41 protein-coding genes and 1 other RNA gene (1 of these 42 running past the window's edge) are annotated in these 57,671 nt (G+C 43.4%); 16 read left to right on the forward strand and 26 right to left on the reverse strand.

What is annotated here, in order from left to right:
- Window positions 1-1,955: 1,955 nt before the first annotated feature.
- Both M1L62_RS25555 and M1L62_RS29775 read left to right on the forward strand, forming a co-directional pair.
- Window positions 1,956-2,405, forward strand: a complete 450-nt coding sequence (locus tag M1L62_RS25555; RefSeq protein ID WP_254562662.1) for a DNA adenine methylase — start codon at window positions 1,956-1,958, stop codon at window positions 2,403-2,405.
- Between the two features lie 2 nt (window positions 2,406-2,407).
- Window positions 2,408-2,698, forward strand: coding sequence for a DNA adenine methylase (locus M1L62_RS29775; RefSeq protein ID WP_374760323.1), 291 nt, complete (start codon window positions 2,408-2,410; stop codon window positions 2,696-2,698).
- Window positions 2,699-2,796: 98 nt separating this feature from the next.
- On the opposite strand, the gene M1L62_RS25560 is transcribed toward M1L62_RS29775, so the two are convergent.
- From M1L62_RS25560 to ssrA, 3 genes are all read right to left on the reverse strand, one after another.
- Window positions 2,797-4,155 carry a hypothetical protein gene (locus tag M1L62_RS25560; protein WP_254562492.1) on the reverse strand — a complete coding sequence of 453 codons (1,359 nt, stop codon included), beginning with the start codon at window positions 4,153-4,155 and terminating at the stop codon, window positions 2,797-2,799.
- A 17-nt stretch (window positions 4,156-4,172) separates the two neighbouring features.
- Window positions 4,173-5,375 (reverse strand): tyrosine-type recombinase/integrase, encoded by a 1,203-nt coding sequence (locus tag M1L62_RS25565; protein WP_254562493.1) that lies wholly within the window; start codon window positions 5,373-5,375, stop codon window positions 4,173-4,175.
- 104 nt (window positions 5,376-5,479) lie between these two features.
- Window positions 5,480-5,852: a transfer-messenger RNA gene (gene ssrA / locus M1L62_RS25570) on the reverse strand.
- Window positions 5,853-6,151: 299 nt separating this feature from the next.
- On the opposite strand from ssrA, the gene M1L62_RS25575 reads away from it, so the two are divergent.
- Entirely contained in the window at window positions 6,152-7,378 is a 1,227-nt protein-coding gene (locus M1L62_RS25575) for a C40 family peptidase (RefSeq protein ID WP_254562494.1), read from the forward strand.
- Window positions 7,379-7,394: 16 nt separating this feature from the next.
- Here the strand turns inward: M1L62_RS25575 and M1L62_RS25580 are convergent, their stop codons facing one another.
- On the reverse strand, window positions 7,395-9,707 hold the full coding sequence (locus M1L62_RS25580) for a TonB-dependent receptor (RefSeq protein WP_254562495.1): 2,313 nt from the start codon (window positions 9,705-9,707) through the stop codon (window positions 7,395-7,397).
- 189 nt (window positions 9,708-9,896) lie between these two features.
- On the opposite strand from M1L62_RS25580, the gene M1L62_RS25585 reads away from it, so the two are divergent.
- The 3 genes from M1L62_RS25585 to hemF all read left to right on the forward strand — a co-directional run bounded on the left by M1L62_RS25585 (window position 9,897) and on the right by hemF (window position 12,703).
- On the forward strand, window positions 9,897-10,271 hold the full coding sequence (locus M1L62_RS25585; protein WP_254562496.1) for a BlaI/MecI/CopY family transcriptional regulator: 375 nt from the start codon (window positions 9,897-9,899) through the stop codon (window positions 10,269-10,271).
- Window positions 10,264-11,691, forward strand: coding sequence for a M56 family metallopeptidase (locus M1L62_RS25590; protein WP_254562497.1), 1,428 nt, complete (start codon window positions 10,264-10,266; stop codon window positions 11,689-11,691). The genes M1L62_RS25585 and M1L62_RS25590 overlap by 8 nt, the downstream gene beginning before the upstream one ends.
- 94 nt (window positions 11,692-11,785) lie before the next feature.
- Window positions 11,786-12,703 (forward strand): oxygen-dependent coproporphyrinogen oxidase, encoded by a 918-nt coding sequence (hemF, locus tag M1L62_RS25595; protein WP_254562498.1) that lies wholly within the window; start codon window positions 11,786-11,788, stop codon window positions 12,701-12,703.
- 148 nt (window positions 12,704-12,851) lie between these two features.
- On the opposite strand, the gene menC is transcribed toward hemF, so the two are convergent.
- Window positions 12,852-13,949: an o-succinylbenzoate synthase gene (gene menC / locus M1L62_RS25600; protein ID WP_254562499.1), complete on the reverse strand. Its 1,098-nt coding sequence runs from the start codon at window positions 13,947-13,949 to the stop codon at window positions 12,852-12,854.
- A gap of 67 nt (window positions 13,950-14,016) precedes the next feature.
- On the opposite strand from menC, the gene lpxK reads away from it, so the two are divergent.
- From lpxK to M1L62_RS25615, 3 genes are all read left to right on the forward strand, one after another.
- Entirely contained in the window at window positions 14,017-15,048 is a 1,032-nt protein-coding gene (gene lpxK / locus M1L62_RS25605; protein ID WP_254562500.1) for a tetraacyldisaccharide 4'-kinase, read from the forward strand.
- A gap of 36 nt (window positions 15,049-15,084) precedes the next feature.
- The gene (locus M1L62_RS25610; protein ID WP_254562501.1) at window positions 15,085-17,046 is read left to right on the forward strand and encodes a putative porin; all 1,962 of its coding nucleotides are present in this window, start codon (window positions 15,085-15,087) and stop codon (window positions 17,044-17,046) included.
- A gap of 169 nt (window positions 17,047-17,215) precedes the next feature.
- The gene (locus M1L62_RS25615) at window positions 17,216-20,128 is read left to right on the forward strand and encodes a PD-(D/E)XK nuclease family protein (RefSeq protein WP_254562502.1); all 2,913 of its coding nucleotides are present in this window, start codon (window positions 17,216-17,218) and stop codon (window positions 20,126-20,128) included.
- A gap of 6 nt (window positions 20,129-20,134) precedes the next feature.
- On the opposite strand, the gene M1L62_RS25620 is transcribed toward M1L62_RS25615, so the two are convergent.
- The 5 genes from M1L62_RS25620 to M1L62_RS25640 all read right to left on the reverse strand — a co-directional run bounded on the left by M1L62_RS25620 (window position 20,135) and on the right by M1L62_RS25640 (window position 26,018).
- Window positions 20,135-20,329 carry a hypothetical protein gene (locus M1L62_RS25620; RefSeq protein WP_254562503.1) on the reverse strand — a complete coding sequence of 65 codons (195 nt, stop codon included), beginning with the start codon at window positions 20,327-20,329 and terminating at the stop codon, window positions 20,135-20,137.
- 32 nt (window positions 20,330-20,361) lie between these two features.
- Entirely contained in the window at window positions 20,362-21,099 is a 738-nt protein-coding gene (locus M1L62_RS25625) for a glycosyltransferase family 2 protein (protein ID WP_254562504.1), read from the reverse strand.
- 112 nt (window positions 21,100-21,211) lie between these two features.
- Window positions 21,212-21,586 carry a hypothetical protein gene (locus M1L62_RS25630; RefSeq protein WP_254562505.1) on the reverse strand — a complete coding sequence of 125 codons (375 nt, stop codon included), beginning with the start codon at window positions 21,584-21,586 and terminating at the stop codon, window positions 21,212-21,214.
- Between the two features lie 93 nt (window positions 21,587-21,679).
- Entirely contained in the window at window positions 21,680-22,429 is a 750-nt protein-coding gene (locus M1L62_RS25635; protein WP_254562506.1) for a LytR/AlgR family response regulator transcription factor, read from the reverse strand.
- Between the two features lie 10 nt (window positions 22,430-22,439).
- The gene (locus tag M1L62_RS25640; RefSeq protein WP_254562507.1) at window positions 22,440-26,018 is read right to left on the reverse strand and encodes a sensor histidine kinase; all 3,579 of its coding nucleotides are present in this window, start codon (window positions 26,016-26,018) and stop codon (window positions 22,440-22,442) included.
- A gap of 365 nt (window positions 26,019-26,383) precedes the next feature.
- Between M1L62_RS25640 and M1L62_RS25645 the strand changes: the two genes are divergently transcribed.
- A complete protein-coding gene (locus M1L62_RS25645) occupies window positions 26,384-26,668 on the forward strand; it encodes a hypothetical protein (RefSeq protein ID WP_254562508.1) in 285 nt (94 codons plus the stop codon).
- A gap of 248 nt (window positions 26,669-26,916) precedes the next feature.
- Here the strand turns inward: M1L62_RS25645 and M1L62_RS25650 are convergent, their stop codons facing one another.
- The 8 genes from M1L62_RS25650 to M1L62_RS25685 all read right to left on the reverse strand — a co-directional run bounded on the left by M1L62_RS25650 (window position 26,917) and on the right by M1L62_RS25685 (window position 40,159).
- Window positions 26,917-27,477, reverse strand: coding sequence for an RNA polymerase sigma factor (locus M1L62_RS25650; RefSeq protein ID WP_254562509.1), 561 nt, complete (start codon window positions 27,475-27,477; stop codon window positions 26,917-26,919).
- Between the two features lie 235 nt (window positions 27,478-27,712).
- On the reverse strand, window positions 27,713-29,824 hold the full coding sequence (locus tag M1L62_RS25655; protein ID WP_254562510.1) for a copper amine oxidase: 2,112 nt from the start codon (window positions 29,822-29,824) through the stop codon (window positions 27,713-27,715).
- Window positions 29,825-29,844: 20 nt separating this feature from the next.
- A complete protein-coding gene (locus M1L62_RS25660; RefSeq protein WP_254562511.1) occupies window positions 29,845-31,956 on the reverse strand; it encodes a copper amine oxidase in 2,112 nt (703 codons plus the stop codon).
- 38 nt (window positions 31,957-31,994) lie between these two features.
- The gene (locus M1L62_RS25665; RefSeq protein ID WP_254562512.1) at window positions 31,995-33,461 is read right to left on the reverse strand and encodes a SusD/RagB family nutrient-binding outer membrane lipoprotein; all 1,467 of its coding nucleotides are present in this window, start codon (window positions 33,459-33,461) and stop codon (window positions 31,995-31,997) included.
- Between the two features lie 103 nt (window positions 33,462-33,564).
- On the reverse strand, window positions 33,565-37,116 hold the full coding sequence (locus M1L62_RS25670) for a SusC/RagA family TonB-linked outer membrane protein (protein ID WP_254562513.1): 3,552 nt from the start codon (window positions 37,114-37,116) through the stop codon (window positions 33,565-33,567).
- A gap of 211 nt (window positions 37,117-37,327) precedes the next feature.
- A complete protein-coding gene (locus tag M1L62_RS25675; RefSeq protein WP_254562514.1) occupies window positions 37,328-38,365 on the reverse strand; it encodes a FecR family protein in 1,038 nt (345 codons plus the stop codon).
- Window positions 38,366-38,594: 229 nt separating this feature from the next.
- On the reverse strand, window positions 38,595-39,071 hold the full coding sequence (locus tag M1L62_RS25680; RefSeq protein ID WP_254562515.1) for a hypothetical protein: 477 nt from the start codon (window positions 39,069-39,071) through the stop codon (window positions 38,595-38,597).
- A 134-nt stretch (window positions 39,072-39,205) separates the two neighbouring features.
- Entirely contained in the window at window positions 39,206-40,159 is a 954-nt protein-coding gene (locus tag M1L62_RS25685; RefSeq protein WP_254562516.1) for a threonine ammonia-lyase, read from the reverse strand.
- Window positions 40,160-40,315: 156 nt separating this feature from the next.
- On the opposite strand from M1L62_RS25685, the gene M1L62_RS25690 reads away from it, so the two are divergent.
- Window positions 40,316-41,989, forward strand: a complete 1,674-nt coding sequence (locus tag M1L62_RS25690) for a fatty acid--CoA ligase (RefSeq protein WP_254562517.1) — start codon at window positions 40,316-40,318, stop codon at window positions 41,987-41,989.
- 119 nt (window positions 41,990-42,108) lie between these two features.
- Here M1L62_RS25690 and M1L62_RS25695 read toward each other — a convergent pair whose 3' ends face one another.
- From M1L62_RS25695 to M1L62_RS25710, 4 genes are all read right to left on the reverse strand, one after another.
- Window positions 42,109-43,404, reverse strand: a complete 1,296-nt coding sequence (locus M1L62_RS25695; RefSeq protein WP_254562518.1) for a serine hydrolase domain-containing protein — start codon at window positions 43,402-43,404, stop codon at window positions 42,109-42,111.
- Window positions 43,405-43,522: 118 nt separating this feature from the next.
- Window positions 43,523-44,410, reverse strand: a complete 888-nt coding sequence (locus M1L62_RS25700; protein WP_254562519.1) for an OmpA family protein — start codon at window positions 44,408-44,410, stop codon at window positions 43,523-43,525.
- A 318-nt stretch (window positions 44,411-44,728) separates the two neighbouring features.
- Window positions 44,729-45,475: a GLPGLI family protein gene (locus M1L62_RS25705; RefSeq protein WP_254562520.1), complete on the reverse strand. Its 747-nt coding sequence runs from the start codon at window positions 45,473-45,475 to the stop codon at window positions 44,729-44,731.
- A gap of 79 nt (window positions 45,476-45,554) precedes the next feature.
- On the reverse strand, window positions 45,555-48,371 hold the full coding sequence (locus M1L62_RS25710; RefSeq protein WP_254562521.1) for an outer membrane beta-barrel family protein: 2,817 nt from the start codon (window positions 48,369-48,371) through the stop codon (window positions 45,555-45,557).
- Window positions 48,372-48,731: 360 nt separating this feature from the next.
- Here M1L62_RS25710 and M1L62_RS25715 point away from each other — a divergent pair, with 360 nt between their 5' ends.
- Window positions 48,732-49,253 (forward strand): metallophosphoesterase family protein, encoded by a 522-nt coding sequence (locus M1L62_RS25715; protein ID WP_254562522.1) that lies wholly within the window; start codon window positions 48,732-48,734, stop codon window positions 49,251-49,253.
- A gap of 98 nt (window positions 49,254-49,351) precedes the next feature.
- Here M1L62_RS25715 and M1L62_RS25720 read toward each other — a convergent pair whose 3' ends face one another.
- Complete coding sequence (locus M1L62_RS25720) at window positions 49,352-50,581, reverse strand: M20/M25/M40 family metallo-hydrolase (RefSeq protein WP_254562523.1); 1,230 nt, start codon at window positions 50,579-50,581, stop codon at window positions 49,352-49,354.
- A 38-nt stretch (window positions 50,582-50,619) separates the two neighbouring features.
- Window positions 50,620-50,931 carry a MerR family transcriptional regulator gene (locus M1L62_RS25725; RefSeq protein ID WP_254562524.1) on the reverse strand — a complete coding sequence of 104 codons (312 nt, stop codon included), beginning with the start codon at window positions 50,929-50,931 and terminating at the stop codon, window positions 50,620-50,622.
- Window positions 50,932-51,113: 182 nt separating this feature from the next.
- On the opposite strand from M1L62_RS25725, the gene M1L62_RS25730 reads away from it, so the two are divergent.
- From M1L62_RS25730 to M1L62_RS25740, 3 genes are read left to right on the forward strand one after another with little or no spacing between them, the layout of a single operon-like run.
- The gene (locus tag M1L62_RS25730; RefSeq protein ID WP_254562525.1) at window positions 51,114-51,704 is read left to right on the forward strand and encodes an outer membrane beta-barrel protein; all 591 of its coding nucleotides are present in this window, start codon (window positions 51,114-51,116) and stop codon (window positions 51,702-51,704) included.
- A 14-nt stretch (window positions 51,705-51,718) separates the two neighbouring features.
- Window positions 51,719-52,489 (forward strand): sensor histidine kinase, encoded by a 771-nt coding sequence (locus tag M1L62_RS25735; protein ID WP_254562526.1) that lies wholly within the window; start codon window positions 51,719-51,721, stop codon window positions 52,487-52,489.
- Window positions 52,455-53,177, forward strand: a complete 723-nt coding sequence (locus M1L62_RS25740; RefSeq protein ID WP_254562527.1) for a LytR/AlgR family response regulator transcription factor — start codon at window positions 52,455-52,457, stop codon at window positions 53,175-53,177. The genes M1L62_RS25735 and M1L62_RS25740 overlap by 35 nt, the downstream gene beginning before the upstream one ends.
- An 18-nt stretch (window positions 53,178-53,195) precedes the next feature.
- Here the strand turns inward: M1L62_RS25740 and M1L62_RS25745 are convergent, their stop codons facing one another.
- Together M1L62_RS25745 and M1L62_RS25750 are read right to left on the reverse strand one after the other, a co-directional pair.
- Window positions 53,196-55,496 carry an ATP-binding protein gene (locus M1L62_RS25745; protein ID WP_254562528.1) on the reverse strand — a complete coding sequence of 767 codons (2,301 nt, stop codon included), beginning with the start codon at window positions 55,494-55,496 and terminating at the stop codon, window positions 53,196-53,198.
- A gap of 1 nt (window position 55,497) precedes the next feature.
- Window positions 55,498-56,115: a biliverdin-producing heme oxygenase gene (locus M1L62_RS25750; RefSeq protein ID WP_254562529.1), complete on the reverse strand. Its 618-nt coding sequence runs from the start codon at window positions 56,113-56,115 to the stop codon at window positions 55,498-55,500.
- A gap of 292 nt (window positions 56,116-56,407) precedes the next feature.
- Between M1L62_RS25750 and M1L62_RS25755 the strand changes: the two genes are divergently transcribed.
- Window positions 56,408-57,671: the 5' portion of a cation:proton antiporter domain-containing protein gene (locus tag M1L62_RS25755; RefSeq protein WP_254562530.1), read on the forward strand. The gene runs 1,010 nt beyond the window's last position; only the first 1,264 of its 2,274 coding nucleotides appear in the window; the start codon lies at window positions 56,408-56,410; its stop codon lies off the right edge, out of view.

Consider the following 57,671-nt stretch of genomic DNA (forward strand, 5'->3'; position numbering starts at 1 on the left):
TTTTGTTTGTGGTAATCCCGAAAGATCCCACGTTATCTTCTTAAACGAACTATCTTGTTACTCTCTTCATCATGTCAAAGAACTCTGCTTCGCGTCTTCCGAAACTTGTTGCGGTGATCGTTTTCACTGCCGTTGTCCCCGATTGGGAGTGCAAAAGTCCTACATTTATTTTTAAGATGCAAGCCTCAATGCAAAGTATTTTCAAAAAAAGTTGAACAAAATGGGTAAGTCGCTGAAAGTCAAATTTATTAAAGTGAAACTTTTTCTAAACTTTTTTGGAGAAACCATTTTAAAACCTGGCTTCTGGCGAAAATCGGTATTTCAGTGGTCCTGATGGTGCTCAGCAAATCGTTGTATGGTTCATTAGGGAGCAGATCAGGGTCAGCCCGGATGGTGTGCCTGTTTTAAGACTATAAGTTATCGTTGNATTAGGGAGCAAAAACTACGGCTCGATATGTTTTAGAAAACAAAACATATTTGCGCCTCCATATTCAGACTCCGATAATGGAAAATTTCCTGTATCGAAAACCACTGCTCTCCAACCTGGTGACTGGCAGTTCGTGCTTTTTCTGGCCGTTATCATTCTTGTCGATACTGCTTCGGTATATTCAAAGCTTGGAAAAAGAAAACTTTGGAATCCCGAGCATAGACCAGACTATTCAAAAAGATCCTGATTTACGCCTGGATCCTAATCACCTCACACGTTCTGATCAGAATCGAAATTTTCGGGACTACAACCGGTCTTTTTTAATTGAGTGAACGATCTGCTTTACTGTATCATCATTGTTCTGGAAACGATGTCCATCTTTGAAAATGTCGGAAAAATCCGTCCGATCTACTCCATAAAAATATCCTGGCTATACTAAAAAGTTTGACGAATCGGGCGAATTTAAAGACTTAGTATAATGGAAATAGTTGTTTCAAGACGCTGGCTTGACGTCAACAGTACAGCAAGTTCCATAGTGGTGGACGGCCAGGCGTATTACTTTATTTTAGAGGACCGCGACCACGGACTAAAATAAGACATGCCTCTGGCTGATATCGCCAGGGAAAAGGTATACGGCAAAACGGCAATTCCAACCGGCCGTTACCAGGTTGCCCTCACGTATTCCAACCAGTTTAAAGGCTTTTACCTATCCTGATAAACGTGCCAGGCTTCGCGGGGATTCGGATATATCCGGGTAATTGACACAGAAGGGTGTTTGTTACCTGGTAAAACATTTTGGAAGGAAGATCAGGATTTTATGGTAGGTACTAGTCGGCCACGTACGAAGGTCTTCAAAATAAGATTACTGATACACTGAAACGAGGGGAGCAAGTTTGGTGTGAAATCGTTACAGCGTACACCTAATGCAATGATTTATATGAATAATGAGGGATTTCAGGCGTTGATCGTGGGATTTACCTCATTATTCACCAATCACTTTACACATTAAAATGGTGAGTATGAAATCCGGATTTATTAAAAAGGGAAAAACATATAGTTTGTTGATAAGAACAACGCCAGTGAAGCGATAATGTATAGCGACAAGATTATTAATCATTTCGCATCCTTACGCTCGCCGTCAACTTTCACATGATCAAAATTTACCAGTAGGTATGTAATTAACGGAATAGCGATTGCTACAATTAAAAAGACCAACACCCCAACGACGTAAAGTGAGGCAGTTTTGTCTTCAATAGGTTTTCGTAAGCTTGGAAACAAACTAAAAACATTAACGTATACTAATCCCGTCAATGCCATAATTGCATGTAAATGAGGTTTCTTCGTTCCTAGGAAATTTTTAAATAATAAGTAAATCTGAGAATAGAGGTAGGTAAACAGGTTCATAAAAAACGGCCTTTTGGTAGCCGCGCAAATTACGGATTTTCTCATCACTAAATTTTACAATCAAAAGCTATCAAAATCTATGAGTTTAAAAACTCCGATTACCTGCTACTGCGGTAAGCAAAATATGCTACCTTATATTCTCCCCAAAATACCACGACACTTACATGACATTGAACCGTTCTTTGGAGGCAGGGCTGTCTTCTGGGCAAAAGAGCCCTCCTTTTTCGAAGTTGTTAATAATATCAACAATAGGATCATGACCTTTTATAAGGTGCTCAAATACGACTTTGAAGAAATTGAAAAACTTGTCGACGAAACCTTTCACAGTAGGGCGCAGCACCGGGAGTCTGATGAGCTTTATATCTCTCAAAAAAACGAAGAGACTAAACAGATTGAGAGCGCCTGGTCTGTATGGGTGCAGAGCAACATGAGTTTTAGTAGTATGATAGGGGGCGGGTCGGTTACGACCGTGCTGGAAAATGTCCATTACGCCTTTCCAACAAAAAGAACCGGTTTACTGAGCAGTATAAAAATAGGCTGCAACGCGTTACGATTGAAAGTTATGATGTACTAAAAGTGATCCGGGCATATGACGGCCCAGACTCTTTCTTTTATCTTGACCCGCCGTATGTTTCTTCCGATCAAGGCCCGTACAAGGGTTATACAATGGATGACTTCAAAGCGTTGCTCGATGCTTGCGTAAACATGAAAGGGAAATTTCTATTAAGTAGCTACCCGGAAAAACTACTGATGAAATACCGAAATGCTTACGGCTGGAAAACAGAAAATCATGAAAAAACACTCGCCGTGGATGGACGTCGAAAAGAGTCCAAGACCAAAGTCGAGTGTCTAACCTGGAATTATTAAAGAAACCGGATTGCCCCCCGTCAATCCGGCAACTAAATATATTCTGCCATAAAAAACTTTAAATCAAAACGGAAACACTTGGTGCCGAACTTGGCGTTTTAATTTTGTCTTGGATATTCCGTATCATTGAACTCAGTTCTCTTATATCGGGTTAATATGCCTGTTTCTGCTTGGAGTTCTTGCACATATTTTTGTAGATCATAATTCCAACTACTGCAGTCGAAACAAATTAGATCTTCTGCTCTTTTGGATACATCAATTCCAGATTCCATGCCAATGCCAATTACATATTTGGCATCAGGTCGTATTAGCCTAAGCACGAGACAATAAGATTGCAGCAGATCAAGTCGGTAAGATCGATATTCCTTATAACTCTGTGTTTTCGGATTATGATGCGGTAGCGCTGCAAAAACGTAATATATACCCGTACCCAGTTGCGGGTCCATGATTCGAAAGAGTTGTTGTTTTCCTGATGTCTTTGTAAGAATATCTATAAAGCTTTTTGAAAGATATCTACGAGAAAATCGGGGCTCCCGAGCCATGAATCGGATTGCCCTCTCCGCATCTACAAACCCACCTTCACTAACATAATGCTGACTTCTATTAATTGCATGTTTACTAAATTCTTCAATCAGATTATCCCAAAAATAACTGATTTTATCGGCCTCTTGCTGAGCGTGCCGATGCGGACTGTTGACGAACTTCTCCCAAGAGCCTTCAATTAAAGAAACGCCGTCAAATTCAGGCTTTGGATAAGTGAAGTTGTGTTCTTTATCCACATCTAGTGTTTGCAAATAGTCAGCTAACAGTTCTTCTTCCCCTGCGGCTTGTACCAAAAAGCCAGATTTTAAGAATTTTTCCCGCTTATTTATATAGTTGACGAAGTCGGTTACTGTGTCGAGACAGGTTAGAATCAATTCAAAAGCAACATCGTCTAATATGTGTACGAAGGTTTTTCTACCTGATATATCCCCCATGATAAATGGGGTATCATGATCTTCTATCAATTTCAAACTTGTATCAATTATCGGGCTACCAATTCCACCCAAAGCATCTCTACAAGGTTGCTGCGTACCATGAGCCACAAGAATTAAATGGATTCGAGTTGATGGTGAAATCGAGATGTTGATTGGAAATTTGAGAGTGTTTTTCGGGTCTAAGTATATATCGGCTGGAAATTGTTTTATCCAGCTTTCTGCACCCCAAAGCTGTTTTGCAGATGCAATTACAGCACTTTTAAACCATCGTTTCCAATTAACTTCTGGCTTTTCGTGGTTTCCATAGACACAATGCTTATCCGAAAAAATGATGATGTCGTCACCAACTACAACCAACAAGTCGCACAGCTCACTCGCAGGCGTTCTTCGTCTAAAGACATTGGGATAGCTATAAAGTGATAAAAATGTCCTATCGCACATTTTTATCAGATATTTTTCGGACTCGTTATATCCAGTCATAGCATTCTTTATCCGATTTAATGATGATCACTTCCAGCTTCTGGAAATAAATCTAATGCATCTTCGTCCATAAATAGACCAAGATCTCTCAAATATTTGTCAGTTGTACTAATATCCTTATGGCGGTTCTGAGCCTGAACCAATTTAATGTCTTTTGTTGCTAGATACAATGCAATATTTCCTGTATGTTTCCACCCATACAAATCGTAATCCTGATCAGTAAACTCTGCCTGATCAAGAACCTTTTTGTTGTGCATATACATATATTTGTTTCCAACAGGCTTGATACCCGGTTCACCAAATAGAGTAAATATGTAAAAATGTCCCGGGAACGAACGTAGTTTATATTCTTCAATTAGCTTCTGTAAGCCCTTGGGAATACGAATATGTTCTGTCAAATCATTCTTTGCAATTTCGGCTGGAACAACAATTGTCTTTTTAAGGATATGTTTAATTTGAAGATTCTGAGCTTCTTCCGCAGGGCGCAAAAAACAGTAGTATATAAAGTTTACAAAAAGCCATAACTGCTTGTCTCCTATCTCATCCAGGCAAACTTTCTTAAATTTTCGAACTTGGCTAGGTGAATACGGGATATGTTGACCAGATCTACCTTTTCTTTTTACAACCTTTAAAAATGGGTTGTCTTTAAGAATCTCCCTGGTTGTAAAGACCGTCCACATCGTTCTAAGTGTACTTATGAAATTGCTAAATGTCTTTTTTGAGAACCCAACCTTTGTATTCGTTTCTTCCTCTCTGGTATACGCGTCTAGAAAATCAGAAAAAGCAAACACTTCTTTCGTTCCAATACTTTTAATTGGTTTTGAGATAAAGCCAGCCTTTTCAGCCCATTCTTCAAATACTTTTAGATCTTTTTTGTAGCCTTTGTAGGTGTTTTCGGAAGCAGTGGCTTTCTTCATGCGCAAAAAACTAGCCATTGCATCTTTGATAGATGTTTTTGCGGTTAATTCTGCGGTAGGGTCGTCAATTTCATCGGTGATAAGGCCATTGGCTAGCGCTTTATTGATTACCGCAATGAATTTTTTGGCGTGGTCATACCTTTCCTTTTTTGAAGGATGCGATAACTTACTTCTTTTCCTAACAAGCTTCCCCTCTATTTCTGACCAGACGTAGTAATTAACATACCAGGGTTTTGAAATATCACCTTTCCTATCTGCTAAAACCGCTTCTTTATATGGATATTTTGCCTGACTGGCACTCATAACTAACCCTTGTGATTCAATAATTAACTGGCACCCAATTGGCACCAAGCCACTTTCATCATCATAAAAAGAGCCGTAAGTTTCTGACTTACAGCTCTTTTCAAAAGTGGAGACGGAGGGATTCGAACCCTCGTCCAGAACAGGGAAACCCTGCGCCTTCTACATGCTTATCCGCGATTAGATTTTCGAGCCAGACAAGGTTCACGGCGGACCCGCGTCTTGGCCTTAGGTCCTAGGGTCTCGTTGGCTTTCCGTACCACTATGCCAACCAGCGCTGATTTGCGACACCCCGGAGCCCAACCATCAGCGCGTAGGTTGGAGGGATGATGGCATTTGCTAGATCCTCCGGATTAAGCAGCCATGGCGTAAGTATTTTCGCCAGTTATTGTTTGAAAGGTATTATTTACGGGAGGTACCCCCAGCTCCCGACATGCTTACACACAGAATCCCAACCCGCTGTCAATTCCAGTCGCCCCCAAAGCGGCGCAGAAACGAACCTGTGATAAATCACCCGGTTGGCTGCTGGTAGTAGACAATGATAAGTGCGGGATAGTTCCCCTTTATTTGAGATTATTTATAAACTATCATAATCCTAGTTAAACAAGAAACATACAAACTTCTTAATATCAACATGATACTATTAAAAAAACGGATCAGTTTTCTATACTATTTTTATTCATTTTACCCCGACAAACATTTTCGCACATGCCTTCACTCCTTTAACTGATGCAAAACCACTTCTTGATAATGTTGGAATTCGTTCCTATTTTTAACTTATGATATCCCGAAAAATAATCCTCTTCCTTTTGCTGTCGCCTGTTTTCACACGGGGTGCACAGCCTGATAACAAACCTGACTCGGTCCATATAAAAAAGATTTTTGAAATTGGGGAGACAGTTCGAAAAGAATACGCACCGGATAAACGTACTGCCATTTTTCAGGTTAATACCGATAGCACGGGCAACGTTACGGTTGAGACGACTGAGCCCAAAGCAGTCGAAAAGCTCTCGGCCCTAATGAAGGAGAAATTTATCAACGCTACGTTCAGCATCAATCTGCTCCCCGCCAAATCACTCGGGGAGCAGCTTTTCGGACTTGTCAATGTGTCTGTTGCCAATATCCGTTCAAACCCGAAAAACGCAGCCGAACTTGCCACACAAACGCTACTGGGAACGCCACTGGATATCCTGAAAAAGGATGGTTATTATTATCTCGTCCGTACACCCGACGGTTATATTTCCTGGCTTGATGCAGGTGCCATTATTTTCAAGACTGCTTTGGAAATGGAGGATTGGAAAAAGAAGGACAAATTGATTTTTGTAGACGACTATGGCCATGCTTTCATCAGTCCTGATACGAAGTCGCAAAGGATTTCCGACCTGGTAATGGGTGACATACTCGTCAATGCGGGCAAGGAAAAAGGATTTTTCAAAGTGACCTATCCCGATGGTAGAAAAGGTTTTGTTGCGCAAAACCAGGTTAAAGATTATGACAAATGGATTAAAAAACCTGCTCCAACCCCTCAACAGATGATAGAAATCGCCAAAACCATGATCGGTGTCCCGTATTTATGGGGAGGCACTTCTGTAAAAGGAGTCGATTGCAGCGGTTTTACCAAAACAGCTTTTTTCATGAACGGCGTTGTGATCCCACGTGACGCTTCCCAGCAGGTACTCGTTGGAGAGCCGGTAAGCGTTCTGAAAAGCGACACATTAAATCTTGACGCAGCGCTGAAAAACTTAAAACCGGGAGACCTGATCTTCTTTGCAGGTGGTAAAAACAGATCGCCTCATGCGAGGGTCACACATGTCGCCATGTACCTAGGCAACGGAGAATTTATCCACGCAGCCGGTCAGGTCCGGATCAACAGCATGAGACCGGAAGCCGCTAATTATGATGACTTCGAAACCCGCACCGTCGTCGCTGCACGGCGATACATTGGGAATATCGGCACGGCAGGAATAACCCCAATCGCCAAACACCCCGCCTATCAGCCAAACTAACTTTTCCACAAAACCACTAAAATTCCCACCGGTAACTCAGGACCGGGATCAGACCGAGCTGATCTTTGCGAACGATCTGTTTTTGATACGTGTCATAATAACTGTAAGCCTCATTTTTGGTAGCCGAAATATTCTGAATATCAAGTGCCAAAGTCCGGCTGTATTTTGCCTTGCTTTTTTTCCAGTAAATCCTCAGGTCAGGACGGAAATAATCTTGCATTTTGACCGAAAATGCACGGTTCGCATCATACACAGTCGTGTTTGCCGCGGTGGACGCCTCCGTATCAATAGGCGTTTCCCTAAACCCTCCTATCCACAGAATTTTCGTGTTGATCCCCCAGGTGCTTTCCCTGCCCGACTTAAATTCTTTTCCTCCTGTAAAGCTAAACGTATGCCTTCCGTCGAAACGGCTTTTCCTTCTGATCCCGTCAGAACCCACATAGGTGGCGTCATACAAAGAGCCCGATATCAAATAATAATATTGGCCGGTCAACAGCTTTTGAAAAGTTGCTTCAATACCATAATTACGTCCCTTGCCCGTTCCCGAAAGTTTTTGATCCACGAAAGTTTCAATCAGGTTGATTGCAGAAAATGATCCGGAGAGCGCATTCACGGGTATCTGATACAATTCCTGATCATAAACCTCTACTTTCAGGCTCGTACTGTTACCGAAATTCTTTTGATATCCCATCACAAAATGGTGTGATTTTGAGGGCCCCAGAAGCAAATTGGAATGCAGCGGCGACTGAACATTTTTCCCCGATATATAAACCTGCGGAAGCTGCAACTGGCTATGCAGCCCATAAGAAAAACTGATTTGCTGGGATGAATTGACCTGAAAACGCAAGGCTGCCCTCGGTTCCAGAGAGTTACTTTTTGAAGTGGTGTAGTACAAGTTGTGAATACCAATTTCGGAGGTCAACCGGGACGACAAATGATAATTCCAGCTGGCAAATGGCTGAATCACAAATCCGTCTATTTTACCGACTTGCGGTTTTTTGATATCCGGCGATGCAATCCCATCGGTCTGCCAGGTTGCATACATACCCGTTTTCAGCCGGCTTCTTTCGTTGAAACGATAAGTTAGTGTGCTGCTCAGCGACACGCGTCCTTTGGTCTGCTCATCACGTTCCCTTAAATTTTTGTCCTGCACATTTTCCGGGTTGACAACATAACCTTCCCTTGACATTTTCAAACCGGAAGCTACAATTGTCGAGTTTAACGAGGCACGACTGCTCAATCCCAGCATATGTGTGGCGCCCACAGCCCCCATTTTATTCTTATAGATAATATCCTGCCCGTCCTTTTCAAATTCCCAGGCTGTTGTGTCCTTATCCGCTTTAAACGTGTTACTACTCACACCGCCCAGTCCAAAAAATGTAAAAGTCCCGGCCTTTTCCGTGGGTAGACTGATATTGAACGAAAAGTCCTGAAAACGGATATCTTCACCGCCAAAATTCACGCCCATCGCACCCAGCAATCCTGTAAATGAATAACGGTAATTGGCCAGATAAGAAGCTTTCGATTTTTTGGAAAATGGCCCTTCCGCCGCCAGATCCAGACCGATCAATCCGGCCTGGGCCGTAAACTCTGTCTTTTCATCATTCCCTTTCCGCAGATTCATATCGAGTACGCCCGAAAGCGCGTTGCCATACTGGGCAGGAAAGGCTCCGTTCAGAAAATAAGAAGTACCCAGCAGCTGGGTGCTCAGAATATTAACTCCACCGCCCGTCTGCGTGGCCCGATCGCTGAACGTCCCGGCATTGGAAAGGTGGTTAGGATTTACAATCTCGACCCCTTCTAGCCTCCATTGCATGCTGTTCGGCGAGTTTCCTCGGATAACCAGGCCATTTGCCTGATCATTGGCTGCCGCTACACCGGCGAATGAGGTCGTGACTCGTGCCGGGTCCAGGTACGTAGCCGCATAACGCAGCGTTTGCTCGATGGTAATCGCCTGCACGCTGTTGAACGCAACCGGGCGGGACGACACCACCGTTGCCTCGGCAAGCTGACCCGCACGCACTCCTAATTTAATCTCCTGCACATTTTCCTTCCCCGATTCAAGCAGGATTTCCGGAATTGTTATTTTGTCATAACCTACAAACGAAACTGTTAATGAATATCTGCCTGCCGAGATCCCGGTAAAACGAAAGTTCCCCAAAACGTCGGTAACGCCGCCCGTTTCCGATGGCGATAACACCACATGGGCACCGGCAAGCGGAATCCCGGTATCGGCATCTTTCACCGTTCCCCTGATGGTGGAAGTTATATTCTGAGCTTTTGTAAAAAGTGTTGAGAGCAAAAATAAAAGCAGTAGACTAAATCGCATTTCGAATGGTTAAGGTGACAATTTCTCGCTTTAAATATAAGACGTTTACCATCGGATACTAATCGGATAGGCCGTTATTTTTCCTCTACCATCTGCAAATCACCCTTACGGTTTAAATATTTTAGAAAAACATTTGCTTGTGAAAATTTTAACTCTACATTTGTAGAGTTAAATCTAAAAACGTAGAATATGGAATTAACCAAAGCCGAAGAACAGCTCATGCATTACATCTGGAAGCTAAAAAAGGCTTTCATGAAAGACCTGATCGATTCCTTTCCGGATCCAAAACCGGCGGGAACAACCGTGGCAACGCTTCTGAAAAGAATGCAGGACAAAGGTTTTGTTGGTTATATCCTGTATGGCAATTCCCGGGAATATCATGCGCTGGTCTCGAAGACCGACTACTTCACGAAACATGTCAACGGCATAATCAAAACCTTTTTTAACGACTCTGTCTCACAATTCGGTTCCTTTTTCGCAAAAGATACCAATATGAGCACGCAAGAACTTGAAGATCTCAGAAAAGTGATAGACGAAGAAATCAAAAGAAAGAAAAATGACTAGCTATCTGATAAAGTCGGTTTTATGCTCGGGCTTGCTCCTGCTCTTCTATCATCTGTTTCTCGAAAGAGAAAAGATGTTTTTCTTCAACAGATTATATCTGCTGTTCTGCATCGTTTTCGCGCTGGGAATTCCATTGTTAAGCATTGAATTCAGTTCCGAAAAGTTACCGGACCCGATCATTGATTATGCGCAAACGGATTACCTGAAAACCGACAGGTTACCAGTCGAAATGCTGAAACAGACAACACTGAAAGAGGATCCAACCGACTGGACTCAGCACCTCCCTCTCGTCTTTTACGGTTTTATCACCTGCTTTTTATTGTTCCGATTTATCAAAAATCTACGTACTGTTCTGCTGCAAAAATCAGGCAAAGACATCATGGATTATAAAAAGGCGAAGCTGGTGTTAGTACCGGAAAATACAATTACGTACACCTTCCTCAACTATATTTTTGTCAATAAAGCTGAACTCTCTAATGGCTGCGTCCGGGAAGAAATTTTGGCACATGAGCACGCCCACGTAGCTCAAAAACATACCCTGGATGTACTTTTTACGGAGCTGGTCCAGATTTTCTTTTGGTTCAACCCATTCTTTTACTATTTCAAAAAAGCGATGCGCCTGAATCACGAGTTTCTTGCCGATGAAGCAGCGCTTGAAATTGCTTCTGATACCGGATCATACAAACTTTTGCTTCTCGATAAAATACTATCAGGCACCCTCGTAAACCTTACCAGCAGCTTTAATTACTCCATCACCAAAAAACGACTAGCCATGATGACCAGACCTTCCAATCCGTCGCAAAACCTGATTAAACAAACCGTTTCTTTCTTTCTCGTTCTAGGACTTGGCTTTACCTTCTGTCAGAAAATTTATTCACAAAAAAACGAAAAAGAACCCTCAGAAAAACCATCAAAAGCTACACCTGTTGTACAAAATGGTAAGGGTTTATCAGAGGAACTTATGTCTGAATTTACAGAAACGATAAAAAAACACACCAGATACACCAAGGAAGAACTACGTTACAACGAAATTTACGAGCTTAATATTGAACAGAAAAAACGTCTGTTTTATTTGTACAGCCGTATGAGTCCTGAGCAGCAAAAAGCATCCGGTGTTTTCGTATTCGAGAGCCCTGTACCTGTTAAAAAAACGCCCTCTCCCGAATTATTCGAAAAGTGGAAAAATTCAAAAGTATTTGGAGTCTGGATCAATGGAAAAAAAATTAACAACACAGAATTAGAAAACTATAAATACTCGGACATTGTAGAAACCGAGATCTTTAAGTTGTACGGCAAAGCAAGAACAAATGTGGCCTATAAATACCAACTGGAATTGACGACTAACGACCTTTTCGATAAAACCTACAACGAAAGGATGCGAGACCGGATATCCTTATGGCAGAGAATCGCGATGAAATAAGCAATCCTCATTAAATTTCACCGCGAAGAGTCTCCATTAAAGTGTCTGCTTTTAGATTTATCGTAATTTTGCCCCGTACAATTTCCGATTTATAATGAAGGTTGAAGATATAGAGTCGTTTTTCAAACAGTTACAGGATAATATTTGTGCTGCGATACAGGAAGCAGACGGCCAAAGCGAGTTTAAGGAAGACTTGTGGCAGCACCATTCCGGCGGCGGCGGACGCACACGGTTAATTCAAAATGGCGGTGTGATCGAAAAAGGCGGCGTTAATTTTTCAAGTGTAAAAGGCGAGGTACATCCACGGCTTCGTCAGCAAATGCAGTTAAGTGACACCGATGACTTCCATTTCACGGCCACCGGCGTATCGATTGTCATGCATCCAAAAAACCCTCATGTGCCGATTATTCATATGAATGTGCGGTATTTTGAGCTAAGCAACGGAACCTGCTGGTTTGGCGGCGGTATTGACCTGACGCCGCACTATGTGATCGAAGAGGATGCGAAGACTTTTCACAATCATCTTAAAACCGCATGCGACAAACATCATCCTGATTTTTATCCCAAATTTAAAACCTGGGCCGATGATTACTTCTTTATACAGCACCGGAATGAAACAAGAGGAATCGGCGGAGTTTTCTTCGACTATTTGAAACCCGATGAAGCCGGATATGGAAACAACCTGTCCAAGGAAGAGTTGTTTGCTTTTGTAAAGGAAATCGGAGAGAGTTTTGCCCCCGTTTACACGCGTCTGATGGCCAAGTACAAAGACAAGCCATTTTCTGAAGAGCAAAAGCAGTGGCAATACCTGCGCCGTGGCAGATATGTGGAGTTTAATCTGGTCTGGGATCGTGGCACCAAATTCGGGTTGGAAACCAACGGCCGCACCGAATCGATTTTGATGAGCTTGCCTCCGCAGGCCAATTGGGAGTATAACTTTATACCCGAAGAAAATTCAGTAGAAGCCAAAACACTCGCCTGGTTAAGAAAGGGTGTTGAGTGGGTAGAATAACCTGAATAATTACATTTTTCACGATATCATGTCGTGAAAAATGTAATTATTCCTCATTTATGAGGTAGAAGGACATGAAATAGTGACTGCGTACTATATAGCTATATAGCGGCAGTTGCCATCGTTCATTAGTATCGTACCTTGCTTTTTACTTCCAGGCATTTTCATCCAGAGCGATGTTCCATTCCCGGCTCCTGTCATAAAACAGGTAACCATTCTCCGTTTTTAGCGGCGAGTCGAAGTTGTTATGATAAAGTGCTCCGGTCCCCAAACCCTGTGGCAGCTGGTTATCAAAAGAAGCGGTAAACTGCGCAATCGCATTGAGGCCAATATTGGATTCGAGCGCGGAAGTCACCCACCAGCCTATGGAAAGTCTGTTCGCTATTTCAATCCATTCCTTACAATGCTGGAAACCACCCAATAATGTTGGTTTCAGGATAATAAACGGCGGCTGTGTTTTTTTCAGAAGTGCAAATTTCTTGCGATAGTCAAAAATTCCGATCAGCTCTTCATCCAGCGCTACCGGTACCGATGAATTTGCACATAAATCTGCCAGTAAATCAAGCTGCCCCGCACGAACCGGCTGCTCAATGGAATGCAGCTCATATTGTGACAAACGTTTTAACTTATCTTCAACGTCTTCAGGCTGGAACGCGCCGTTGGCATCCACCCTTAACGTAATTTCAGACGCAGAAAACCTTGTACGGACTGATTCCAGTACACGGCACTCCTGGTCAAAGTCAATGGCGCCTACTTTCATTTTCAGCGTTGTGTACCCCTGTTCAAGTTTATCTTCGATCTGGCGGACCATATGATCATAAGAACCCATCCAGATCAGCCCGTTCATCGGGATACCCTTTTCACCTTTTGAAAACGGATTTTTGTAAGGCACTTTTTGCCCGCCGTTCATAAAGTCAAGCAGGGCCATTTCAATACCAAACCTGACCGACGGCAAATGTTCCGGGATCACCTGTTGTAAAATGATCGACAGGTTAAAAGGAAAAACTTCAAGATCCAGCTGATTGAACAACTCGCAAACCTCTGCCAGCTGCACATCAAAATCCGGGATATCATCCACACTGAGTCCGGGAAGAGGCCCGCACTCGCCATACCCTACGACACCCGGCTGTTCTTCATCCGTAACTTTAAGAATCCACGAAGTTTTTTGTGTCAGCACCCCGCGTGAAGTACCGGCCTCCATTCGAAAATGGAGCGTATAGGGTTGAAACACAATTCTTAAAGGCATATTTTGCGGTGTCAGTTTTTTTTCGGGGAACAATATTAACCAAAAAATATGTAATTATGCAGATAAGATGGCAGAACATAATTGGATAAAAGTAATACTGACACCATTTTCGTGGGTATACGGTTTGATAACCTTGCTCCGGAATTTCCTCTATGACACCGGTATCAGCACATCCGGAAAGTCACCACAATTCACAATTTCAGTAGGAAACCTCACCGTAGGAGGAACAGGAAAAACCCCTGTCGTTGAATATCTTACCAAACTTTTATCACAAAATAACCAGCCTGCCATTTTAAGCCGGGGTTATGGCAGAAAGACAAAAGGATTGCTGTTTGCAGACAATTCTTCAACGGCTTCTGACATCGGAGACGAGCCTTTACAATATTTTTCAAAATTTGGAAAAAACATTGTTGTCGCCGTCTGTGAAAAACGTATAAACGGGGCAATTGCGATTAAAGAACGATATCCTGAACGCAACATTCTGCTGCTCGATGACGCCTACCAGCACCGGGGCATTCAGCGCGATGTTAACATTTTGCTCAACGACTACAACCGTCCTTTTTACGAAGACCTTCCGTTTCCGGCTGGCCGCTTACGCGAAACCCGCAGCGGAGCAAGCCGGGCCGACGGTATTATCGTGACCAAGTCGCCCGACAATTTATCGGAAAACGAAAAAGACAAAATCCGGAAATCCATTCGTGTGTACAGCCGGCCGGAAACACCTGTCTTCTTCACTTCCATCTGTTATTCCAACCCGTTTGGTTATGATGGCGCGCCTGTTTTGTTAAAAAAAGTTATAATCGTAGCCGGTATAGCCAATCCACAGCCCTTTACTGCATACCTTCGGAGCCGGTATGACGTTATTGAGGAGATAATTTTTCCGGATCATCATAATTACACCCATACCGACCTGGAACATCTTATTAAGTACATAAAAAACGATACTTTTGTACTCACAACCGAAAAGGATATGGTCAAGCTAAAACCGCTTGCTGCCCAATCAGGAGTTATGGATCGTTTTGCCTATTTGCCCATGGAGATGAATTTCGGTGCCGATACCGAAACTTTTAATCAATGGATTACCCAAAATACCCTATGACTCCGGCTTTAAATCGGTGGAATTATTGAATCGTTTATGAGAATTTTATTAGCTGTTGTTTTTTGGGTTTCGTGTAGCTTCCTGCTTTTCCAACATGCTGCTGTTGCGCAGATCAAACTTCCCAGTGGTATGAATATGCCCGGAGGTGGAGGAGGCGGTTCCGGCGGCGGTGGCAAAGGTGGAGGTGCGATACTTGACGACAGCACAAAAACCATTTACGGCCCGAAGACTACACTGCATTTTTTTGAAAATGATATTATAAACAACCGCGATTCGGTCCGTTACCGCGTCGATACGCTTCTTCCCGATTTTAACCGTTGGACACCGGTGGATCGTTCCTACGGCAAACTGGTGGATCTGGGCAATGTCGGCACTGCATCCCGAAACCTGTTTTTTACTCCGCGCCAGGATATCGGGGCGCAACTGGGTATGCGTGCCTATGATCCCTACGCCATCCAGCAGGACGAAGTACAGTACATTGATACCAAGTCGCAGTACACCGACCTTACGTACCGGTCTGGTGGGAAAAAGACTACGCTGGGTCGTTTTGGTTATGCCCAGAATGTTAACCCGCGCTTCAATTTCGGGATCAGAGGCCAGCGCCTAACTTCCAACAAACAATATGGTACCTATGGCGTGGCTTCCGAAGCTTTACTTGGGCAAAACTGGACTTTTCTTCTGCACTCACATTATTTTTCAAAAGATAAAAAATACCTGATTCTTGCTCACTACCGCCATTTGAACCAAAAAGTGCGGGAACAGGGAGGTGTAATTCCTGATGAGGCTGTGGGTGGTGATGGTATTTACGCATACGATGGCCTTGCCCGGGCAAGCGACGATGCCAATTCCTGGGAAAGGCGCCACGTTTTTCACATTTATCAACAGTATAAACTGGTCAACGGCTTTCAGGTTTTCGCACAGACTGACTATCAAAGCATTATCAATCGTTATACCGACAAAGCGATTCAAAGAGGTATTAGTAATGGCCTGTATCCGGCATCCCGTTATGACTCGTTAAATACCAGACAGGATATTTTTTACAAACTGTTTGATAATAAGGTAGGTATCAAAGGTACTTTTTCCGGTTTTAATTACCGGGCTTATTTACGGCAGCGTTTTTATGGCTTGCGTTCCGGTAGCCAGGAGCCGAATACTGCCGGTTTTCTGACTACGGATTACAGAACAGGTTTAAAGCTTGAAAACATTGTCGGCCTTTGGCTTAGTTATTACCTGAAAGACTCTACGCAGCATTTAACCGCGGAAGGAGAACATTTACTCGGCAGGGATTTCAAACTGAAAGGCGAGCTCGATACCAAATGGGCCAAGGTTGGTTATCAGACCATTTTTACATCACCGGATCTGATCACTCAGAATTACATTGGCAACCATTTCGACTGGCAGAACAATTTTAAACTAACCGGAACCAATACCATTTACGGTTCTTTGCCGCTCAAAACTAAAAATATCCAGCTGACTCCCGAAGCGCAGTTTCATGTAGTCAACAATTATGTTTATTATGACACGGCGGCGCTTCCGAGGCAGCTCGGCAGCGCATTCACCATTGTTCGCATCGGAACTACCGCCAATATTCAGTTAAATCGCTGGAATATTTCAGGAATGGCTTATTATACGACCAATTCCAACAGCAATGTGGTGCGGATGCCAAAGTATTTTGCCAGCGGGCAAATTACCTATGACTTTACCTATTCGAAAGTATTGTTTATTCAGGCAGGCGTCTCGGCAATGTACCGTTCGTCTTATTTTGCAGATGCCTACATGCCAATTACGCAGCAATTCCATATCCAGAACAGTTTTGAAATCGACCAATATACCGTTGCCGATGTGTTTGCCAACGTCAGGATTAAACGTATCCGTCTGGCGTTTAAAATGGCCCACGTCAATCAGGGAATTGGTGTGCCGGGCTACTTTCAGACACCAGGATATCTCGGCTTGAAAAGGGCATTTTCATTTGGCGTAAACTGGCCGTTATTTGATTAGGACTTCGGCTGTCAGCTTTCGGCAATCGGCGGGCCGCCCCGGCCAGAAAATTTCCCGAGCGATAATTTTAAAACAGAAAACCTGTTTCTTACATCCATTTCCCTTAATTTTCCTGTAAAGAAATTAACAGCCGAAAGCAAATTGCCAGCAGCTGAAAGCCAACATCTATATGCCTTCCTTCCTCAACCAAGTAGCCAATCATATTTTAGAACAAAACGGCACCGAACTGGACCGTATCAGCATCGTTGTCCCTACCCGGCGCGCGGCATTTTTTGTCATGCAGGAATTGGCTAATAACACTACAAAGGCCATTATAAGCCCTAAGGTGGAAGCTGTGGATGATTTTGTGGAAGGAATTTGCACGCTGGAAATAGAAGATCCGGTTCACCTGTTTTTTGAGCTTTACGAGACATTCAAGGAAATAGATCCGGATGTTCAGTTTGACCGTTTTATGGGATGGGCTTCCGTACTGCTGAGTGACCTGGACAAAATTGATCAGTACCTTGTCAAAACCGACTATCTGTTCGATTATCTGTCTGAAGCAAAGGCAATTACACGATGGCAGGAGAATTTGCCGGAGGGTAAAACGCTCAAAAACAGCGGTGGCACCAAACAGTATTTTACGCTTTTTGAAAATATAAAAACGGTATACAGCACTTTCCGTCAACGGTTATTTGAAAAGGGAAAAGCATACCGCGGCATGGCTTACAGGCAGCTTGCAGAAGATGTCGACACGTTGCTGCTGCAAAGAACGGATAATGACAAAATCTATTTTGCCGGCTTTAATGCCTTTACCGAATCTGAAAAACGGATTGTAACGGCGTTGGTAAAAAAAGGCAGAGCTGAGGTTCTGTGGGACACCGACCGCTATTATATGTCGGAAAATACCGGCGTTGAGGCGGGTAAAAGTCTGCGGGAATATCAGGCGCAGAAAGTATTCGGAACGTGGAACTGGACGGACGACAATTTGCTGACGACCAAAAAGAATATCACAGTGTACGGCGTTCCGAACGCCACCTTGCAAACCAAAGTGGCAGGCCAGCTTTATGCCGCCATGAAGGCCCATGACATCCCCGATCAGCCCATTTCCACGGCAATTGTTCTGGCGGACGAAAACCTTTTAACACCGATGTTGTATTCGCTGGATGAAGAAATCAAAGATTTCAACATTACCATGGGACTTTCTCTGCGGAATTCGATGTTGTACACGCTGATCGACAGCGTTTTTGAGTTGCAGCAGAACGTTGTCGAATTTAGGAACAAAGACGGCCGCAATGTGCGCATTCCGAAGTTCAACCATAAGTCTATCAGCAAGGTACTGAACCATCCTTTTATCCGGCACTATGAGCATGCTGTGTTAAGGCCGGCCACAACCGAAATCAACACGATTATCCAGGAAACACTCTGGCAGATCACGGATGGAAACAGGGTTTTCCTGAGCTCGGAAGAACTGCTGGAACTGGGACAGGGAAATGTTTTGTTCGAAACTTTATTTAAACACTGGCCAAGAAATAACTCAAAGCTGGTCATCCAAACCTTTTATAACCTGATCGATATTCTACGGGAGGTTTACAAGGAATATAAAAATGCGCTTGAAACAGAGTATCTCTACCTTTTTTACACGCTGCTGAAACAATTTGAACAAACACTGGAAGACCGTCCCGAGATCATAACGCTGAAAACGCTCCGGTCTTTCATGTTTGAGCTGATCCGCCAGACGCGGATACCTTTCAGCGGTGAGCCTATAAGCTCTTTACAGATTCTGGGCATGCTCGAAACCCGGGCACTGGATTTTGAAAGAATCATTATCCTCTCTGTAAATGAGGGTACCATTCCGCAGGCCAAACGTCAGAATTCACTGATACCTTTTGATGCAGCACAGGCCGTGGGCTTGCCTACCCATCAGCATCAGGAAGCCGTGATGTCCTATCATTTTTACAGGTTATTGCAGCGTGCTTCCGAAATTCATATGCTTTACACGAGCACAAATGATGCACCGGGAGGCGGTGAAAAAAGTCGTTTTATCCAGCAGATCGAATTTGAACTGGCCCAGTACAATCCTGAAATCAGGATTCAGAACAAGACTGTTTCCTTTGCCAAAAAACCATCGGAAGAGTTAAGCGAAGATGTACCGAAAGATGCCGCCATGCTGGCTGCGATTCGCAGATATCTTTCAGGAAAAGGTATTTACCCGACACATTTAAATGAGCTGATCCGTTGCTCCATGCAGTTTTACCTCAAACATATTGTCGGGGTAAAAGAAGCAGAAGATGTAGAAGAGGAACTCGGCATGGATAAAATCGGGACGTGGATACATGCGAGCCTGGAAAAGCTGGACCAGGATTTCTTTTTACATGAAAAAGATCCCACGGAGGATCAGATCAAAATCATTTTACGTGACGAATTCGACAGGTTATTCCGTGGTTATATCACTGATCTTGGTTTAAATAAAATATACTATCACGTTGGTGAACAGCAGATTCTATCGTTTATCAGACATCAGATCAGCCAGCAGCCACGGCGTAAAATACTGGCAGCAGAACAGCCGCTACGTACCACGCTGACATTGAACCTGCAAAACGAGGATACGATAGTCCACGTTGGCGGAAAAATAGACCGAATTGAACTGAGCGGTGATCACACCCTTTATGTGATGGACTATAAAACCGGCAGTGTAGAACTTACCGGGAAACAGAAAGTTGCCGATCCGGAGCGACGAGAGGAAATTATTCGTACCGATCCGGACAGAAAGGCCGGATATGTGCGCCAGTTATGGCTTTACGAATACCTGATGTACCGCAAAATGCAGGACGAACAAGGGCTTACGATCGGTGGAAAAACCTATGAGTTTGGACAATATCTTGTCCGATCCGGCTTTTACTCTTTCCGTGACCCGACTAACCTGATTGCAAACCCGCTGGAATTGACCGAAGGCTTGGATGCAGCGCATTTTATTCAAAAATCGGAGCGGCTTCTCACTGAAATACTCGATAACTTACTTGACCCGGAAATCCCGTTCCGGAAAACAGACGATCTGAATGTCTGTACGTATTGTGATTTTACGGGAATTTGCGGTCGGTAGAAAGGATCAGGAAGATATCGCCTGATCGTTCAGGTGATATCTTCTTCTGATGTTATTGATAAGAAATTTCTTTTGTGCAGTAAAACTTTCCGGATGCATTGTCTTAAAAATATCCTCCCACTCTGCATATCTTCCATGATCTGCCTTTTGAAAAGCATCAGAATCTATTTTCTTCCCTTTGAGATATTCTTCAAATTCCATCCTGTAATTTTTATCCTGAATTTTAAATAAAACTATTTCGCGTTGAAAAAGCCGTATTTAAAAATACAATAAATTGCCCGAACTCCGTCTTTCCAGTTGATTTTTTTTCCTTCGGCATAAGTCCGCCCGTAGTAAGAAATACCAACTTCGTAGATTCTCAAACCCGGTACTCTGGCGATTTTAGCTGTTACTTCAGGTTCAAAACCAAATCTGGTTTCGGTCAGGTTAAGCTGTTGGATGGTATCCGTTTTGAAAAGTTTGTAACAAGTCTCCATGTCCGTAAGGTTCAGGTTCGTTGCCATATTCGACAGGAACGTGAGGACAAACTTATTACCAATGGTATGCCAGAAAAACAGAATACGGTGTGGTTTTCCTCCGATAAAACGGGATCCGAAAACGACGTCCGCATGGCCATCCCAGATCGGCTGTATTAAAATATTGTATTCTTCCGGATCGTATTCAAGATCGGCATCCTGAATAATCAGATATTCTCCCGAGGCATGTTTGATCCCTGTATGCAAAGCGGCTCCCTTGCCCTTGTTTACCTCGTGCTTCAGATAACGGATATTCAGTTCGGGATTGTTGGCTTTGTAATTCAGAATCGCCTCTTCGGTACCATCGGTTGAAAAATCGTTTACAATGATGACCTCTTTTTCAATATTATGGCTCAGCTCAACGTCCTTTATTTTATTGAGAATTAAATGAACTGTTCTTGCTTCATTGTAAGCGGGAATAATTATTGAGAGTTTGGTAAACGGATTACTGGTCATTTGATAAAGTTAAGATTCACAACGTTTCCTTGGAACGGATCGAAGATCGGACTTTTATGCGAAAAAATCATAGACCGGAGTACAAAATATTACTTTTCGGTATAAATTATTTCTATGTTATCGCCCTTAATACAATCACCTCCTTGCGATTGCCCGGGTCAAATTTCACCATGATCCTACTTCCTGAATGTAATGGCTCTTTTCCCGTATCCGGAATAACCTGCTGAACTTCTGCTACAAAATTCCTCCCTTTGTCGGGCTGAACCTGCATCTGTAACTTGATCTGTGGGAGATTGTTAATGTATAAGCCCGTCTCATTTGCATTCAGTACAATTGCTTCGGCCAACACTCCATTTTTTTCTATTTCCTGCACCGTCATTCTCTTCGGCTTCCCCAACATTTTGAGAAGCTTCCAGCCTGCAAAGAACATCACCACAATGATTGCCCCTTCCAGTATGCCCACGATCTGTATGACTATTAATTCCATAATATTTGCTTTGACAACACAAAGAAACAAACGGACTATCGGAGCTTCAATAAAAGTAATTTAACGGCTAGGCTAAACAAGCAAATGGTAAAATCAGCGGAAACTCAGCTGTTGCTGAACCTCATCCTTCTTCCTCCGCGAAATTTCAATCCTTGCGCCGTCAGACAATAACACCGACTCATGATTACTGCTCAATCTGACAATATGCGTTGAGTTGACGAGGTGTGATTTATGGGTTCGGATAAAGTTGAATTCATCCAGCATTTCTTCAAAATGTTTCAAAGTTTTACTCGCCACAAAAGGACGTTTGCCAACAAGGTGAATCACGGTATAATTACGGTCTGCTTCCAGCCTCAGTATTTCGTCCAGCGTGAAGAAAAACACGCCCTGACTTGATGGAACGGCCAAACGAAAATCTTTCACTTCCTTTTTCCCGATATTCTGAACCAGATTATCAAACAGCTCTTTCTTCTGTTTTGCCGGTTTTTGTTTGTCCAGATATCGCACAATAGCAGATTTCAATTCGTCAGGATCCACCGGTTTGAGCAGATAATCCAGCGCACTGAACCTGATCGCCTGAATCGCATATTGATTATAGGCCGTTGTAAAAATGATTTCAAATGTCGGTTCTTTTAAGGATAGCAGAAAATCAAAACCATTTTTGTGAGGCATTTCCACGTCAAGAAAAACGATTCCCGGCTGATACGTTTTAAGTAAATCCAACGCACCATCAACCGAATCGGCCTGCTGTACCTCTGTTATTTCCGGAATGAAATTCACAATATAATGATTCAGCACATTTCGTGCCTTTAACTCATCATCAATGATCAGAGCCTTTATCATAACTGTCGATTTATAGGTTTTTCAAATAAGTTGATAATTCGATTTCAATCAGTGTTCCGGTGGCCATGCCGTAGGCGTCGTATTTGTCTGTAATTTTCAAACTCGCGTGATTTCCCTGCCTTTGCAACAGATCAATCCGGTCTTTGGAAATCCGCAGCCCCTTCGATTCATGCCGTTTGGACTTGCTGTTTTGCTCTCTCAGTTCAAAGGATTTCCGCCTGCCTATGCCGTTATCTTCGATGCGGCACAGAAATACTTCTTCATCAATCTTGCGGAACTCTATGATCAGTTCCCGCTCACCGTTTTTATGCATCAAGCCGTGCCACAAGGCATTTTCTACGTATGGCTGCACCAGCATGGAAGGCAGACAGATCTGATCCTCCTCCAATTCATCATCCATCATGATGATGTAGGAAAAACTCTGTTCGAAACGCATCTGCTCCAATTCCAGGTACAATTCCAACACCTCCCGCTCCTCCTCTACCGTCACCAGATTTCGGCCCGAGTTATTAAGCACCATCCTGAAAAGTTTCGAGAATTTGTTCAGATATTTGCTCGCCTCTCCGTACTTCTCCGTGACGATACATTCCTGAATACTGTTCAGACAGTTGAAAACAAAATGCGGGTTCATCTGGGCCCGCAAAGCCATCAGTTGACTTTCTGCCAGCATTTTATTGATTTCAAGCAGCATAATTTCCTTTTCCTGCGCCTGTCCTTCGGCAATGGCTTCGGCGATTTTATTGGCACTTATGGAAGCAATAGTCGTCAGGGCTTTGGCGTGATCTTCCGTAAAAAAATACTTACGGCTATGTTCCGAGTCGATAACCCCGATCACCCTGCCGTCGTGCAGGATCGGAACTGCTATCTCTGACCGCCTGACTTCGTCGTCAACAATATACCTGTCGTCTTTTCTGGTGTCACCAATAATGAGTGGCTTGCCAACGGAAGCAGCTGTCCCCACAATTCCTTTCCCTACCTCTATTTCAATGGGGTTGATAATTTCATGCCCTTTTGGGTTTTTAGGACCATAGGCAGCTTTTTGTACCAGCCTGTTTTTTTCTGTATCCAGCAAATACACCACACAATCCTCAAACCTTAACTGAGAGATACAGTTACGGGCAATATCCCAGCAAATTTCATTCACCGAGTTTTCGCCATATACCGAATTGGCAAAATAATCGATCGTTTTTTCAATATTTCTTCTCTGTTTTCTGACCTGCAAGTTTTTATATACCAGAAACAAAAGCACCAGAGCAGTTAAAAAGCAAACAAAATAGAACCACCAGCTTTGCCACCAATGCGGTTTTACGAGGACGTTGAGCACGGTGATGTCTTTCATCCATTTCCCGTTTTCATCTGTACTCCTCACTTTGAAAATGTAGGTACCAGGTAAAAGATTGGTATAAGAAGCTGTAATCCCGCGTCCCGCATTAACCCAATCTTTATCAATACCTTCGAGCTGAAAACTGTATTGCAGCGAAGGAATATCACGGTGACTTAGAGATGCGTACTGAAAAGTCAGATAATCCTGATTGGGCTCAACTTCAAGAAAACCATTGTTTTCAAAGTCTGATTTTTCTTCCCCGAAAATTTTGACAGAGGTAAGATGCGGCGGCTTTTTCACGGGCATTCCTGCAAACCGGAAAGGGTCGATAACCACGATATGATCCAGCATAACGGCGTACACTTTCCCGTTCGCAATGGTCAGATTGTTCCAGTAATCCTGTAAAGTTTTGCCAAGATCAATTTCCACTTTCGTAACTGCCCTGGTATTCGGATTAAAAAACATAAGCCCCTCCCTGCTGGCAGCCCAAACGGCACCACGCGCATCGATACCAATACTGGAAATGTGGTCATAAAAAAGTCCGTTGCTGGTGTCAACACTATCGATTACAGCACCCTTTTTGTTCATTTTCAAAATGCCGCGACCCGCAGGGGCAGCCCATATGTTACCACCCTGATCTTCAACCAGTTTACTAACATAAAACTCATGCGGATTAAACACCGGTAGAATTGAAAACCGCTCGGTGGCATAGTCAAATTTCAACAGGCCGGTTCCATTCATTGAAAAGTAAATGGTGTTATCCCGGAGCTGCAAGAAACTCTGGAAGTTGTTATAGGTAAACAAACCACGGGAATTGTCCTTACCATCATATCGGTCGATCTTTTTTGTCTCCGGGTCATAGCGGTAAATGGCATCCTGCATGACATGAAACCATATTTTGCCCTTATGATCGACAAAAACAAAATTCACGAATTTATCCGCCAGATCGCCTTTGCCCAAATTCAGCCGTTCCAGCGAAGCCCCGCCTTTCTTCAAAGAGTACAAGCCATTTTCTCCCGCAAACCACCAGGTATCCTTATATTTGGCTGACATCATAAATCTGTTTCGCCGCAAACCCGGTACAATGTATCGTCTGTAATTTCCATCAGCCATATTGTAGACCACCACCCCTTCTTCCTTGCTTGCCATGATAATATCGCCGTCGACACTGATATGATTGGCCTGCGCAAAACCCGTCTCAAGGAAAAATCTGAAACTTGGCAGCTGATAAATAGACAGAAGCGGATATTGCGCCTGGCTCTTACTGACACCATTGATGGTGCCGATCCAGACGTTGTTTTCCTCATCCTCAATCACATCCCGAAAATGACCGTAACCAATGGTGTAGGTTTCGTTCTGGCTGTAGGGGATCTTTTTAATCGGTTTGCCCGGTTCTTTTATAAATGCTGAGAAAAGCCAGGTCGAAATCCATAACCGGTCTTTACTATCAATGAACAATCTGTTACAACCATCGTTGATAACAATCCCGGCCAGTTCCAGATATTTCTGAATTGTATTTTTCCGCCAATCCCAAAAATTAAGCGACGGATCATCGTCACAACCGTACCAGACATTTCCATGGCGATCCACCGCAAGGGCATGTACGTTACCAGATTTAAGAATCGGTAGATGCAGCGGGTTATTTTCTTTATTATAAACCCCTCCGGTCTTAAAATCGATAAAAAATGGCTTCGTGGCGGCAATCCAAAATCCGGTCCTTGCGGTATCCCAAACCATCGCCGACAGGGCATAGTCTTCTTTATCAAGGATCTTGGCCTCAGGAAAAAGGGCGGTGACCGGAAATATTTTCCCCGAGGTATAAATATAAATTTTCGATGAAGTCCCCAATCTTGTCCCAATCCAGATCCTGTCCCTGTTATCCTTCTGGATTGAGGCGACCACGTCTTCCTTTAAACTGTCAAAGCGATGGTCTGTTGAAAAACGTCCCGTCCGTTTACTAAATAACAAAACACCTTTCCGGGTGCCGATTAGCAGCGTATCGTCTCCGTTAAAAGGCTGGATGGCATTAATGTAAGGATTCTTGATACCGTTGCCACTCTTGTATTGCTGGATTACCGCGCCGTCATAACGGTTGAGTCCGTTTGTCGTGCCAATCCACAAAAAACCGTCGCTGTCCTTATAAAGTGCCCTGACTTGCTTGGCGCTTAGCCCATCCTGCCATCTGAGATTTTGAAATATGGTCTGCGCCGGTAAAAATAACGGTAAAAAACAAAACAATACAATTGTAAAAATCTTCCGATACATATTGTTGAGTTGATAAAACCTGCCTTTTAATACCCGTTCTTTGAACAATTTAAACGCTGGGATCAAAGAAAACCAATCTGATAGAATCAAAATATTATTATACAATTACCTAAATAGTACCATCATTATCAAATGCCATCATTTGAATTTCCAAACCGGCTGGCTGGAAATCAGGTCGTTCCCGATCTTGAATCAAACCATTGAAATTCGCCTGCAATATCCGTAATTAACCACGACCATGCTAACCGTTCGCTATTTCGTGCAACCGTTTGTTCATCATTTTTGGGAAAGCAATAACAACCTGCAAAATTCGTATCAAAATCAGATATCAACCTTTATATCAGCAGGATACTGCAACGCTGACAATGATATTTTACATAATTGCTGTAACCATTAACTGTATCGCCATCCTGCTTGTCATCGGCAATGCAGTTTACGATGCTTTCACGCTGGAATACTCCACCGGGCATAATGACATGGCGAACCTGGCAGGATTTGCGTTGGCAGCGATCGTCGGGCTTTCCTGGTATTTGAGAAACCACGACCAGCAGCTTATCGCTAACATACTGGTTGGGGTACCGGCAGTTCCGTTATTTTTAACCGGCCTGATGCTGCTCCTTTTGGTTGTTCTTAAACCTGACTGGAAGTAAATATTAACACAGCTATTTCAACATCGCAAACATAATCCCCAGACAATTTCTATTTAACCCCATCGCTCATAGCCAGACTTTACAGTCTGGCTTTTTTGAAGAAATATTAAACGAAACTTTGGATTAGGTCGGTCACAAAGGCTTGCGTTGATGGGAATTGCCCCGCTAACAGTTGAGTTCTGTCACGCAAAAAATGTACTATCAGCGATATACGTAAAGTAAGGAAAATTTAGGAAAGAAGGAAAATCTCAGCGTAAAAAAACGACCAGTTCCCTGCGTAATATTGCCATAGCGCGGGAAATCTGAGCTTCGACGGTTTTGATAGAAGTGCCCAATTCCTCAGCCACTCTACTATAAGTCAGTCCCTTTTCACGATTTAAAAAATAAGCTTCCTGTGTTCTGGGAGGCATTTTTGAAAGCGCAACATGATAGGCTTCAAGTAGCTCAGCCTGATCCAAATTCTCTGCCAGATTATTGTCAGCAACTTCATAATCCGACATCTGATCATTGAGAATGAGATGTAATTGTTTTTTCTTACCCAAAGCACGGATCGCATGATTTCGGGCACTCACGATAAGATACCCAGTGAAATTTTCAATCTCGTTCGCCTTGATCTGTTCGCGGTTTTCCCAAAGTTTAACATACACTTCCTGAATCCAGTCTTTGATCTGCTCAGCATCTTTGGAGTAACGCATCAGCACACGAACCAGGGTACTGTAATAATGATCAAATAATATTTCGAACGCTTCCCCACTGCCTTCTGAAAGAAGCATTAACAGTTCTTGGTCGGAAAGTATTGGTTTTTTCATATTTTTTACCGGCGTAATAAAAGAATATTCAAAATATTATTCGGCATTATTGACACGTATAAATATAATCAATAGATATAAAGAAACTAAACAATAGTTTTATTTTATTTTCCATCAACTATGCAGATTATTAGCATTATACAATTTAAAATTTCCGAATTAATAGCAACAAAAAAGAAGAGACGAAACGCCTCCCCTTTTTGCTGCTAAATCCGGAAAAGTATGTGAACCTAACTTAATTTTTATTCCTCGCCGTTGCCGCCGGAGTGACGCAAACCGGTATAGAGCTATTCATGGCAAGCTCCGTGGATTTGGCAGCTTTGGTTTTTATCGCCACTTTTTCTTCTTTCAAATCCGGCATTTTAACGGTCGGGTTCTGGTTGAAAAAACCGTAAGGCATCAGTGAGAACTTGATATAATGCGGTGCCATGATCGGCCATTCCTCAGGACGAACAATATGCGTTACACCGGCAACATACCAGACCACCAAGTCTTTGTTGACGATATCCCGGTTTTTGTCGGTCCAGGTTGGCAACCCGGCATTTTTGATATTACTGGCCGGATAATCGCCTGCCGGATAGATTTCCTTTTCATTCAAAGGTGTTACCCAAACATGATTTTTAAGAAATCCGGCCCTGCTCATCAAAGAGGCTTTTTCGTTTACTAGCGGTTTTATGCCCGCACTTGGCATCAGCATATAAGACGAATGGTGGCCATAGACATCGGTTTTATCATGATTCATAAATTTCCAATGCCGGGCACTTCCTGCATTGATGGATCGCTGTGCCTCTTTTTCCGTTTTAAAATCAACCATTTGCGTTACCATGGCATTATTGTAGGGATTAGAAGCACCAGACGGAAGCGCGATTGTATTCATTTCTCCCGCCGTGTTATTGGTTCCATCCACATCCATATCCATGCGAAATACAAAGAAATGCTGATGATTTACCGCTTCCACGTGCTCCTTAACGAGCGTCCCAAAATAACTTCCCTGAAAGGCTTCATCCTTAGAACCGGCCAGATCCGTCGTTCTGTGTACCCCACGAATATGCACGATCCCGTTTAGTTCTGTAACGACATCAATGGTTCCATCCTGCTTAAAGACCCATTTGAAAGCATAATCATAATTACCGATTGTCGTAAAATACTTAACTGCAAGGTTTGTAGCAGCAACACTTTTTTCATTGTGCCTCCACAACGGACCGTCACTTTCCTCATACACTGCTGCCGCGCGTTCAAAAGGCACCACTTTTCCGGTATCGTTCTGCACGACTGTGGAAAGGAAAGTCGAATTGGCCGGGGCGTCAGAACCCGGAATCATCGGACGTGCTTTGCTTTGCCCCAATCGATAAACTCCCACATCAAAAAAGTTATTAGAAGCCGTTTTCAAATCCGGAGAACCATAATTTACAACCATTTCAGGCATAGAACCACGGTACATCACAGATCTCCATTTCCCCTTATCCAGATAAGAAGCCTGATAAATAATCAAACCTTCCCGCGCGCTGATTCCATATCGAAATTTCCAGTTATTCCAGGTCACTTCATGTCCCTTAATCGAATAAGTTACGCCTTGCGGCTGTTCAATTTTGATCTGCTTTGTGGGTTCAATCGTTGCCACCGCAGAATCTTCCTTGAAATAATTGATATTGATGGGTTCATCAAAACCTTTGCCATCATCGACGATTTTAAGCACCTTCCGTTCTGTCAGATCTACGTATGCCGCAAGTCCTCCGATACCAAGACTACGGTATTTTTTATTTTTATAAGTCGCGGAAACAATTTCCTCCCGATTGCCCTTCGGCCCGATCCCCATATCACCAGCCGTATTACTTCGGTAGGTAACAGAGTCCAGTGGAATACCTCTTTTTTGCAACGCGGCAACCCATTCCTTATTGGCCGGCATAATTTGACTTAGCGCAATTGAATCCGCTTTAAAACCCAGAAGACCAACCGGCTGCATCCCTTTCATGGTGTCAATTTTCAGAATTGATTTGCCATTAAGATCGATTTTGATCTCTAACAATAAGTTTTTGGGAAAATCATAAACACTCGCCAAAGCTTCGCGACGGAACCCTTTTCCTGTCTGGTAAGCCAGAACCTCCGCTTTAGGCGGTTCAATCAAATTGATAAAAGAAAAATACCGATCCTTACCAAACATCTTCTTTTGAACCAGAATCTCTTTTACCAGTTTTATTTCGATGGAATCCAAAGGATCAAGCGGATGAGCGTATCTTGGATCAGAAGTAAAATTCTCTCCGGAAGCCTCGGACTTTTCACACTGCGTAAAAAAAACCGTAATCGACACAAGTGTCAGTACTGCGGCAAAAAGGCGTAATTTATTCATAGGAGTATAGGAGTGATGATTTAATTAGATGTTTTCCCGGGTGTAATGCATACCGGTATTTTGTTGAGCGCCACAGCCGTTTCAAGGCTAATACCCTTACTGAATGCGACAGGCTCAGCTTTCAGCGGCGGCATTTTAACCGTCGGATTTTGAGAGAAAAATCCATTGGGCATCAACGAAAATCTTACGAAATGTGGTGTCATAATCGGCCATTCTTCGGGTCTGACAATGTGCGTGATACCCGTTACGTACCATAGCACCACATCATTGTTACCAATATCCCTGTTTTTTGCAGTCCAGGATGGCAAGCCAGCTTTCACCAAATTACTGGCCGGATAATCCCCGGCGGGGTAAATTTCCTTTTCGTCGAGTTGTGTGATCCAGACATGATTTTTGAGGAAACCTGCCCGGTTTAACAATGAAGATCCTTCGTTGACAAATGGTTTTACACCCGCTCCCGGCATCAGCATGTAGGAAGAATGATGCCCCCATTTATCCATGACTCCGCCATTCATAACCATCCAGTTTCTGTTGCTTGCAACATTGGCGGAGCGCTGTGCTTCCATTTCTTTTCCAAAGTGGGTCATTTTGGTCACCATTGTATTTTTATACGGATTGTGCGGTCCGTCCGGCACGGCCATGGTATTCATTTCGGCTACCGAGTTCGTCGTTCCGTCCACATCCATATCTAAGCGGTACACAAAAAAATGCTGATGATTGACCGCCTCGGTATGATCGTTTACCAAAGTGCCGTAATAACTTCCTTCAAAATTATCGTCCCCCTCTCCCATACCTACCGCATCGCTGGTACGGTTAACGCCGTGTATATGCACAATCCCGTTAAGTTCGTTGATGATCTCAATTACACCATCTTCTTTAAAAACCCACTTGAAAGCATAATCGTAGTTTCCGATGGTAGTAAAATATTTGATGGCCAGGTTTGTGGATGGAACCCCTTTGGTATCATGTCTCCATAACGGCCCACTGAATTCTTCATAAACAGCTGCTGCGCGTTCAAAAGGGATTACTTTCCCGGTATCATCATGCATCACTGTTGATAGATAATGAGCATTTGTCGGAGCGTCTGCGCCTGGTGTCATTGGCCTGGCCTTGGTTTGAGCCAAACGATATACACCCACATCGAAATAGTTATTGGAGGCCATCATAACATCAGGCGAGCCATAATTCACGACCATTTCAGGCATCGATCCGCGATACATGATCGGCCGCCATTTGCCTTTGTCGTTGTAGGACACCTGATAAATGATAAGTCCCTCGCGACCGCTGATACCATACCGAAACTTCCAGTTGTTCCAGGTTATTTCATGGCCTTTGATTTTGTAATTAACACCGGCAGGCTGCTCCGTCTGAACCGGATTTAGCTTTTCAATGGTTGCAACAGCCGAATCCTGTTTAAAATAATTGATGTTCAACGGGCCCGTAAAATTTTTACCCTGATCCAGAATTTTAAGTATCTTCTTATCAGTCAGATCAACATAAGCGTACAACCCGCGCACACCCAGATTATTCATCTTTTTGTTCTTGTAGATCGCTGTCACAATCAGCTCACGATGACCTTTACTGGCAAGGCCCATATCAGCCGCGGGATTTCCCCAGTAAGTGACAGAATCAATGACGACACCCCGGTCTTTGAGCGCAGCGACCCATTCCGTACTTCCTTTCAAAACCTTGCTCAGCGTAACCGAGTCCGACTCCATGGTAAACAAACCCACTGGCTGCATGTTTTCCATCGTATCCACAGCAATAATCTGCTTCGTTTTCAGATCCAGTCTTATTTCTGTCAGCACATTTTTTTCAGGATTGTAAACGCTGGCAAGCGCCTCCCTTCTGAACGGCTGTCCCGGTTGATAAGCCAATATTTCGGCTTTTGGCGGTTCCTGCAATTTTATAAAAGAGAACAGATGCCCCTTAGTAAAAATCTTCTTTTCTTTAAGAACCTCTTTCACCAGTTTAATCTCCGAGGAATCCAGTTCATCCAGCGGATGGGTGTAAACCGGATCGAAAATTTCCGCCTTTACCACCGGCGCCTGCGGAGCTTGCCGACAGCTATATAATAAAACCGATAACAGTGCTGTCCTGAGGGCGAGCATAAACATTCCAGGTTTCGACATAGAAATAGAGTTAATTAACAATAAATGTTGTTTACAGATTATTTATCCCACCAAACATGGGTCTCCAGAACATCCGGTCCCTGGCTTGCGATGGCGGCAGCGTAATTCTCTTTGTTCAGACTTATTTCCAGAAGTGGATAACCCCGGCGTCTTGGAATTGCTCGTCCATTGGCGGCATCCGGTGCTGGCAACAGGGCCGGAAAGTCCAGCCGTCTCCACTCAGCCCATGCCTCGAGTCCCTGCATGTAAAAGGCAAGCCATTTCTGATCCCCAATGGATTTTCGGTAGTTTGCAACGTTATAACCCACGGCAGGTTTGGCCAGGTAAGCGTCTATATTTGCATCAGACACCCCCCAATACTGCATGGATGCCGTGATGGCTGCCTTGTAAAGCGTAGAAGCGTCTCCGCTTATCCAACCTCTTGCCGCAGCTTCTGCCTGGACAAACAAGATCTCGGCATAAGACATGATCACCATTTCCGCATCGGCCTTAAGAATCCGGAGACTAGGGAACGAGACATTTTTATTGTTGATACTTGCGGCCGTTGAAGCGGACACGCCATAAGGAATCCCTCTGTAATCGCCCCCATTTTCAGGGATTTTCGCATAAGCAGAAATGCGCGGATCACCCAGTTCCTTCAACCTGTCGATGAGCGTAGTAGCAACAGCCAGCGTTGGTGTCCCCACAAAATAGTAATGATACCAGGTGCTGTAATTAGGTTGCGCAGACTGATAGCTGAAAGCCGCGATGTGGTCATTGCTGGTAAATACACCCGAAGAAATTGCTTGTTTAACGGTTCTGGCCGAAAGTTCAGGATTAACTTCTGACAAACGCATTCCGATCCGCAGCTTCAACGACTGGGCAAATAACTTCCAGCTCGCCATATCGCCGTCATAGATAATATCTCCTTCAATATTGCCCGCACTGACATCGATTTGCGCAGTGGCCTCATCCAGTTCTTTGATCAGATCTGCATAAATCACCGATTGTTTATCATAAACCGGCGTCGGGTGGTTAAGTCCGGACAATGCCTGGCTATAAGGGACATCACCCCAAACATCGGTAATCTGCTGAAACGTCCATGCTTTCATGATCCTTGCCACGGCAATCTGGTTCTGATTCGGGCCCGACTTGGATGCAGCAATAGCAGTACTTTGATCCGTATTCAAACGGATTAATTCAATCAGATCTGCCAGTCCTCCCTGATAGATCGTATAAAAATCACTTTCGATGTCCACATATCTGTCTTCATCTGTATAAAGTGTTGAAGACCACATCTGCATGATACGCATACCCCCAACATCTTTACCGGTTGTGGTACCCATCCCGAATATTTCCTTCATCAGGTTTTGCTGGGCACTGCTCAACAGATAGGCCGTCGGAACCTGAACGGGATTATTGGGATCTTTGTTAATTTCTTCAAAATCGGATGTGCAGCTTCCAAAAGTCACCAGAAAAACGGTAAACCAAACAACCCGGGGCATCATATTCTTAATTTTTTGCATATCTCATTTCGGTTAAGGATTAATGGGAATCACCAATTCTGTTTTATTAACCTCGTTCATCATGGGCCTGACAACACTTTGTTCTCCAGACCCCATTATTTTATCAGAAGGAAACGTTCAGGTTAAATCCGAGCGAACGTGCGCTAGGTAACTGGGCCGACTCGATCCCCTGAATATTGCCAGAGCCCAGCGTTGTTTCCGGGTCAAAAATGTCGGTATTCCGAAGCAGCACAGCCAGATTACGTCCTACAAATGACAAAGTCAGCTTTTGGATCGGTAGCTTGCCAAACAATCTTTTAGGAAATGTATACCCCAAACGCACCTCACGCAGTTTGATAAAAGAACCATCAAAAATATTAGCCTCGTTAACCATGTCCATGTCCTTCCAATAAGCCTGTGCGTCAATGTAAGTGTTGTTGGGCTCTCCACTTTCCAGTACCCCGTCTGCACGTACGCCACCACCCGCGTTAACGGGATCACGCTGCGGAACACCCTTATCATTCAGGCCAGCCGTTTTGGCAAGCAAACCTGCATATCCCCCGGTGGCGCTGGTGACCGAGTAAATTTTTCCTCCTTTCCGGAAATCAATCAGCGTACTGAACGACAGGTTTTTATATTGTAGCGCATTATTAAGACCTCCCGTAAAAGCCGGAAGCGTGTTTCCGAGCACCTTGCCGCTTTCCTTAATGTAGTAGCCATTTTCGTCAACCAGCCTCTGCCCCTTATCGTTTAACTTATATCCCATCCCCACCATTACACCGTAAGTTTCCCCCACTCTGGCATTGATGCTAAGATTTGAATAAGCATTGGCCAGCTGATAATTTTCCTGACCGTCGGCCAGAAACTCAACTTTGTTTTTATTACGTGCCCAGTTTAAGGTTACGTCCCATTTCAGGCCATTTGGCAGTTCAACAGGAGTACCGGTCAACGAGAGCTCGATTCCATGGTTGCTGATTTTCCCCGCATTGACAATTGCAAAGCCATAACCTGTCGTACCCGATACCGGCAAATCAAGAATCTGATCCGTTGTGGCAACGCTATAATACGTAACATCAAGCCCCAGACGATTTTTGAAGAATCGTAAATCACCTCCAAATTCATAGGAAGTTGTCCTTTCCGGTTTCAGGACGGCATTGTTTAACACATCGGGCACGGAAAATATCTGCTTGCTGCCAAAGGCTGTGCCTGGCATATAGGTAATTCCCAGACGATAAGGATCCGTATCATTTCCAACCCGCGCCCATCCTGCCCTGACCTTGCCAAAAGAAAGAAAATCGAGCGAGCGGATCAATTCTGAAAATACAAAACTGGATGATACCGCAGGATAGAGATAGGAGTTATTGTTGATCGGTAAAGTGGATGACCAGTCGTTGCGCAACGAAGCATCCAGGTAAACGATATCCCTGAAACCAATCGTCGTGCTTCCGTAAACGCTATTCACCGAACGTTTGCTTGAATAATCAAGAATGTCGGGACGATCCACGGACGCCTGGAGGTTAAAGAAATTGGGAACATTCAAACCGCCATTGGTGCGTCCGTAATTCTGAAAATAGCTCTGGCGGCGTGCATTTGCTCCGGCGTTGATCGTCAGTGAAAAATCGTCGCCCAGTTTGGGATTATATTGCGCCAGAATTTCGTAGTTATTTTCTTTCACTTTCCGGTTATCCTCTACATACATACTCCCGTTGACGCTCCCTTCCGCAGTACGTTCCGAGATTCGCAGATCGTAAAAATCAGTACGCGCATAACCGGTAATGGTCAGATGCGAAATGGGTGCATAGGCCAGCGAAACATTACCGAATACCCGCTCACGTGTATCATCACTGTAATTCTCATACAATTCAAAATACGGGTTATTCCAGTAAAACCCATTCAAATCTTCCGGTCCCGACAGGTTCCAGTTTCTCAATGAACCGTCTGGAGCGCGATAATTTTTCAGGGCTTTTAAATCAATTTGTCGTTCAAACCAGGTATTGAATGAGGAAACCACGCTCATGGCACCCGTACCTACGTAGTCGCCTGCTACCGGGCGGCCGTGGACATAATTATTTACGTAATTGGCTTTGATCGAAGCCGTCAGTTTGGACGACAATTTTGCGCTCGCATTCACACTAATTGTATTTCTTTTGAGACGACTGTTGGGCAGCGTACCATTCTGGCTCACGTTGGTATAGGACAACCGCATATCGGCCTTGTCGTTACCACCCATCAATGAAATGCTGTTGCTGAATGTTTTGCCCGTTTCATAAAAATCCTTCACATTATCGGGATGGGCAATCCAAGGTGTCGTTTTACCGAAACTCTCCCCCGGAAAAAAGCTCTCCCATTGCCTCACCTGCCGGCCATCCAGCTTAGGCCCCCAACTCTCATCTGCGGAAAAATTAACTACCGGTTCACCTTTATACGTATCAAAAGATTGCTTAAATCCCCCGCCGTAATCATTCTGATATTTGGGCAGCATATATACCTTTTCAAAAGTGCTGCTTGAATTAAAACTTACACCGAGTCCTTTGACATTTTTACCACTTTTGGTTGTCACCAGAATAACCCCGTTTGATGCCCTGGACCCGTACAACGCGGCAGCGCTCGGCCCTTTCAATATCGAGATAGATTCAATGTCATCAGGATTGATATCCTGAGCGGCATTTCCATAATCACGCCCTCCGTTCCCTTTCTGGGTGTCTACCGAGTTCGGACTCGAATTGTCCAAAGGGGTACCGTCAACAACAAACAGCGGCTGGTTATTACCTGAAACCGAATTTGCACCTCTGATCACGACCCTTGATGAACCTCCGATATTGCCGGAAGCACCCGTAATCTGCACACCTGATACCTTCCCCTGTAAGGCGTTGACAAAATTCGTTTCGCGTGCCTGGTCCATTCCTTTGGTTTCGATATTCTGCACAGAATAACCAAGCGATTTCTCGGATCGCGCAATACCCAATGCTGTAACCACTACCTCCGAAAGTGCGTGTACATTCTCTGCCAGCTTCACGTCAATAACGGCCTGGCTTCCCACCGGAATTTCCTGCGTTACAAAGCCAATATACGAAAACACCAGCGTCCCCTCAGCAGCGGGAAGTTCAACCTTATAACCTCCGTCAGCAGCTGTGGCTGTCCCGATATTGGTCCCTTTCAAAAGCACATTCACGCCCGGAATTCCTTCTCCATTGATAACCTCGGTCACTCTCCCGGAAATGCTAACCATCTGAGCCGGTGTCTGGACAGGGAGCTTGCCGATGGTTTTAGAAATTAAACTGATAGGAACTGCACGGAGAGATGCTTCATCTTTGTTGTTGTCTTTGTAAAGAATATAAAAATTATCACTCGACTTTTTGTACTGAATTTTAAGGTCTTTCAATATTTTATCCAGGCTGTTTTCAATAGCGATTTCCTTTTTTGTTGCATTCACGAGTCTGGCGTCAACCTGGACATCTTTAACGAGTTCTGTCGGGTAGGCGATGGAGACCTTGTATTTCACTTCCAGCTCTTTAAGATACTCTTTTAAGAGAACATGATTCGGCTGTCGCCCCTCCTTACCATCCCACGCCTTCCTGACACTGATAACCGACGCTACCGTCTGCGCCCGGCCGGGTGCCTGCAGACATATGAGACCTAAAAGTGGATAAATTAAAATCTTCCGAGGTGTAGTCATGAGGTGAATAGTTGAAAAATAAGGAATAGAGATTTTCACATACATAAGATTGATTTGCCCACACAAGCGGACAGTCCTTTTTCAGTATGAAACAGTTTATGTTTCAAAGAAAACATTATAGAAAAACGCGTACAGATAGGAATTCTGACAGTATGATTCCGTTTGCGGCCCGGATTCAGCACTCTCTCCCGAAGATTTTTTTCCGGCCTAATTATTCAGCCAGCAATATTACATTGTCTTTTTTGATCACTTTTAAGTCAAATAAATTGGCGATGTTGCTGATCAGCATATCTCCGTTCCCTTCTTTTAAGGGAATGGAACCCGAGACTTCCCGTGCCAAAAGTTTTTGGTTTTCAACTTTTACGACCACGCCATAACTCTCTTCAAGTTTTTGCAGCATTTCATTCAGTGAGGTGGCGTCCAGTATCCATTTCCCCAAAATCCAGCCATAATACAATTCGGGATTAACCCTTGATCTCTTAACCTTATTGGTATTGCTTTCCTGCGCGGTAACTTCAACCAGATCTCCCGGTTTAAGATAAATATCCTCTTCCTCGATTTTTTCAGGTAATGTCAGTTTTATTTTCCCGGATTTTAATGAAATAAGACTTTTGTCTCCCCTTTCAGAAATATCGAACTCGGTGCCTAATACTTCCACCGTTTTGTTATTTGACAAATGAACCAGAAACCGGCCGTTGTTCCTTAAGTGTGTGATCTCAAAAAATGCCTCGCCTTTCAACCAGACCTCTCGTGTTCTCTGGTCATTCCACGATTTGGAATATGTCAGACTACTATTTCCGTTGAGGGTAATTTTCGAATTGTCAGGCAACACCAAATGTTTGATCTGACCATAACGTGTTGAATTTTCTATCAGCCTGTCATATTTCCACAAGTAAAGTGCAAAAGCCAATACGACGAAAATAAAACCGGCCGCTGTAACACGGTACCAGCCTTCAAGCGTCTTAATCCTGCCCGACTTATACTCCTGCAAACTTTTAACCGGATCTGTATTGGTACTTCGTAAATCCTGGCGAATCCTTTCTGACATTGTCCGCCACACTTCATTTCGCGACAGGCAAAGTTCTATAAACAGTTTTTCGTCCTGGTCTTCAACTTCCCCAATCCAGATCATCGCCTGTTGTGTGTTCAGGATATCACTTCTCAGCCAATTCTCAACCAAAGTGTCATCTTCGGGCAAGCACTGATCTTTGAAATACAGCATCACTAACTCTTTGGTCACTCCTGTCATCTTATCTGTATGATAATAAGCTGCACACAATTTATTTTCTTTGGCTAATCTATAAGTATTGAGTCAGTTTATTTCGCCATACCCTTATTAGACTTTCATTTTATTTTAAAAAAAATATATGAAACGATTGGGCGCCTGTGAAGAGATGGATAAAAAAACAAATATTCACACAAGAAAAATGCCCGATGAAACTGGTTTCACCGGGCATTTTTTAATGTATTTACAGAAATTACTTTTTCTTGAATTCCAGATAATCTTCTCCTGAGCCGCTGGTTGTGGTATTGGCCCACTTCAAAGTAACATTCAACTGAACGACACCGGAAGTGTTCGTCACTTTTGCGACAACACCGCTAAGTTTTTGTTTGAGAACGTCTCCACCTGTTCGTGTAACATCGACCACTTCGTCAATTGTAAAGCTATCCTCCGCAGTCACCTTTGCTTCCTGGATTTTCCTAATCTGAATGTCGGTAATTACTGTTCCGGATACCGACACCTTGATACTCTTTGTATAATTAATTGCTAAAACATTTTTGTTCGTATTGGTAATTTCCCAGTCCTGAACCGTCGTGGTACCACCGTCAACAGTAGTAGTAGAATAAGTTCCCACAAATGCCGGTGCGTAATCCGGTTCCACAGGCGCATCCTTTTCCTTATCCTTGCATGCAACAAGCAAAACAACGAGACACAAAACGATTAATTTTCTCATGCTTAAATTTAAAATGAAAGTTTGATGATGCAAATGTAAAAACACATTGAATATATTCCATTTATAACGGAAATAATATCAGAATTGCATAACCGCGTTAATATTTTTAATTGTTTAAAACTTTAATTTTCGGATCAGAAGGGTAATTTCCCCAGATCAACATTGCCTCCGGAAATAATTACACCTATTTTTTTACCCTGAAATATCTCCTTATTTTTCAAAACCGCCGCCAATACCACCGCGCCGGATGGCTCAACAACAATTTTCATCCGCTCCCACATCAGCCGCATGGCCGCAATAATTTCCTCGTCCGAAACTGTCAATATATCCTTTACATGTTTTCTTATTATTTCAAGATTTTTAGGACCGAGTGGTGTCAGTAAGCCATCAGCAATGGTTTTTACAAAAGGTGCTTTCTCTACCTTGCCGCTTTTAAAGGAGAGTATCGCGTCGGCGGCACCTTCGGGTTCGCCTGCAAAAACCTCTGTTCCGGGCGAGAAATAATGTGCAGACAATGACGTTCCGCTCAAAAGACCACCTCCACCGACCGGCGCGATGATCACATCTAGCTTAACGCCTGCATCTTCAATCAGCTCTTTGGCCGCAGTGCCTTGTCCGGCAATGACAGCGTAATTGTTAAAAGGGTGAACGAAAGCTGCACCCGTTTTTTCGACGATCTTATCCACTGCATTCTGGCGATCTTCTGGTGTATTCGGGCAAAATGTAATCTGGGCACCATAACTCTCCACTCCCTGCACTTTCACCTTTGCTGAGTTATCCGGCATCACAATGTATGCTTTGGCTCCCACTTTTGCTGCTGCGAAAGATATTGCCTGGGCATGGTTGCCCGATGAATGTGTCGTCACACCATTTTTCAATTGCTCTTCCGACAGCGACAAAACTGCGTTCAAACCGCCTCTCGCCTTAAATGCTCCAATCTTTTGGAAATTTTCACATTTGAAAAACAGCTCTGCTCCTGATAGTTGATTTATAAATTGTGAGGTCAGAATAGGCGTTCTGTGAATATATGGAGTAATAAGGGTGTGCGCTTTTTCAATAACCTCCTTATCGGGAATACTTTCGCTCATGATATAATTAATATTACGTTTTTTCTTTTATTTTTACAATTATCAACAATTTCTGAACCCAGATTTTACAACATACAAAAATCCGGTTTCCCAATCTATTTTTCCTGAACCAATAAACCAGCGAGTCAGAATTACAGCCTTAAAAGTACCACAATTATGATTCAAACCAGATTAATACCCAGAACTCCGTCTGCATACGATCCTCCGTTACTGATAAAATCTTTGCTGGCACAAACCTTCAAGTACAATCCGCAGCGGGAGATCATTTATCGGAATCTTTTCCGGATGGATTATTTTGAGTTTAATCGCCGTGTACGCAGACTCGGAAATCTGTTGGCGGCGTCGGGGATAAAACCAGGAGATATGGTCGGTGTGATGGATTGGGACAGCCACCGGTATCTGGAATGTTTTTTTGGGATTCCTTCCTATGGTGCTATCCTGCATACGATCAACGTCAGACTTTCTCCTGCCCAGATTTTGTATACGATCAATCACGCGGAGGATCAAATCATACTCATTCATGAAGATTTCGTTCCGATCATCGAAGCAATAAAAGATCAGATTACGACTGTAAAAAAATATATCATCATCAGCGACAAGGTGTATGCTGATTCCAAAGGAGAAGTGATTAAACCTTCATTTGAAATTGCCGGTGAATACGAATCTCTGCTGTCTCAGCAAAGTGATGTTTTCGAATTCCCAGACTTCGATGAAAATACATGGGCGACCAGCTTTTATACAACCGGTACCACCGGCGAACCCAAGGGAGTTTATTTCTCCCACCGACAGCTGTTTATGCACACCATGGGACTGATCTCTTATTTTTGCGGATACCGGGCACTGCCTTTTACAGACCAGGATGTCTATATGCCGCTTACGCCGCTGTTCCATGTCCATGCATGGGGTTTTCCCTTCGTAGCCACCATGCTCAATAACAAGCAGGTATATCCTGGCAGATACGAACCCGATATGCTGGCTGGCCTGCTGAAAGAACATAAAGTAACGCTATCGCATTGTGTACCAACTATTTTAAATATGGTTATTAACTGCGAAGCTGCTAAACAGACAGATTTGTCTAAATGGAAAGTTCTGATAGGCGGTTCGGCCCTGACGGTTGGTTTGGCAAAAGCCGCAAACGCGATGGGCATTACAGTTTCGGCGGGTTATGGCATGTCTGAAACGGCACCCGTTTTAGCCGTGGCTTATCTGGATGAAAAGCAACAGCATCTTTCACAGGAAGAAGCGCTGAGTTTTCGAATCAAAGCCGGTCGCGTTTCGCCATTTTCAGAATTACGAATTATTGATGAAGATGGAAATTTTCTGCCGCACGATGGAAAATCGGTCGGTGAAATCGTTGGCCGAAGCCCGTGGATGACGCAGGGGTATTTTAAAGATCCTGAAAACTCAGAAAAACTTTGGCGTAACGGTTGGTTACATACGGGAGACGTCGGATCTATTGATGAACAATATTATCTTACGATTTCAGACCGGGTGAAGGATGTTATCAAAACCGGTGGCGAGTGGGTTTCTTCTCTGGATATTGAAAATTTGCTATCGCAGATTGAAGGCGTCGGCGAGGTTGCTGTGGTAGGTTTACCAGACGTTCGCTGGGGAGAGCGTCCGCACGCACTGGTCGTACCGAAAACCGATTTTCAGGCATCGCTGACATCGGAGTTTATCCGGTCGCAATTACAAAAGGGTGTTGAAGCCGGCAAGATCAATAAATGGTATGTTCCGGATCAGATTCATCTGGTAAAAGAAATACCCAAAACCAGTGTTGGAAAAATTGATAAAAAAAAGATACGTAAGGAGTTAAGTGAGAAAGTTTAGCGGAGCAGATCCGCAGCAGAAATCGGAGCGCCCAGGGAAGTCAAGACTGGGCGTCTCCGTTTTGAAAACTTGACTTCCCTTATTCTACCCGCATATTCTTAATTTTTCATTCCTCATTCTTAATTGCCAATCGACTGATAGACCAGGACTTTAAATTTGTCCTGCATCTCACCCCAAACCGTATTAGGATATTTCTGAGTCATCAGCAAAGCGACAACTTTGTTTTCCGGATCAGCCCAGTATGTCGTCCCGAAAATTCCGCCCCATTCGAAAACATTTTCCGGAACAGGAATACGTGCCGCTTCTCTTTCAGAAGCAATAGAAAATCCAAGCCCAAATTTGTTCCTTCCCTGATTCAAATCTCCGATCTGATTACGTGTCATCAAATGAACCACAGCCGGGCTCAGAATGCGCTTTCCGTTATATTGCCCACCGTTTAGCAATGTTTGCAAAAAGATAGCATAGTCATAAGCGGTGGAAGTAAGCCCAGCGCCGCCAGCATAAAATGTGCCGTTTTGTTTGGGATATTCTCCCGAAAAACCCTTTCCGTTTTCTGACTTTATCGTTTTACCTTCCTTATCTTGTGTATACAATGTAGCCAACCTGTTAAACTTATTTTCAGGCAGATAAAAATAGGTATCTTTCATGCCCAGTGGTTCAAAAATCCGTTCTTTCATAAAGTCATTCAGCGATTTGCCGGATAAGACTTCTACCAGATAACCCAGCACATCGGTGTTCAGACCGTAGGTAAATCTTTCACCCGGCTCATGGATCAGCGGCATTTTACCTAACCTGTTCATGGCGTCCGAAAGTTTATAGTGAGGCGTTCCGATTCCGCTCGGAATATCATTTTTCGCATAAATCGCTTTGGCTTCTTTCGAACCGATTCCTGCATAACTGATACCGGAAGTATGGGTTAGAAGGTCCCGGACAGTAATTTCACGTTTGGCAGGTTTCACCGTATAACTTGAATCTGCCTCATTGAATTTATCGAGTATCTGCGGATTTTTGAAAGCCGGGATATACTTAGAAACCGGATCGTCGAGCAAAAATTTTCCTTCTTCAAAAAGAATCATGACCGCAGTGCTTGTGATTGCTTTGGTCTGTGACGCGATACGAAAAATAGCATCCTTTTTCAAAGGCGTTTTCGCGTCAACGTCGTCCAGACCAATACCTTTATGATAAACGATCTTACCATTTTTGATCACGAGCGCAACTGCGCCGGCAATATGTTGTTTGTCAATATAATCCTGTAAAACCTTGTCAATTCTTTTAAGCCTGTCGCTGCTTATCCCGACACTTTCCGGAGATGAATCAACAAGCGGCTGGGCAAAGAGCAGCCGCGACGAAAACACAAGCAGCAAAGCCATCATTCTAACAGCATTCCACTTTGAAAAATACAAAATCCGGGACATAAACTGAGATTAAGATTAATTGAAAAGAATAGCAAAATAGAACAAAAAATCTAAAATCGACACAAAGAAAGCCCGTCAGACTGGCTGACGGGCTTCCATATTTTCAAAACCGGTTTTCTTATTTACCTGCGTTTGGTGTATACAGATTAAAGAACTGATCCAATTTCGGCGTAATGATAATTTCAGTACGACGGTTCAGGCTACGGTTAGCAGGAGAATCGTTTGCAACCTTAGGAAGATATTCTCCACGGCCACCAGCGATCAAACGAACCGGCTCAACTCCATATTTCTTTTGAAGTGTACGAGCCACAGACGTAGCACGCAATACGCTCAAATCCCAGTTATCAGAAACTTTATCAGTAGCGATAGGTACATTATCCGTGTGACCTTCGATCAAAATTTCGATTTCTTTGTAGTCGTTCAGAATTTTGGCAACTTTCGCAAGAACAGTTTCAGCCTGTGCATTGATTACAGAGCTTCCTGATTTGAAAAGCATTTTGTCAGAAAGAGAAACGTAAACCACACCTTTCTTCACTTCAATCTGAACATCCTCGTCACTAACATCTGCCAATGAACGTTTCAGGTTCAGCACAAGCGCCATGTTAAGAGAATCTTTACGTTGGATGCTTGCGTTAAGGTCGCGAATCTGGCCACCTTGCACGTTCATCATTTCAAGAGATTTCTTGATGCTTTCAGAACCTTCTTTACTGATCACCGAAAGATCAGACATACGGTCAAGAAGACTGTTGTTGTTTTTCTTTAGGAAGTCAACCTGATCTTCCAACTCTTTAAGTTTGTTATTTTTTGCAGTAAGCTCATCATTTTTAAGCTTAATGTCATTATTCAAACTTGCAGTTCTGCTGTCGCAATCGTTCAAATCTGCTCTTGCTTTATCAAGCTGGATTTGAATTTCATTTGCCTTGTTAACAGCGGCAGTCATTTTTTTCTTGCTTGCACACGAGCCCAGTACAAACAACATAGCAACGGCTAAGAGCGTTTTTTTCATAAGTTATCAGGGTTATACTAAAAATAATACAATTTTAAGTTCGACATAGTTTATAGCAACGATATAAAGAAAATCGTGCCAGACCTCCTATTTCAATCCTTCATAAAGCACAGTATTATTACTTACGATATCAAAAAAGGGCCATCCGATCCTTTAATAAATAAAAAGCACTATCTCATTTTGAAAGAGATAATGCTGAGTATAGCAATCTGTTACATTCACTTTCAGACCGCAAAGGTACAAAAACTATAAATTAATTCGTACTTAATAATATCTTTTTCTTTTGTTAATAAATCCTAATGAACCATCACTCAACCCCTAATATGGTAACGCCCAAAAAGGATTTCGGTGCGCTTTTATACTGTCCCTGATATGGGTAGATAACAATTGATCGTATTGCTGGTTATTGATCTTCTTGCCTTTCAGTTTTTTGGGCACGCCAATATCTTCCGTATTTGTTTTCATTTCTACTTTTTTCGCTGTGACCGTAATATCGCCGTCATTGACATCCAGTTCCAGGATCATCCCCGGAAGGCCGCCGTAAAGCTCCGGCCCGCCAGGCACGGGAAGGTTATCCGCAAACCAGGCCGTAATCTTCTGTCCTTTGATAGTGTCCTCAGTTACAGCCATCATACACATATAACCCGCAATTTCCTTGATTTTATTCATCACCTTCCATTTAGGCGACTTGATGGAATCTTCAACGATGTAAGTCTTGCCGAGCATTTCGATAACGTCGGTCTTTTTTTCACTTTGCTGGTCACGATATATTCTAAAATCCGTTTCATTCCACGACCAGCCTCCATCATTTTCCTGATTTTTCGGGTAAGAATAGAACGTTTTATTTTCATTGAAATACAACTTCATATCCTTTTTATATTCGTCGTTTTTCCCCCAGGTCATTTTAAGCCTGTCCTTTTCTTCATTGCTCAAAAAAGTCAGTCTTGAATAAATTCTTGTCCAGTGATAAGTCTTTTCATAGGTAATTTCCCCCTCCATTTTCTGCGCCGAAACGGAAAGACAAACAGTACTTAATAATAGCAGTGTTACAACCAGTGATTTCATATAAAATCCTATTTTAATTTATGGCTTTATAAAACGGATCTCAGTTGCCCGAAAAGCAGCTGAGATCCGTCGAACGATTTTAGAAGTTATTATTACGTCTTACAGATGCCGACATTCCCCTCATATTGTAGGTAAAACTCAGCATAAAATAACGCGACAATGTCCGTGTTCTTGACTCTGTATAATAGTTGGACGTGGCAAACTGAGAAATACCCAGGTTCTTTTTAAATACATCATTCGCAGTTAAACGAACCTCTCCCCTTTTATTTTTCAGGACGATTTTATAAACCGACAAGTTAAGGATTGGCTGCCTCTGGCTAAAACCAAACTGGTTATTCGTATATGTGTTATAAGAAAAACGGCTGTTGAAATAAATCTCCTTCGGCATTTTTACGTTCATCTCGGCACCATAGGAAGCGCTCAAAACCTTCTGATTCTGGTTGGTATTGATCGAATATTTCGTGTTGGCAATATTCCAGTTTGCATTACTATAAAGCGTAAACACGTCACTCGGCGTCAGATCCAGTCTCAACCCAAAATTGTAACCATCCGTTTTTGTATCATTTTCAATGCTGTTAATATAGGTCAGGTTACTGCTGTAATTAAGACCCGTATTCAAATTCAGCGTGGCTTTTGTCTTTTTCAGAGGAAAACCAAAACCCAGATAAGTACCATAACGATAACCTCCCGAAATGTTCATCGGCTTTGTGGTTGTCACCAGGTTTTCATCAATCGTTTTGTTATAAACAATCTGATCCACATTATAGCTGTAATTCAGGCTCGCGTAAAAGTTGGTAAAACTCGAAGGGTTAAACATCTGATAACCTCCATAAACACTGTGGCTCGACTGAGGAATCAGATTCGGATTACCTTCAACAATATTCAGTGGATTACTGTTATCAACCACGGGCTGCAAGTCGGCAATGGACGGCTCCTGCACATTCAGGCCATACTGCATGTATAAGTACCGGTTCTTTTTCAGGTCATAATTCAAGGAGACATTAGGCACCACTTTGAAAAATGAGCGGTCAACCTTGGTGATCTGCGTGGAAGTCTGATCGGCGGCGAACTTCCCTTTTAAATCAAACTGCTGCCCCGCAACACCCACCGACAGGTTCAAACCTTTGTGCGAGTATCTTACACTTGTCCCCAGGCGGTTGTAAGTAAAGTCGTTGGTGTAATATCGCGTCAGGAATTTGTTAACTTCTTCCACATTATTTTCTCTGATGTCGAACACATTCCGGTCCACTTCATCTTTACGCAGACTGTAATTGTAGAACGTTTCCCAGTAAAACTTCTTGGCAAAAGGTTCGATATAAGACAAACTTCCCTTCAATTGTGTACGATTGCTTTCCGTATCATTCTTCTGATTGATCCGGCTGTTGCGGGAAGGATCAAGGAAAAATTCATTGATCGAATTCTGGAAAGAAGAACCATCCGAATTGTTGATGTTGTAACCCAGACTAGCTGCAAAATTCCGGCCTTTCTTTTTGAATTTGCGACGATATAAAAGCAGGTTTGACATCGCAAACGAGTTATACAAACTGCTGTTGTTAACCGTAGATCTATTGGATAAAGTATCTCCGCCCCTGTAATACTGCTGAAAACTATCGTAGTCGCCGTCTCCGTTATTGATCCTCGAATTACTGATCAGAATGATGGTATTCAATGAATCCAGTACTTTTTCCAGACGAAAACTTGGTCTGTGGTTCCCCGCAAAAGATCCCCTTCTGTTTTTGTCCGTCGAGCGATATGAGGCGTTATTGGAAAGGAAGTTCTCACGGCTCGACATAACATCGTTCACCGCGTCCGTCTGGTTGTAAAAATAACTGGTACTAAGTTTTGTTTTCTTGGTATCGAAGTTGTAGTTGGCGCCGCCGGCCCAGTTTTTTGTAAAACCCTGAGAGCCTCCGCCATAGTTTGGCTGAATGGTTATGGATTCATCTCCTCCGTCGCCAAAATACCGGAACCCGCTGGAAAACCCGAAGTCCCCATCGTCACCCCAGTTAAAGGACTGGCTGCCCTTGAAATCCTGATAATCATTTCTGGCGATACCGGACTGGTTTGTATTGTTCCCAAAACCAAGGACGGAAACCTGTTGTTTGTCATCAAACCGGTTGTAACTGACCTTCCCTTCAAGTCTTGAATCGGTACCGACACCAGCCACAGCCTTTCCAAAACCACCTTTTTTGTGACTGTCTTTCAGTTCCAGGTTAAGTGTTTTTTCTCGCTTGCCGTCGTCAACACCCGTCACTTTCGCCTGCTCGGTCTTACCGTTAAAAACCTGTACTTTATTGATGGCTTCTGCCGGGAGATTTTTCGTTGCCATTTTAGGGTCATCTCCAAAAAAACGCTTACCGTCTACCGTCACACGTTTGACGTCTTCCCCCTGCGCTTTAATATTTCCGTCGGCATCTACCTGCATACCGGGCAGTTTCCGGATCAGGTCTTCAACGGTGGATCCCGGTGGAACTTTGAATGCTCTTGGATCATATTCAACCGTATCACCTTTGATGCTTAAAGGCGCCCTGGCAGTCTTGATCACAACCTCATACAGGTCATTATTAAGAATCTTCATGCTCATTTTTCCGAGATTGGTCACATCACCATCATTAGGATTAACAAGCTGCTGATAAGGAAGGTAACCCACATAGGAAACCTTAAAAAGGTAGGAAATCCGTTTGAGGTTTCTAAATTCAAAAGAGCCGTCTTTGTTCGTTCTCCCAAAATTGACAAGGGATGAATCTTTTGGCAACAACAACATCACGGTTGCTTCGGGAAGACCAACGCCGGCGGTATCACCGACAATTCCTTTCATGGTAAAACGTCCCGTATTTTGCGCGAGCGAGGCAAAACCAATGAGACTACAACATAACAGAAGTAGGATTTTTTTCAAGGCTAATTACTAAATTTAGGTGAGCAGGAAAACGTGTGTACTGTTAAAAATAATGTTGCGCAATATTATAAAAACAAGAATGCAAATACAACTAAATTTTTAGTTTTAACATAAATTTGTATCCATTGGATAATTTTTTAACTTTTATTAAGAAACAGAAATTTTGCAAAGATACGTTTTTGCAACAATTGGTTACAAAAAAATTATTAAAATAATAATTACTTAATTTGCGGACTATTAGCGGCTGGGGAGATTCTATATTTCAAAAAGAACTTGACATAATCCAACTTTATTATACCGTTAGCTATATTTATTTTTTTAAGGCAAAACAAGACGCGTACCCATTGACAAACACGATAAATGAAAAGTATAGGTTTGCTTTCTGACACCCATGGATATCTTGATCCCCGTGTATTTGAACACTTCGCTAACTGCGATGAAATATGGCATGCGGGCGATATTGGTTCAGTAGCGATTATTGACCAATTGGAAGCATTTAAGCCGGTCCGTATTGTATTCGGAAACATCGACGAAAAGGCAATACAGGTACGTTCACATGAGAATTTACATTTCGAACTGGAAGGATTCCGTATCTGGATGACACATATCGGTGGTGCACCGCCACGTTATAACCCGATGGTAATGCCCACGTTAAAGTCTGAATTACCCGATATTTTCATATGCGGACATTCCCATATCCTGCGGGTGATCCGCGACAAGGACTTAAAAAATATGCTTTACATCAATCCTGGTGCTGCCGGGCGTGAGGGATTTCACAAGATCAGGACTTTGCTGCGCTTCAATCTGCACGAGGGGCTGATCAGTAAAATGGAAGTTATAGAGCTTGGGAAGCGAGGGGCTATTGAGGCGGAAATATTTTAGATACAGGAGGATCTGACGCGAGAGAAGTCAACTTTCCAAAAGTTGACTTCTCTATCCTACTATTCGTCACTCATTCAGTAATTGCAGCTTATCCTCTATCAGAAAGTAACCTTTACCACTTTTTTCTCGGCACCTCTCAGCAATTCAGCCTCAACCTGCTGCCCCTTTTCGTGTTCGGCCAGTATCTCCATATAATCATAAATCGTATTGATCGTTTTTCCGGCCAGCTTAGTAATCACATCACCCGCCAGGATGCCGGCAACATCCGCAGGACGCGCTTTGGACACGCCATCGATTTTAAGCCCCTTTCCCGAAAAACTATAATCAGGCATAACACCCAACGTTACTTTGAAATTGGAAGTAGTAGCACCTGAATGTGGGTTTCCAGCCGTCAAAAAAGCCGGCTCAGATTTTTCGTTATCCAGCTTTCCCAACAAAGCTACAATCAGGTTTAATATTTTAACCTCTCCATCGGCATTGACTTTATCCGCGTCATCGCTGATTTTATGATAATCGCTGTGCCCGCCTGTAAAGAATTGAAGGACCGGAATATTTTTCAGGTAAAACGAAGTATGATCCGAAGCGCCGACGCCGGAAGAATCGATCGTATATTTCATACTTTGTTTTTTGGCAAGATCCGGAATGATGGCTCCCCAGGCAGGACTTGTTCCCCACCCCGAAATAATAATTCCTTTTTCTTCATTAAATCTGCCGATCATGTCCATGTTGATCATGGCAGAAATGGATTTCAAAGGCACAGTCGGATTCTCGGTATAATACTTCGAGCCCAGCAAACCCAGCTCTTCTCCCGAAAAAGCAATGAAAAGAAAATTATGTTTTTCCTTCGCTTCGTTCGAGGAAAAATATTTTGCCAGTTCAAGTACACCAGCAGTTCCGGACGCGTTATCATCCGCACCGTTGTGAATGTAGTTTTTACTGTCCGGCGACAGCGAGCCGCTTTGATAACCTTTTCCCAAATGGTCAAAATGGCCACCAATCACGATTGTTTTTTCGCCCCCGTTATCAAGAAAACCTACCACGTTTCTGGCTGTCATCTGATGGGCTACACCGTCTATTCCGGCTGTAACCTGAAAAGGCTGAAAATACGTACCATTGGTCCCGGCCGGTTTTAGTCCCGATTTCTTGAATAAATCCGCGATGTAGTTTGCGGCCTTGATTTCACCTAAAGTTGCAGTCCCACGTCCTTCAAATTCATCCGAAGCAAGCAGGTCAACATGCTTTTTAACGTCAGCAGCTGTTATTTTTTGTGCAAAACCATACCCTGAGACACCCATCAAAAGTGCCGCTGAAAGAAGTACTTTTTTCATTTTATATCGTTAACTCAAATGCTGAACAATCCTTGTTATTATAAATTATCCCTCAATTCCGCAAGAAAATCCCTTACCCTTGTCAGTCTGTAAATCATCAGCTGCGACTCTTCCTTCCTGCGCATCTGCTCGCGCGCACCCTTGATCGTCCGGCCCTGCTTGTCCTTCTGATGCATGATTTTCCGGATCACCTCTATGTCCCGCTCCGTATAACGACGACGGTTTCTAGAATCTCTTTTGGGCGCCAGCTGCGGAAATTTCTTTTCCCAAAAACGCAAAGCGGAAGCCTCACAGCCAACCATCGCGGCTACTTCATTGGTATCGTAGTATAATTTTGTATTCGGTTCCATAGTCGTGATATCTGGTACTGGCAAATGTACTAAGCTATTTTCGTTAATTATAATTATTCTAAACAATTTGTTTTCCAGAAAAAATGCCGACAATTAAAATTCGGTTAACACAGGTTACATCATGTTTTTGTAACTTAACTTGAAATTCAAATCAATCGCCCTTTCTTCACTCCTGATTCAACATGAAAAATAGCTACATCGTTTTATTAATCCTCATTTTTCCGGCGCGTTCTTTTGCCCAGTCGTCACACCAGTTTGGTATCGTTTATGGTTTTGCAGCGAATGAGCTCGTGCGAAAAGATGAACTGACGGGCGCTGCGAGCCACGACGGAAAAGGTGCCAGCGTTATTGGATTGCGATATATTAAAACGCTGAAAAATAATTTTGCTTTCGAAACAGGTCTGGAATATTCGCGGTTTAAATTTTCAATAGCCCCGGCCCCACATCCCGCCGTGGAACATACCTCCCGCCCGGAAAACATTGAACTGCTCACCGTGCCGATTTATGGCAATTATACTTTCGGAAAATATTTCTTCCTAAACGGTGGTCTTATCGCTGATTTCGAGCTCAATAAAAAAGAAAACAGAAGCCTCGACGGACAATCAGGACTGGGCGCCGGACTCGGAATCGGCGGAAAATATGCGTTTAAAAGGATAACCCTTTCGGTCAGCCCTTACTTCCGGAAACACGCGATTTTTGCCGCAGACAAGGAACAGTATCAGGAAAGAATTATTGAAGCCGGCGTAAGATTTGGTGCAGGATACCGGTTTTGAGTGTAATTTGCCGTATGGAAGGCACAGTTAACATTTCAGGCATTTTTCTGTACACGATCATCCTCGCGCTGATTGTCAGCCTGCTGGTGATCATTTATCTGGTCATCCGTCTTAAAACGGAGACCACGCTCCGGGAAAAATCGGAAGAAAAAGCGGAAGAGTCCGACGTAAGGAAGGAAAATTTTGAGCTGGAAACAATCAAATCGAAACTCAATCCGCACCTTTTCAAAAATGTGCTCAACTCCATCCAGTCACACGCTTACCAGAGTTATTACGCGCTCGACAAATTATCCAATGTTCTCGACTACATACTCTACGAAAGTGACTGCGACTATGTGACGTTAAAGGAAGAAACCGATTTTGCGCTTAGCCTGATCGAGATCAATCGGCTAAAAGTCAGCCCGTTGTTCGACCTTAGAATAAAGAATAAAATTGATCCGGAAGATATCCTGTTGAATCAAAAACTGGTCGCTCCGTTAATCACGATCGACCTGATTGAAAATGCGTTTAAACATGCTGATATCCAAAGCCCTGACGCGTTTATAGCGATTGTTATGACCCTTACCGACTCAACTTTTTCGCTGGTCGTTTCCAATAAAATCAGTGTTAAACCAATACTAAAAAAAGAAAAAAGCGGTTTTGGTAAGGAGAATTTACGAAAACGGCTCGACCTGGTTTATGGCCCGCATTATACACTGGAACACACCACGGAAAACGATATTTACATTGCTCACCTGAAAATTAACCTGCTTGAACACAAAGCTCAGATGTCTTCTGCTGGATGATGAATTGCCCGGCTTAACCTACCTGCGCATGCTTTGCGAACAAATTCCGGATCTGGAAGTTGTCAAGGCATTTAACGACCCGTTGAAACTGATGCAGGCCAGCACCAGCCTGGATTTCGATTTGTGCATTCTCGATATTGAAATGCCCGGACTCAACGGGCTGGAAGTCGCACAATTGTTGCAGGGGAAACCGGTCATTTTCATTACAGCTTACAAAGAATTTGCGGCCGAAGCCTTTGACCTGGATGCCATCGATTACATTCGTAAACCGATCCAGAAAGAAAGGCTCGAAAAGGCAGTTGCCAAGGCTGCCAAGCTTATCGAGAAGGGAAAATCCGAGAAACAGTTTATGCAGCTCAATACCAACAAAGGCAAGGCGCTGCTTGGTTTTGAACAGCTTTTACTGATCACCTCCGCCGAAAAAGACAAGCGCGACAAAATCGCCTATCTGGAAAATGGTATCGAGATTATCCTTAAAAATATCTCCTTTGAACAACTTCTCTCGCAACTGCCGGAAGATAGTTTCTGCCGGATCAGTAAAAAAGATATCATTGCTTTAAAGGCGGTCCGGTTTTTCACACACCATGAAATCACCACCACAATCCAGCCCGAAGGTTATGAAAAAGAGCTTGTATTAACACTTGGAGACAATTTCCGTAAAGAATTTATGGATAAAGTTACAAGCTGATTCTTCACCAAAACCTTGTTATTCCTGCCCGTTTACAGGAAAATAAAGTGTAAAAACCGCTCCCGCTCCAAGCTCGGAATCAGCGGTGATAAACCCCTTGTGGTTCTCCATGATCTTTTTGCAGATCGCCAGTCCGATGCCTGTGCCCGGATATTTATGCGCAGGATGAAGCCGTTGAAAAACATCAAAAATCCGGTTCTGATATTCTTTCTCAAAGCCAATACCATTGTCGCGGACAGCAATTGCATAAAACAGACCGTCGGTCTGCGTCTTATTTTCCGGAATCAATTTCCCCTCGACGACGCTGGTATTAAGGGTTATGATGGCAGGGCCGTTTTCATCAGAAAACTTTAATGCATTGCTCAAAATATTGATAAATAACTGATTCAGCTGAAATGGTATCGCCCTCAGCACCGGCAGTGAGTCTGCCGCAATGCTTGCATTTTTCTCGGTAATATTGTCTTCGAGCTCCTGCAAAACACTTTGAAAAACAGCATTCAAATCTGTTTCTTCAAAAACCTTATCGATGCTGCCAGCCTTTGAGTAAGATAGAATATCTTCTATCAGCAGCTGCATCTTTCCGGCAGCAAAACGCATCCGTTCCACCGAATCTTTTACCTGCGCCGACAGATCCGGATTTTCCCGGTCAAGCACTTTGGAGGCAAAAATCTGAATTTTACGCAGAGGCTCTTTGAGGTCATGGGTGCTGATCCAGTTAAGATTGGCCAGCTCCTTGTTTGCCGCCTTGAGCTCGTCATTAAGTATCCGGTTTTTGTTCTCCTGATTTCTGACGTAGTGAAAATTGATGTGTTTTTGCAAAGCATAGGTGAAACTGGAAGCCGAATTGATCTCCGCCTTTCTCCATTTTTCACTTTTGTTTTTCACTTCCTCCATCCATAAAGCAAAAGATTTGCGGGGCGAAAGTCTTATGCCACCATCTTCGTTTACAACGACTGCTTTATGTGGGTTCCCTGCCCAGTTAATGGTTTCGCGGCGTTCTGCACGCAGCCAAAGCACCCCATCGGGACTCTCGGCCGCTATCGAATGATAAATGACACCCGCAGCATACTTCGAAAGATTTTCAAACTCCGGAAAAATATCAATAAGTTGTTCCGTATGCAGCCCCGTCTTCGGATATTTCTCCGACAACGATTCAAACAAGCTAATCAGCTCAGCATCCGAGGGTACGTTTCCGTTTTTATATAACCTCCCCTGGTGATAAATAACAAAACTATGCGCGTTGGCAAGCCTAAGCAGCGAAGGTGATGTGGCATAGTCATCTATAAAATTCTCATTTTCATGGAGCAGCGACAAAGATTCCAGCAAAGCCTGCTCCACCCCCTGACTAATTTCAAACTCTTCCGCCACTTCCCTTACCCTGATCTGGGAAGTCAGAAAGTGCCCCTGCAACAACGCCGCCAACCGTGTATAATGCGCCAGCACCTTGGCTGAATAATGATGACAGGCGATCAATCCCCAAAGCTTGTTATTCTGTAAAAGCGAGATCGTCAGTGTGGCCCCCACACCCATATTTTTCAGATATTCGACATGGATCGGCGACACGCTTCGTAACACGGAAAGGCTCAGATCGAGTGACTTATTACTTTTCTCGTCGCCATTATTGAGCGTCAAAAGCGGTACCGGCTGATAGTCCACGTCGGCAATAATCCTGAGCGGATTTTTGACATAAAGCGCTCTTGCCTGCGGCGGGATGTCCGTATGCGGATATTTTTGTCCTGAAAAAGATTCAAGATCATCTCTCTTGGCTTCGGCGATCACCTCTCCGTTATATTCCTCGTCAAACCGGTAAATCATTACGCGGTCATAACCTGTAATTCTGCGCGTCTCAATGGCAATATCGTTACATAATTCAATGAGCGAGTCATGCTGTTCCATCAACGAAACGAAACTGCGGGTTTGACTGTAAAGATTGGGGAGATCCAGTGCTTCGTCGGGAAATGGCTCAAATTCCAGAATGAGTGTCTGCTCACTTTGATGTACGGTCGTATTAAAAGATTCGCCATGAAAGCTGAAAACAAACGGACGTGCGCGATCATTAACATCCTCGCGGACATAGGAAATAAAATCGGCATACGGCACTTCCGAAAAAATAACAGACAAAGGTTTTCCCAGCAAAACTTCGGGTGGTAAACCAATGAAATCCTTGCTATTGGCACTGCAAAAATCAATAATATGATTCTCAGTTTTGAGCCCCAGTAAAAATCCGTGCGGTTGTATGGTTCCCGGAATATGAATTGGCTCACTTTCACAGTTGGTGAGATTTACAACATCCCTGTTAACGATATCGGTAATATTCATTTTACAAAGTTATCTCTGCTTCGCTAAGCCACTGATCGATGATGGAAAATGTGTGTTCGGCACTTGTTATAATTTCTTCCTCGCAGTTGTTTTCAACGGCATATGCGGTGAACGTGGAGATGAAATTTTTCCACAATATCCCCGTTTTGGATCCATAACCCCAAAAATAGGAAGCTCCATTTTTCTCCGTCAAGCCGAGTGTCTGGTTGATATGTTTGTACAAAACCCTTCCGCCCAGCGTTGAACCTTCCAGTACGTACATAACGCCCAATGCCTCTGCAATCGTTGAAAAACGGAATTGGTAAATGGGCAGAACCGCGATTTTTTCCTTTGAAATACCCGTTTCGAGAAGGTCCTTCGTGATTTGCTCTGTTTTATATCTTTCTTCCAAATCAGAAAAAACTGCACCCAGAGCCGGATAAACATCTCGTTCACAAGCCGTTGTAACTCCATATAATTTGGCAATATAAGTCTGATAGTCTGCCAGGGTTACAGCCGGATCCAGAATAACTTTAGAGTACCGGTTTTCTTCCAGTTGCTTGTGGTTCTTTCCTGTTCTTTCCCGGAGGTTTTTCAAAAACAGATCCAGCGCCTCTCTGGATTCGGTCAATTCATTCATATGTTTAAGTACTGTGTAACAATTATTAAAATTTCCCCTACAAAAATTATTCCATTCCCATCCAAGCGTTTACTCGGAAATCATTCCTACAAGTAAAACATAAAACACGTCCTGTACAACGCGCATGTAAAAAAAGGTCATGTCTCTTTTCCGGCGATTTTATTACGGACACACAAACAGGTTTCATTACAAAATTCTACCCGTTCGTTACATAATTAATCGATGACGTGTCGTACCGGGAAATAGCCGCAGGGGAATGAGATAAATTTGGTCCTAAATTCAAAACCCAGGTATGAAAAACATAAGAAATTTACTCTTTTATACACTTACCATAGGCGCCTTTTCCGTACTCATGTACCTGATCATTATTCAGGGCGAAAAACTGGAAGCCGGCAAAGTAACCATCGAAAAAGTCGCAGAAACAAGTTCGCACTGGTACCAGTTCATCGAAACTTACCGGCAGAATATAAGCAGTCCGCTTGCGATCCTTCTCTTACAGATCATCACGATCATCATTGTAGCACGAGCTTTTGGCTATATCTGCAAAAAAATCAAACAGCCGACCGTGATCGGTGAAATCGCCGCCGGTATTTTCCTTGGCCCCTCTTTCATCGGGATGTATTATCCGGAGTTTTCCGGTTTCCTGTTTCCGGTGAAATCGCTGGGAAATCTGCAATTCCTGAGCCAGATCGGACTAATCCTTTTCATGTTCGTCATTGGTATGGAACTGGATCTTAAAATACTTAAAAACAAGGCGCAGGAAGCTGTCGTAGTAAGTCACGCCAGTATTATTTTTCCCTTTGCCCTCGGTATCGGCCTTGCGTTTGTGATCTACGAACAGTTTGCCCCGAAAGAAGTGAACTTCCTTTCCTTCGCACTTTTTACCGGTATTGCATTAAGTATCACGGCTTTCCCTGTGTTGGCGAGAATCGTGCAGGAAAGAGGTTTATCCAAAACCAAACTGGGCACCATGGCCATCACCTGTGCCGCCACGGACGACATTACGGCCTGGTGTATTCTGGCTGCGGTTATTGCCATTGTCAAAGCGGGAACTTTCGTCAGCTCAGTATACACGATTCTGATGGCGGCAAGTTATGTGTTGATTATGCTGAAAGTGGTACAGCCTTTTTTGAAAAAACTGGGCGATGTTTATTCCTATAAAGAAGGGTTAACAAAACCAGTCGTGGCCGTATTTTTCATTACGCTGCTCGTCTCGTCCTATGCCACCGAAGTGATTGGTATCCATGCACTTTTTGGTGCATTCATGGCCGGGGTAATCATGCCGGCCAACCAGAATTTCAGAAATATTTTCATTGAAAAAGTGGAAGACGTAGCTCTCGTGCTGCTGCTCCCATTATTTTTTGTTTTCACAGGATTAAGAACCCAGATCGGACTGTTAAACGATCCTTATCTCTGGCAAATCACCGGTTTGATCATCGCTGCGGCCGTCATCGGTAAGTTTGCCGGAAGTGCCATCGCAGCAAAATTTGTAGGTCAAAACTGGCGCGACAGCCTTATTCTGGGCGCCTTGATGAATACACGTGGACTCATGGAGC

The organism is Dyadobacter diqingensis, assembly GCF_024220585.1.
Classification (GTDB): domain Bacteria; phylum Bacteroidota; class Bacteroidia; order Cytophagales; family Spirosomataceae; genus Dyadobacter; species Dyadobacter diqingensis.

Excerpts from the sequence above, each read along its gene's own strand:
- M1L62_RS25555 (WP_254562662.1), top strand. The coding sequence starts at position 1,956 with ATGCTACCTTATATTCTCCCCAAAATACCACGACACTTACATGACATT.
- M1L62_RS25560 (WP_254562492.1), bottom strand. The coding sequence starts at position 4,155 with ATGACTGGATATAACGAGTCCGAAAAATATCTGATAAAAATGTGCGAT.
- M1L62_RS25565 (WP_254562493.1), bottom strand. The coding sequence starts at position 5,375 with ATGAGTGCCAGTCAGGCAAAATATCCATATAAAGAAGCGGTTTTAGCA.
- M1L62_RS25575 (WP_254562494.1), top strand. The coding sequence starts at position 6,152 with ATGATATCCCGAAAAATAATCCTCTTCCTTTTGCTGTCGCCTGTTTTC.
- M1L62_RS25580 (WP_254562495.1), bottom strand. The coding sequence starts at position 9,707 with ATGCGATTTAGTCTACTGCTTTTATTTTTGCTCTCAACACTTTTTACA.
- M1L62_RS25585 (WP_254562496.1), top strand. The coding sequence starts at position 9,897 with ATGGAATTAACCAAAGCCGAAGAACAGCTCATGCATTACATCTGGAAG.
- M1L62_RS25590 (WP_254562497.1), top strand. The coding sequence starts at position 10,264 with ATGACTAGCTATCTGATAAAGTCGGTTTTATGCTCGGGCTTGCTCCTG.
- hemF (WP_254562498.1), top strand. The coding sequence starts at position 11,786 with ATGAAGGTTGAAGATATAGAGTCGTTTTTCAAACAGTTACAGGATAAT.
- menC (WP_254562499.1), bottom strand. The coding sequence starts at position 13,949 with ATGCCTTTAAGAATTGTGTTTCAACCCTATACGCTCCATTTTCGAATG.
- lpxK (WP_254562500.1), top strand. The coding sequence starts at position 14,017 with ATGGCAGAACATAATTGGATAAAAGTAATACTGACACCATTTTCGTGG.
- M1L62_RS25610 (WP_254562501.1), top strand. The coding sequence starts at position 15,085 with ATGAGAATTTTATTAGCTGTTGTTTTTTGGGTTTCGTGTAGCTTCCTG.
- M1L62_RS25615 (WP_254562502.1), top strand. The coding sequence starts at position 17,216 with ATGCCTTCCTTCCTCAACCAAGTAGCCAATCATATTTTAGAACAAAAC.
- M1L62_RS25620 (WP_254562503.1), bottom strand. The coding sequence starts at position 20,329 with ATGGAATTTGAAGAATATCTCAAAGGGAAGAAAATAGATTCTGATGCT.
- M1L62_RS25625 (WP_254562504.1), bottom strand. The coding sequence starts at position 21,099 with ATGACCAGTAATCCGTTTACCAAACTCTCAATAATTATTCCCGCTTAC.
- M1L62_RS25630 (WP_254562505.1), bottom strand. The coding sequence starts at position 21,586 with ATGGAATTAATAGTCATACAGATCGTGGGCATACTGGAAGGGGCAATC.
- M1L62_RS25635 (WP_254562506.1), bottom strand. The coding sequence starts at position 22,429 with ATGATAAAGGCTCTGATCATTGATGATGAGTTAAAGGCACGAAATGTG.
- M1L62_RS25640 (WP_254562507.1), bottom strand. The coding sequence starts at position 26,018 with ATGTATCGGAAGATTTTTACAATTGTATTGTTTTGTTTTTTACCGTTA.
- M1L62_RS25645 (WP_254562508.1), top strand. The coding sequence starts at position 26,384 with ATGATATTTTACATAATTGCTGTAACCATTAACTGTATCGCCATCCTG.
- M1L62_RS25650 (WP_254562509.1), bottom strand. The coding sequence starts at position 27,477 with ATGAAAAAACCAATACTTTCCGACCAAGAACTGTTAATGCTTCTTTCA.
- M1L62_RS25655 (WP_254562510.1), bottom strand. The coding sequence starts at position 29,824 with ATGAATAAATTACGCCTTTTTGCCGCAGTACTGACACTTGTGTCGATT.
- M1L62_RS25660 (WP_254562511.1), bottom strand. The coding sequence starts at position 31,956 with ATGTCGAAACCTGGAATGTTTATGCTCGCCCTCAGGACAGCACTGTTA.
- M1L62_RS25665 (WP_254562512.1), bottom strand. The coding sequence starts at position 33,461 with ATGCAAAAAATTAAGAATATGATGCCCCGGGTTGTTTGGTTTACCGTT.
- M1L62_RS25670 (WP_254562513.1), bottom strand. The coding sequence starts at position 37,116 with ATGACTACACCTCGGAAGATTTTAATTTATCCACTTTTAGGTCTCATA.
- M1L62_RS25675 (WP_254562514.1), bottom strand. The coding sequence starts at position 38,365 with ATGACAGGAGTGACCAAAGAGTTAGTGATGCTGTATTTCAAAGATCAG.
- M1L62_RS25680 (WP_254562515.1), bottom strand. The coding sequence starts at position 39,071 with ATGAGAAAATTAATCGTTTTGTGTCTCGTTGTTTTGCTTGTTGCATGC.
- M1L62_RS25685 (WP_254562516.1), bottom strand. The coding sequence starts at position 40,159 with ATGAGCGAAAGTATTCCCGATAAGGAGGTTATTGAAAAAGCGCACACC.
- M1L62_RS25690 (WP_254562517.1), top strand. The coding sequence starts at position 40,316 with ATGATTCAAACCAGATTAATACCCAGAACTCCGTCTGCATACGATCCT.
- M1L62_RS25695 (WP_254562518.1), bottom strand. The coding sequence starts at position 43,404 with ATGTCCCGGATTTTGTATTTTTCAAAGTGGAATGCTGTTAGAATGATG.
- M1L62_RS25700 (WP_254562519.1), bottom strand. The coding sequence starts at position 44,410 with ATGAAAAAAACGCTCTTAGCCGTTGCTATGTTGTTTGTACTGGGCTCG.
- M1L62_RS25705 (WP_254562520.1), bottom strand. The coding sequence starts at position 45,475 with ATGAAATCACTGGTTGTAACACTGCTATTATTAAGTACTGTTTGTCTT.
- M1L62_RS25715 (WP_254562522.1), top strand. The coding sequence starts at position 48,732 with ATGAAAAGTATAGGTTTGCTTTCTGACACCCATGGATATCTTGATCCC.
- M1L62_RS25720 (WP_254562523.1), bottom strand. The coding sequence starts at position 50,581 with ATGAAAAAAGTACTTCTTTCAGCGGCACTTTTGATGGGTGTCTCAGGG.
- M1L62_RS25725 (WP_254562524.1), bottom strand. The coding sequence starts at position 50,931 with ATGGAACCGAATACAAAATTATACTACGATACCAATGAAGTAGCCGCG.
- M1L62_RS25730 (WP_254562525.1), top strand. The coding sequence starts at position 51,114 with ATGAAAAATAGCTACATCGTTTTATTAATCCTCATTTTTCCGGCGCGT.
- M1L62_RS25735 (WP_254562526.1), top strand. The coding sequence starts at position 51,719 with ATGGAAGGCACAGTTAACATTTCAGGCATTTTTCTGTACACGATCATC.
- M1L62_RS25745 (WP_254562528.1), bottom strand. The coding sequence starts at position 55,496 with ATGAATATTACCGATATCGTTAACAGGGATGTTGTAAATCTCACCAAC.
- M1L62_RS25750 (WP_254562529.1), bottom strand. The coding sequence starts at position 56,115 with ATGAATGAATTGACCGAATCCAGAGAGGCGCTGGATCTGTTTTTGAAA.